The organism is Streptomyces sp. CA-179760, assembly GCF_050937045.1.
In the GTDB taxonomy this organism is placed as follows: Bacteria; Actinomycetota; Actinomycetes; order Streptomycetales; family Streptomycetaceae; genus Streptomyces.
Genome location: NZ_JBNJLZ010000001.1, coordinates 1485305 through 1540025, shown reverse-complemented (window position 1 = coordinate 1540025; position 54721 = coordinate 1485305). Strand labels below are relative to the sequence as shown.

The following is a 54721-nucleotide window of genomic DNA, read 5'->3' as shown; positions in this document are numbered from 1 at the left end:
AGCCGGACGGACGGCAGATGGACCACGTACACCGCGACCTTCCCGCCGGGCGTGGACAGCGTGGCCCGCAGCCCGCGCTGCCAGCTCTCCGGGAAGCCCTCGGGCCGGATGTCCACGGGCCGCACGTCCGACAGGGGCCAGGCCGACCACAGACCCACCGTGCCGTACACCGCCCGGTGCGGCCGGGAGGCGCCCAGGACGTCCTGGTAGGCGGGCCGTGCGGCAGGTGTCAGTTCCTCGACGGCCACCAGCTGCGCACCCGTGGCGAGCAGGGCCCGTGCGGTGCCGGAGCGGTCCGCGTTGTCATCGGCCACGTTGTGCTGGACCACCGTCAGGTCGTACGACTTCGTGGGCGAGGAGAACCACAGCCCGCCGAACATCCAGAACCAGACGGCCACCGGGGCCAGACAGGCGAGCAGCCCCGCCTTCGACCGCTTGAGCGCGGCGAGACAGCCCAGCAGAGGCACGGCCAGGCCCAGCCACGGCAGGAATGTCTCCAGGAGGCTTCCGGCCCGCCCGACCCCGTTGGGCACGGCGGAGTGCAGGGCCAGCAGGCCGGTGACGCCGACGGCGCCCGCGACGAGCCAGGCGTCCCACGACCGCAGACCCCTCACCCGCACACCTAGCCGAGTTCCGACGCCAGCACCGCGGCGGCCCCGGCGACCAGCGGGTTGTCGGCCGGGGCGTCCTCCTCCGGCTGGGTGGTCAGGACGGACATCACGATCGGTGGACCGTCCGGCGGCCAGGTGATGCCCACATCGTTGTTGCCGCCGTACCGTCCTCCGCCGGTCTTGTCGGCGACCAGCCAGTCCGCGGGCAGCGCCTTGCGGAACTTCTCGCCGCTCGTGGTGTTGCGGAGCAGCCAGTCCGTGAGCCGTGCGCGGTCCCGGGGTTCCAGAGCGTCGCCGAGCACCAGACGGGCGTAGGTCAGGCCGATGGCGCGCGGGGACGTCGTGTCGGTCACTCGCCACGGTTCCGCGCTGTTGAGCTCGGGCTCCCAGCGGTCCAGCCGGGTGACCCGGTCACCGACCGAGCGGCAGAAGCGCGTGACGGCGGCCGGCCCGCCCAGCTCCACGAGCAGCAGATTGCCCGCGGTGTTGTCGCTGAAGCGGATGGTGGCATCGCAGAGTTCGCCGACGGTCATGCCGGTCGCCACGTTTTCCTTGGTTATGGGGGAGTACCCCGACTTCGTGACGTAGTCCTGGGTGTAGTGGATCCGCTTGGCCAGGAACTCGCCGTCGCGGTCGAGGTCGCGCAGGACGGCCGCTGCCGCCAGCGTCTTGAACACCGAGGCCATCGGGAAGCGTTCGTCCGCCCGGTAGGCCACGGTTCGTCCCGTGCGCAGATTGCGGGCGTAGACGCCCAGCCGTGCGGTGTGCTTCTGCTCGAGCTCCCTCAGCCGTGCGGTGACACCGCCCGTAGCGGGTGACGCGTGGGCCGTGCCGCCCAGCGAGAGAGCGGCGGCCGTGCCCACGGCGAGGGCGGTGCGGCGGGACAGACGTGAGTGTGTCGCGTGCAAGGCGTTCCCTCCAGGGGTGATCACGTACGTAGTTCAACACGCGATCACGCCCGCGCCGGTTTCATCGCGCGCCCGCCCGGACTCAGGACGCCCGGGGCGCCTCCCTCACCTGGAACGCCTCCGCGTCCCACGTACCGTCCAGACGAGGCGCCAGCCAGTGCGGCGCGGCCGACCGGAAGGCGGCGGGGGAGAGGGCCCCGGCCCCGGCGGGCACGGAGCCCAGCAGCGGCGCTCCTGCCACGTCCGGCAGGTCCTCGAGATTGCAGCGCGCGGCGAGATCCGGAGCCGCGGGCCAGCTCCCGATCACGATCCCGGCCAGGTCCAGCCCACGGGAGCGCAGTTCACGCGCCGTCAGCTCCGTCGTGTTCAACGTGCCGAGCCCCGCCGGAGCCACGACCAGCACCGGCGCCGACAGCAGCCGGGCCGCGTCCGCCAGGGTGCCGCCGGCCGCGTCGAACCGTACGAGCAGTCCGCCCGCCCCCTCGACCAGCACCAGGTCGTGCTCGGTGGCCAGCTTGGCGGCGGCTTCCGCGACCTCCTGCGGGTGCACCGGGGCGCGACCGGCCCGGCGGGCGGCCGTGGCCGGCGCCAAGGGCTCGGGATACCGGGCGAGTTCGGCCGTCGTCACGGCGCCCGCGAGCCGCGCGACCTCGGCGGCGTCCCCCGGCTCGTCCGGCCGTACGCCCGTCTGGGCGGCCTTCAGCACGGCCACCGAACGGCCGGCCGCCCTCGCCGCCGCGGCGACGGCCGCGGTCACGACCGTCTTGCCGACCTCCGTGCCCGTGCCCGTGATCACCAGTACCGGCATGTCATCCCTCCCGCGCCGCCGCGCACACCGCCCGCGCGATCCGCGCCACGTCCGCGTCGCCCGTGACGTACGGCGGCATCGTGTAGATCAGATCGCGGAACGGCCGCAGCCACACGCCCTCGCGTAGGGCCGCCTCCGTGGCCGCCTCCATGTCCACGGCGTGGTCCAGCTGTACGACCCCGATGGCACCGAGGACCCGCACGTCCGTCACACCGGGCAGCTTCGAGGCCGCCGAGAGCCCGTCCCGCAGCCCCGCCTCGATCCGCTTGACCTCCGCGAGCCAGTCCTGCCCGAGCAGCAGCTCGATCGAGGCACAGGCCACGGACGCGGCCAGCGGATTGCCCATGAAGGTCGGGCCATGCGCGAGCACCGGCACCTCGCCCCGCGAGATGCCGTCGGCCACCCGCGCGGTGCACAGCGTCGCCGCCATGGTCAGATAACCGCCGGTCAGCGCCTTGCCCACACACATCACATCCGGCGTCACGGCCGCGTGTTCCGCCGCGAACAGCGCGCCCGTACGGCCGAACCCGGTCGCGATCTCGTCGAACACCAGCAGCACGTCGTGCGCGTCGCACGCCTCGCGCAGCACCCGCAGATAGGCGGGGGAGTGGAAGCGCATCCCGCCGGCGCCCTGCACCACCGGCTCGACGATCACCGCCGCCAGTTCGTCGGCGTGCCGCTCGACCGTCGTGCGCAGGTGCTCGGCGTACGCCTCGTCGTACTCGGCCGGCGGCGCGTCCGCGAACACCTGACGCTGGAGCACGCCGGTCCACAGCTCGTGCATCCCGCCCTCGGGATCGCACACCGACATCGGCTGCCAGGTGTCCCCGTGGTAGCCGCCGCGCCAGGTCAGCAGCCGCCGCTTGCCGGGACGGCCCAGCGAACGCCAGTACTGCAGGCACATCTTGACCGCGACCTCGACCGACACGGACCCCGAGTCGGCGAGGAAGACATGCTCGAGGCCGTCGGGCGACATGTCGACAAGGAGCTTCGCCAGCCGTACGGCGGGCTCGTGGGTGAGCCCGCCGAACATCACATGGCTCATCCGCTCCAGTTGCCCGCGCGCCGCCTCGTTGAGCACCGGGTGGTTGTAGCCGTGGATCGCCGACCACCAGGACGACATGCCGTCGACCAGCTCTCCCGAGCCGTCGGCGAGCCGCAGCCGCACCCCGCTCGCCGACTCCACGACGAGCGGTTCCCGCCGTCCGGGCATGGGGCCGTACGGATGCCACACATGCCGCCGGTCGAGCTCCAGCAGTTCCGGCACCGTCAGCTCGGGCACCGTCCGCTCAGGCATTGGGCGCGAGGTCCGTCCCGGCGCCCCGGCGGCGCACGGCGACCAGGTCGGTCCGGGCCTCGGCGGCCGTACGGGCCTCCGAGACCTCCGGGGCGGCGTCGGCGGAACCACAGCCTCCACTGCCTTCGGAACCGCAGACCCCGCCGCCGTCGTGGCAGCCACCGCCGCGGTGCTCGGGCAGCGTCACCTGGTCGGTGCCCTCCACCTCGAAGCCGGCGTCCGCGATCATCTCCAGGTCGGCCTTGCCCGCCTGGCCCTCGGTGGTCAGGTAGTCGCCGAGGAAGATCGAGTTGGCCAGGTGCAGGGCGACCGGCTGCATCGAGCGCAGATGGACCTCCCGGCCGCCCGCGATACGCACCTCGACGTCCGGGCACACGAAACGCACCATCGCCAGGATCCTGAGGCAGCGCTGCGGGGTGAGGTTCCACTCCTTGGCCAGCGGGGTGCCCTCGACCGGGATCAGGAAGTTGACCGGAACCGAGTCCGGGTCCAGCTCGCGCAGCGAGTAGACGACGTCCACGAGGTCCTCGTCGCTCTCGCCCATGCCGGCGATCAGCCCGGAGCACGCCGACAGGCCCGCCGCGTGCGCCTTGCCGACCGTGTCCACCCGGTCGGCGTACGTGTGGGTGGTCGTGATCTCCCCGTACGTCGCCTCGGACGTGTTGAGGTTGTGGTTGTAGGCGTCGGCGCCGGCCTCGCGCAGCCGCTCGGCCTGACCGTCGGAGAGCAGCCCGAGACAGGCACACACCTCGACGCCCTCGTTGTTGTCCTTGATCGCCTTGATCGTGTCGGAGACCCGGTCCACGTCCCGGTCGGTCGGGCCGCGCCCGCTGGCCACCAGGCACACGCGCTTGGCGCCCCCGGCCACCCCGGCCGCCGCCGCGTCGGAGGCCTGGTCGGGTTTGAGCCAGGTGTACTTCAGGATCCCCGTCTTCGAACCGAGCCGCTGCGAACAGTAGGAGCAGTCCTCGGGACACAGGCCGGACTTCAGGTTGACGAGGTAGTTGAGTTTCACCCGTCGGCCGAACCAGTGCCGGCGCACCTTCCCGGCCGCGGCCACCACATCGAGCAGGTCGTCGTCGGATGTCGCGAGGACGGAAAGTGCCTCTTCGCGGGTCGGCAGCTCGCGCCGAAGCCCCTTGTCCACCAGCGTGTTCAGCAGGTCCATGAGAGCCGATCCTGTCCTACGGACCCGCTCCGGGCCAAGGAGAGTTCGTACAACAGAGTCGCTTCGAGGTGTGGGTATTGCCACATACTGACCTGCTGGTGGTCCCGCTAGTGTCTGTGCACTGCCTACAAAATCTCCCGGAGGACCACCCATGGCGTTCGGCTGGATCGACGAGCAGGCGCGAGTGCGCCGCCGCGCCGGACTCGTACGGACTCTGCGCCCCCGTCCGGCCGCCTCACCACTCCTCGATCTGGCGAGCAACGACTACCTGGGGCTGGCCCGCCACCCCGAGGTCACCGAGGGCGCGGCCCGTGCCGCGCGGGTCTGGGGCGGCGGTTCGACCGGCTCCCGGCTCGTCACGGGCAGCACCGAACTGCACGCGGAATTGGAACGGGAACTGGCCGAATTCTGCGGTGCCGAGGCGGCCCTCGTCTTCTCCTCCGGCTACGCGGCCAACCTCGCGGCGGTCACCGCGCTGGCCCCGCACGGCTCTCTGATCGTCTCCGACGCGGGCAACCACGCCTCGCTCATCGACGGCTGCCGGCTGGCCCGCGGCACCACCCAGGTGGTGGCGCACGCCGAGCCGGACGCCGTGCGCAAGGCACTCTCGGCACACGAGGGCGCGGCGATCACGGTGTCCGACACGGTCTTCTCGGTCGACGGCGACGCGGCCCCGCTCGCGGCGCTCGCCGCGGCCTGCCGGGAGCACGAGGCCGGACTGGTGGTCGACGACGCCCACGGCCTGGGCGTCCTCGGCGACGGCGGCCGAGGAGCCCCGTACGCGGCGGGGCTCGCGGGCGCCGACGACGTCGTCGTCACGGTCACACTGTCCAAGTCGCTCGGCAGCCAGGGCGGAGCCGTCCTCGGCCCCGCCCGGGTGATCGACCACCTGGTCAACGCGGCACGGACGTTCATCTTCGACACGGGCCTCGCCCCCTCGGCGGCGGGCGCGGCCCTGGCGGCCCTGCGGCTGCTGCGCCGCGAACCGGAACGGGCGGCACGGGCCCGCGCGGTGGCGGGCGAACTGCACGCACGCCTGACCGCCGCGGGTCTGGCAGCGGTACGTCCGGACGCCGCGGTGGTCTCGGTGCGTGCGCCCTCCCCCGAGGACGCCGTGCGCTGGGCGGCCGAATGCCGCGCGGCGGGCCTGGCCGTGGGCTGCTTCCGTCCTCCTTCCGTGCCCGACGGCATCTCACGACTCAGGCTGACCGCCCGCGCGGACCTGACCGGGGAACAGATCGAACGCGCTGTACGGCTGATCGGCGAGACGCGGCCATGAGTCGGCGTGACACGGCCGGGCGTCGCACGATGACGGTCTGAACGGGGCCGGACTGAAGGATGTCGGACTGAACGGCGAGGGACCGATCACAAACGGTCACATGCGGTCGACCGCAGCCGTGAACTCCGCCCAGCTCCTCGACGAGAAGAGCAGCGCGGGCCCGGCCGGGTCCTTGGAATCGCGCACGGCGAGCAGTCCGGCCCAGGGCGGGGTGTCCGGACGCGCGGTCTCGACGCAGTTGTTCGCGCCGGTGCTGTAGCTGCTGCGCAACCACCGCACACCGTGCAGTTCGGTGCTTGAGGGGACATGACGAGGCAGTGCACGCATGGTGCCTCCTTACGCGCCGGCGGCTGTCCCGGCGATGTAATCCAACGAGTCCTCGGGCGAAAGGGCGTGGATCTGAAGGGCGTTGAAGGCCTCCGTGTAGGCCTGGAGGTCTTCTTTCCGTTCGAGGTAGAGGCTACTCGTCAAGTGGTCGAGAACAACCACGTTCAGATCAGAAGTGCTCGAAAATGAGAAAACAACGAAAGGGCCGGTGACCCCGATGTGCGCCCCGGCGGCGAACGGCAGCACCTGGAGCCGCACTTGGGGCAGGCGCGCGGCCTCGACCAGCCGTTCCAGCTGCCGGGCCATGACCCCGGGCCCGCCCACCTCCCGCCGCAGCACGGCCTCGTCCAGGACGGCGCTCAGTTCCAGCGGCGGATCCGCGCGCAGCACGTCCTGCCGGGCCAGTCGCACCTCGACCAGCGTGTCGAGCCGGTCCTCCGGCAGTCCCTCCACGGCGGCCTTCGTCACCGCACGCGCGTACTCGGGCGTCTGGAGCAGTCCCGGGACGACGGTGGTCTCCAGCGTGCGCATCGCCGTGGCCTGGGACTCCAGGCTGATGAAGTCCCGGTAGGTCGGCGGCAGCACCCCGCGGTAGGCGTGCCACCAGTGGTGCCGGCCACTCCCGTCGTCCGACCCCGCCAACACCAGCAGCAGCTCGCGAAGTTGGGAGTCCGCAACACCGTAGGCGTCGAGGAGTAACCGCACATCGGCCGGTTTCACCCCGCTCGTGCCCGTCTCGATCCGGCTGACCTTGGACTGGTGCCAGCCCACCAGCCGGGCCGCCTCACCGCTGGTGAGACCCGCCGAGGTGCGCAGCGCGCGCAGTTCGGCGCCCAGTTTCCGGCGGCGCACCGCGGGACCGTGCTGCATGGGCTTCTCCTTACTCCTTCCGAGCCACCCCAATACGGTCTCGCGTCGTAGAGTTCACCGCTTTGGGCGACAGATATATGCATATCTTGGTGGATCGCCGCCCTTCGCGGGTGTTCTGGTGGCACTCTGGCGGCGAAGCACCAGTCCGGGACCGTACTCGAACCGTCCGCTCCGTGTCGGGTTGCGGTCCCGCGGGAAAGGGGCGACGTCGCCATGGCAGACCATTTGGAATCATCCGTCACTCTGCCGAGCGATCCCGCCTCGGTCTCCGCGGCGCGGGTCTACGTGGTGGACACGCTGGCGGAGTGGGGCCTGCCGGCGGACACGGAAGTGTCCGACACCGTCCGGCTCATCATCTCCGAGCTCGCCACCAACGCCGTCCAGCACACCTTCGGGCAGTCGCCCACCTTCACGGTGGACGTCGTGCTCGACCGCGACGAACGGCTGCACATCGGTGTCACGGACAGCCACCCGCGGTTCCCCAGACGGCTCCCCGCCGCCGTCCAGCAGGACAACGGCCGCGGCCTGGTCATCATCCGCTGGCTGACCGCCGAATGCGGCGGCAGGCTCAGGATCCGCCCCACCCGCGAGGGCGGCAAGACCATCTCGGTCGAACTACCGTGGACCGTCCCGGCCCAGCCCATGACGGCGGCGGGACAGCAGGAGCCGTAGTCTCAGCGCTGCGCGCCGGCCCCGAGCGCGCACACTCACCGGCGTGGCGGCGTCCGCGCCGCACCCTCCCCGCAAAGCCTGTCACCTGCGCCGCAGCGGAACCTCCCGGCGCGACGCTCCTTCCCGACGCGGTGCGGGAATCCTGAGGGTGTCCTGGGACGCCGCCTCCTCGACAGCCGGCTCCGGTTCCTCGCAGCCGCCGTTCACCGCCCCCCGCAGCCCCGCCCGCCGCACCAGCCGGGGGAGCACGCCCCACAGTCCGACGCAGACCAGGAAGGTCGCCGCCCCCGCGGCGATCCCGCCGGCCCGGCCGGTCGTCACGTCCACCACCAGCAGCACGGAACCACTGAAAGCGAACACCAGCACGATCAGGCCGGTCGTGGCCAGTCGCGAGGAGACCTGCACGATGCGGGGTTTCGCGCCCTGCTGGAAGAGCGAGCGGTGCAGCGCGGCCGGCGCGGTGAAGAGCGCCGCCGCCAGGACCGCCAGGAGCAGCGTGCTGACGTAGGTGAAGCGCTGGACCGAGTCGAGGGACGGGAAACGCGAGGTGAAGGCCAGCGACAGAAGGAAGGCGAACAGGATCTGTACGCCCGTCTGGGTGACCCGCAGTTCCTGGAGCAGCTCGACGAAGTTGCGGTCGGCGCGCTGCAGTGGTGTCTCGCCGCGTGCGGTGCAGGGACTGTGCTCGGCCATGACGCGACGGGTAACCACTTCAGCGCGTGTCACGCTCCCGGCGTGCGGCGGCGCGGCTCAGACGCCGCCGCACGCCGGGCGGATCACTTCACGCGCCCGTACCAGACGCTCTTGGTCCAGATCTTCTGCAGCCGCACCACGTCCCCGCTCTTGGGGGAGTGCCAGAGCTTGTTCTTACCCGCGTAGATACCGACGTGGTACACGTTCCGGCCCGAGTGGAAGAACACCAGGTCTCCCGCCTTGCGGTTCCCCGCGGAGATGTGGCGGGTCTTGTTGTACTGCTGGGCGGCCGTGCGCGGCAGCTTCTTGCCCGCCTTCTTGAACGAGTACAGCGTGAGGCCCGAGCAGTCGAACCGGTGCGGGCCGGTGGCGCCGTACTTGTAGGGCGATCCCTTCTTCGAGGCCGCTATCTGGAGTGCCTTGGTCGCCGGCGTGGCCGCCGCTGCCTCGGAGGAGAAGCCGGGGGCCACGATCGAGCCGCCCACGGCGGCGATGGTGAGGGCCGAGGCCGTACCGGCCCGGACCATGAGCGACGGGACACGATTGAGCGCAGTCATGCGCAACCCTTCGTCAGCCGCCTGTGAAGGATGACCTGTCGGATTCGGGCTGGCGAAGTTGCCCGGCCGCTGACGCGGCTTCACCCCAAGGGCTGCTCGGCTCCGGTCATGGCGTGACCGTCCCGGCGACCCGTCGTGCTTGGGTCCTCCACTCCTGCCGATCCACTCCTGTCGACCGGTCATCCAGGCGGCGGCAGGACTCGGCGTCCGCCCGGATCGCCCCGCCGCTGTGGCGGGGGCTTGTCGTCAGTCAGGGATCTTGACTGATGGTTGTCATGAAATCCCAACGGAACCGGGGATTTGTGTTGTTACTCACCACTCACCCGTTCGGGTGGACACGTCTGTGTTCGACCGGGTGTCTACCCCGCCGCAAAGCCCCGGACCAGCGATGGAATGTCCCATTCCGACTCTCCGCCCCGCGCGCCGCGCAACCGTGACGGTCCAAAAATTGGTGTCCCGTCTACTCCGAACAGCGGTACGTCGTTTGGCTCGTTTCGACTCAGTCCCGGACGCCGCGTCGACAGGGGGAGCGTCCGGGCCGACGGATCCGCCGGCTCCGCGTCAGCCGACGGACTCCGGGGGCAGGGTGACACGGGCGGTGCGGCGCTCGCCGTCCAGCACCCGCAGCGCCCGGGCCAGCGTCTCGGCGTGCAGTTCCGTCTCGCCGCGCTGGTGCATCAAGGCCAGCGCGTCACGCAGCGCGGTCGCCTTGCCGACCAGGGCCTGGGCGGCGCGCAGCCCGCGGTAGGTGTCGCCGTGCAGCGCCGGATTGATCCGGCCGAGCAGGTCCACGACCTCGAGGTAACGGTCGATCAACTCGGCCTCCGCGCACGTCAGCGCGGGCAGCGGAGGCAGTTCGGGCGGCAGCACCGGCGGCTCACTCTCCGGTCGGCGCGGCCATGGTGGCCTTGCGGTTGGGCACGATCCGGTCCACCAGGCCGTACTCCACCGCCTCCCGGGCGGTAAGGATCTTGTCCCGCTCGATGTCCTCGCTCACCTGCTCCCGGGTGCGGCCGGTGTGCCGCGCGAGCATCTCCTCCATGCGGGTCCGGATCCGCGTCAGCTCGTCGGCCTGGATCGCCAGATCGCTGGCCTGTCCCTGGACGGGCTCGGGCAGGGCGGGCTGATGGATCACCAGGCGGGCGTCCGGCAGCATGGATCGCTTGCCGGGCGTGCCCGCCGCCAGCAGCACCGTGGCGGCCGCCCCGGCCTGGCCCAGGCAGACCGTCTCCACGTCACACGTGACGTAGCGCATCGTGTCGTAGAGGGCCGTCATCGCGTGGAACGCGCCGCCGGGGGAGTTGATGTAGAGCTGGATGTCGCGGTCCGGGGCCTGGTGCTCGAGGTACATGAACTGGGCCATCACGTCGTTCGCCGAGATCTCGTCCACCGGAGCTCCGAGGAAGACGATCCGCTCCTCCAGCAGCTTCGAGTACGGGTCCATGGTCCGTTGCCCGGAACTCGTGCGTTCGGTGAACTCGGGCAGTACGTGACGGGCGGACGGTCGGGTCATGGCGAACCCCTCCTCGCGGCAGAGCTGTCTCCGGCGACAACTTCCTCTGTAAAAAATGTACAGGACGTACGTCACGTTATGATGGGGTCATGGCCTACGAGATTCCGGTGACGCAAGCCAGGGCTGAGCTCGCCGACCTGATCAACCGCGTGGTGTACGCCGGCGAGCGCGTCGTCGTCACCCGGCACGGCAAGCCGCTCGTCGCCCTCGTCTCGGCCGATGACCTGCGCCGACTCGAAGAGGCCCAGGAGCTCGCGGAGACCGCCGAGGAGCAGGTGATCAGCGCCGTGTCCACGGTCCGCGACGTCGCGTCCGCTCCCCGCGAACGGCAGCGGTTCGGGATCGCGGCGGAACATCGGGGGGCCAACCCGGCGTAGCTCTCCGGGCGGGCCTCACAGGCCTGAAGGATCACAGCTCGGTTAACGTGCCCGAAACCCGGTCCAACTAGCCTGCCGCCACGCCACCAGGGCTTTTCCCCGGGGCTGCGGCAGCCGGGCCCCGCACGGTCCGGAGCGAGGACTGTGAGGTGGGACGTGCAACTGACCCCGCACGAGCAAGAGAGACTGCTGATTCACGTCGCCGCCGACGTGGCCGAGAAGCGCAGGGCCCGCGGGCTGAGGCTGAACCATCCCGAGGCGGTCGCGCTCATCACCTCGCACATCCTCGAAGGCGCCCGTGACGGCCGTACCGTCGCCGAACTCATGTCCTCCGGGCGCAAGCTGCTCACCAGGGACGACGTCATGGAGGGCATCGCGGAGATGATCCACGACGTCCAGGTCGAGGCCACCTTCCCGGACGGCACCAAGCTCGTCACCGTCCACGACCCGATCGTCTGACGGGGAGCCGCCGTGATTCCCGGAGAGATCCTCTTCGCCGAGGACCCGATTGCCTACAACGAGGGCCGCGAGGTCACCCGGCTGACCGTCCTCAACGCAGCCGACCGGCCCGTCCAGGTCGGCTCCCACTACCACTTCGCCGAGGCCAACCCCGGCCTGGAGTTCGACCGCGCCGCGGCCCGCGGCAGGCGGCTGAACGTCGCCGCCGGCACGGCCGTGCGTTTCGAACCCGGGATCCCCGTCGACGTCGAACTCGTTCCGCTCACCGGCGCCCGTGTCGTGCCCGGTCTGCGCGGTGAGACCGGAGGTGCCCTCGATGCCTGAGATCTCGCGTGCCGCGTACGCCGACCTGTTCGGCCCGACGACCGGCGACCGCATCCGGCTCGCCGACACCGACCTGCTGGTCGAGATCGAGGAGGACCGCTCCGGCGGCCCCGGCCGCGCCGGTGACGAGGCCGTGTTCGGCGGCGGCAAGGTCATCCGCGAGTCCATGGGCCAGGCGCGTGCCACGCGAGCGGAGGGCACCCCGGACACCGTGATCACCGGCGCGGTGATCATCGACCACTGGGGGATCGTCAAGGCCGACGTCGGCATCCGCGACGGCCGGATCACCGGCATCGGCAAGGCCGGCAACCCCGACACCATGGACGGCGTCCACCCGGACCTGGTCATCGGCCCGGAGACCGAGATCATCGCCGGCAACGGGCGGATCCTCACGGCCGGCGCGATCGACGCGCACGTCCACTTCATCTGCCCGCAGATCGCCGACGAGGCGCTCTCGTCGGGCATCACGACCCTCGTCGGCGGCGGCACGGGCCCGGCCGAGGGCTCCAAGGCCACCACCGTCACCCCCGGCCCCTGGCATCTCGCCCGGATGCTGGAGGCGATGGAGGCCTTCCCGCTCAACATCGGGCTGCTCGGCAAGGGCAACACCGTCTCGCACGAGGCGATGCTGTCGCAGATCCGCGGCGGCGCGCTCGGCCTGAAGCTGCACGAGGACTGGGGCTCGACCCCGGCTGTCATCGACGCCTCGCTGACCGTCGCCGAGCAGACCGGCATCCAGGTCGCCATCCACACGGACACGCTCAACGAGGCCGGGTTCGTCGGCGACACGCTCGCCGCGATCGCCGGGCGGGGCATCCACGCGTACCACACCGAGGGCGCGGGCGGCGGGCACGCGCCGGACATCATGACCGTGGTGTCCGAGTCGTACGTACTGCCGAGCTCCACCAATCCGACCCGGCCGTTCACTGTCAACACCGCCGAGGAACACCTCGACATGCTGATGGTCTGCCACCACCTCAATCCGGCTGTGCCGGAGGACCTGGCCTTCGCCGAGTCCCGGATCCGGCCGTCCACGATCGGCGCCGAGGACGTGCTGCACGACCTGGGCGCGATCTCGATCATCTCCTCCGACTCCCAGGCCATGGGGCGCGTCGGCGAGGTCGTCATGCGGACCTGGCAGACCGCGCACGTGATGAAGCGGCGCCGGGGTGCCCTGCCCGGGGACGGACGCGCCGACAACCGCCGGGTCCGTCGCTATGTCGCCAAGTACACGATCAACCCCGCGCTCGCCCAGGGCCTGGCCCGGGAGATCGGATCGGTCGAGAGCGGCAAGCTGGCCGACCTCGTGCTGTGGGAGCCGGCGTTCTTCGGCGTCAAGCCGCAGCTCGTCATCAAGGGCGGGCAGATCGCCTACGCGCAGATGGGCGACGCGAACGCCTCGATCCCCACGCCGCAGCCGATCCTGCCGCGCCCGATGTACGGGGCGATCGGGCGGGCACCGGCCGCCAACTCCCTTAACTTCGTCGCCCCCTTGGCGCTCGAGGACGGGCTGCCGGACCGGCTGGGGCTCGGCAAGCGGTTCGCGGCGATCGAGTCGACGCGCGGTGTCACCAAGGCCGACATGCGGGAGAACGACGCGCGCCCGGACGTGCGGGTCGATCCCGACAGCTTCGCGGTGTACATCGACGGGGAAGCGGTCGAGGCGGCGCCCGCGGCCGAACTGCCCATGGCCCAGCGTTACTTCCTCTTCTGATGTCCAGGGGCGCACTCCTCGTCCTGGCCGACGGCCGCTTTCCCGCCGGCGGCCACGCGCACTCCGGCGGGGCCGAGGCCGCGGTCAAGGCCGGGCGGATCAAGGGGGCGACGACCCTCGCCGACTTCTGCCGGGGGCGACTGCACACGGCCGGATCGGTGGCCGCGGCACTCTCCGCCGCCGCGGCGCTCGGGATCGACCCCGTCGCGCTGGACCGTGCCGCGGACGCCCGTACGCCCTCGCCCGCGCTGCGGGTCGCCGCGCGCAAGCTGGGGCGCCAGCTGATGCGAGCCGCCCGTTCCACCTGGCCGTCCGCCGAACTGGACGCGCTGGCACGCGAGTTCCCCAAGGGCGCCCATCAGCCGGTGGTGCTCGGCCTGACGGCCCGGGCGGCCGGACTGGGACCGGTCGACGCGGCGTACTGCGCGGCCTACGAGAGCGTGAGCGGCCCGGCCACGGCGACGGTCCGGCTGCTGAGCCTGGACCCCTTCGATGCGACGGGGGTGCTGGCCCGGCTGGCGCCGGAGCTGGACCGGGTCGTGGACCGGGCGGTGGAGGCGGCGCGGAGGGTGGTCGACGAAGGCGTCGACGCGCTGCCCGCCGCGTCGGCACCGCTGCTGGAGATCGGGGCGGAGGCGCACGCGGGGTGGCCGGTACGCCTGTTCGCCTCGTAGCTGCCTGCCGACAACGCCGAGCGGGACGATTCCCTTGAAGGGGCGCGGGGAACTGCGCGAGAAACCCCCACCCACCCGCACCCCGAAACTCGCGCCCGCCACCCCGAACCCGGTCGCCCCGAACCAGGACCCTCCCCACCAGGAGCCGCACATGCACCTCGACCACAACCACGACGCCCCCACCGCCGTAAGTGCCGACGCCCGTCGACCTGACGGCACCCGCAGAGCGCTCCGCATCGGCCTCGGCGGACCCGTCGGGTCAGGAAAGACCGCCACCGTCGCCGCGCTCTGCCGGTCGCTGCGGGACGAGCTGTCGCTCGCGGTCGTCACCAATGACATCTACACCCGGGAGGACGCCGAGTTCCTGCTCCGGGAAGCCGTGCTGCCGCCCGAGCGGATCACCGCCGTGGAGACGGGCGCCTGCCCGCACACCGCGATCCGGGACGACATCTCGGCCAACCTGGAAGCGGTGGAGGACCTGGAGGACGCCGTCGGGCCACTGGACCTGGTCCTTGTGGAGTCCGGCGGGGACAACCTCACCGCGACCTTCTCCAAGGGGCTGGTCGACGCGCAGATCTTCGTGATCGACGTGGCCGGGGGCGATGACATCCCACGCAAGGGCGGGCCGGGCGTGACCACCGCCGACCTGCTCATCGTCAACAAGACCGACCTCGCACCGCACGTCGGCTCGGACCTCGCGCGCATGGCCGCCGACGCCAAGGCGCAGCGGGCCGAACTGCCGGTGGTCTTCCAGTCGTTGCGGAGCGAGGCCGGAGTATCGGAAGTCGCCGCGTGGGTGCGGGCACAGCTGGCCGCGTGGACGGCGTGAGCGCGCACGGCGGCGGGGTGCGGTCCGTCGCGCGGATCGTCGCCCGGGACGACGGCCGGGGCGGGACCTCCCTGCCCGTGCTGGAGAGCGACGGGCCCCTGGCGCTGCGGCGCACCCGGGCCGCCGGCCCCGAGGCGCGGGTCATGCTCGTCGGCGCGATGAGCGGGCCGCTCGGCGGCGACCACTTCACGGTGGAAGCCCGGGTGGAGGAGGAGGCCCGGCTGTCGGTCGGGTCGGCCGCCGCCACCATGGCACTGCCGGGGCAGTCGAAGCGCGAGGCACGCTACGACGTGCGGCTCAAGGTGGCCGACGGGGCCGAACTGCTCTGGCTGCCGGAGCAGTTGATCTCCGCCCAGGGCAGCGACCTGTACGTCACGACCCGCGTCGACCTCGCCGCCACAGCCCGGCTCGTGCTGCGCGAGGAGCAGGTGCTCGGGCGTGCCGGGGAGGAACCCGGACGGCTGACGAGCCGTCTGACCGTACGGATCGCCGAACGGGTGACGCTCGACCAGGAGCTGGCCTGCGGGCCCGGCGCGCCGGGCGGCTGGGACGGGCCCGCCGTCCTCGCGGGGCACCGGGCGGTCGGGCAACTGATCGTCGTACGGCCGGAGTTCGCCGACAGGCCGGTGGCGGCCCGGGCGCTGGGGGAGGGGGCAACGGTCGTGCCGCTCGCCGGCCCCGCCGCGCTGGTGACCGCCGTGGCGCCGGACGCGTTGCGGCTGCGGCGGCTGCTCGACGAGGCACTGGCGTCCCTCGCGTAACGCTCGTTCAGGCGTCCGTAGAACAGTAGCCGTTCTCCGTTTATCGGATTGGCAAAGAAGCGCGACGGACCCTGTTCTCAGCGACCTCACAGCCGCGAGGATCCCCGTACTGATCGCAACGATGTACGGGGAGGTCCCCCTTGAGGGGTACGAGACCGAAGAGGCGGGTGGCGGCGCTCGGTTCGGCCGGAGCACTCGTCACGGCCACGCTGATAGCCGGCGCCGTCGCGGCGCCCACGGCGAACGCGAGCTCGGGCACCCGCCACGGCCAGGACCGTGAGGCGAGGGGCGCCGCGGTCGCCGCCGCCCGGGCCGCGAAGGCCGGTGTCGACTGGCAGGACTGTCCCGCCGACTGGAACCTGGCCAAGCCGATCCAGTGCGGGTACGTCACCGTGCCGCTCGACTACGCCAAGCCGCACGGCAAGCAGATCAAGCTCGCCGTCGACCGCATCGGCAACACGGGCACGAAGGCCGAGCGGCAGGGCGCGCTGCTCTACAACCCCGGCGGCCCCGGCGGCTCCGGACTGCGTTTCCCCGCCCGGGTCACCAGCAAGAACCCGGTGTGGGCCAACGCCGCCAAGGCCTACGACTTCGTGGGCTTCGACCCGCGTGGCGTCGGCAAGTCGGCGCCCATCTCCTGCGTCGACCCGCAGGAGTTCGTCAAGGCACCCAAGATGGACCCGGTGCCCGGCTCCGAGGCCGACAAGCTCGCCCAGCGCAAGCTGGCCCGCGAGTACGCCGAGGGCTGCCAGGAGCGCAGCGGCGCGATGCTGCCGCACATGACCACGCCGAACACCGCGCGCGACCTCGACGTCATCCGCGCCGCCCTCGGCGAGAAGAAGCTCAACTTCCTCGGTGTCTCCTACGGCACCTACCTGGGCGCCGTCTACGGCACCCTCTTCCCGGGCCATGTGCGCCGGATGGTCGTCGACAGCGTCGTCAACCCGTCCCGGGACAAGATCTGGTACCAGGCCAACCTGGACCAGGACGTCGCCTTCGAGGGCCGCTGGAAGGACTGGCAGGACTGGGTCGCGAAAAACGACGCGACCTACCATCTCGGCACCACCCGCGCCGACGTCCAGGCCAAGTGGCTGGAGCTGCGCGCCACGGCGAAGAAGAACCCCCTCGGCGGGGTCGTCGGCCCGGCCGAGCTGATCTCCTTCTTCCAGAGCGCCCCGTACTACGACTCCTCGTGGGCCCCGGTCGCCTCGGTCTTCAGCAAGTACGCCGCCGGAGACACCCAGGCGCTGATCGACGCCGCGGCCCCCGACCTGTCCGACACCGCGGGCAACGCCTCCGCCGAGAACGGCAACGCCGTCTACACGGCCGTGGAGTGCGCCGACGCCAAGTGGCCCACGAGCTGGCGCACCTGGGACCGGGACAACACCCGGCTGCACCGGGACCACCCGTTCATGACCTGGGCCAACGCCTGGATGAACCTGCCGTGCGCCACCTGGCCGGCCAAGCAGCACACGCCGCTGAACGTCAAGAGCGGCAAGGGCCTGCCCGGCGTGCTCATCGTCCAGTCGGAGCATGACGCCGCGACGCCGTACGAGGGCGCCGTCGAACTGCACAAGCGGTTCAAGGGCTCCCGCCTGATCACCGAGAAGGACGCCGGTTCGCACGGCGTCGCCGGGCTGGTCAACCCGTGCGTCAACGAGCGGGTGGACACCTACCTGCTCACCGGCGAGCTGGACCGCCGCGACGTGACCTGCGCACCGCACGCCACGCCCAAGCCGTAGTCACGGCCAAGCCGTAGTCACAGTGGGGGGCGGTCGTCCGGCCGCCCCCTCAGCCGTCCCTTTCCGCCAGCCAGGCGTCCTCCGCCGCGTAGTCGAAGAGGTCGCCGTACGCCTGGACCATCTTCGGGTACGCCTCCCGCCAGTCCCGCCCGGCGAGTTGTTCCTCGATCCAGGCGATCGTCTCCGGCAGGGTGTCCGCGTACCGCACCACCGCCCGGTAGCCCAGCTCGCGTTCCGCCGCCGACATGTCGCACACCACCGGCGCCGGTACCGACCAGGGCGTGTCGCCCACGCCGGACGGGGGCGGTGGGCCGTCCACGAGCACGTCCTCGGTCTTCACACCCATCACCGCGTCGATCTCCGCCGCGATCCGGGCCACCGTCGGCGCGTCCGGGTCCACGGCGTTCAGGACGCGGGCACCCGGCCGGGCGGCGGCCAGCCGGATCAGCTCGGCGAGCGTGTGGACGCTCGCCGGATGGAACCGGCTCTCGCCGCCGTAGGCGAGCACGCGCCGCTTCCGGCCGTCGAGGTTCCGCTTCACCACGTACAGCTCCCGCGGGCCTTGGCAGTACGCTCCGTGGATGGCGCCCGCGCGCAGCAGCGTGGTCGGCAACCGGTCGCCCGCCGCGAGGAGTTCGCGCTCCAGCGCCGCCTTCCGGGTGCTGTACGAGGCGTCGCCCGGTGGCACCGTGCGCTGGTCCTCCGTCAGCGGCACCGGGTACTCGGGAAAGCCCCCGGGCTCGCTCTGTGTGTCGAAGCCGCGGCCCCGGTCGTCCTCGTACACGGACACGCTGGAGATCACCACGGCCGAGCCGACCCGCCCGGCCAGCCCCGTCAACTGCCGTGCGTGCCCGGCGCCGAACGCCACCATGTCCACCAGGACGTCGCAGCCGTCACCGACCGCCGCCGACAGCGCCGCGTCATCCTCCCGGTCGGCCCGCACGGCCCGCACGCCGTCCGGCCACCGGGGGTCCCGGCCGCCGCCCCGCGAGACGGCTGTCACCTCCCAGCCGTCCCGGGCCAGCGCGCCCACGGCCACCCGCCCGATCTGTCCCGTCGCCCCGATCACCACAGCACGTGTCATACGACGACCGTATGGCGGCCGAGGGCCGGGCCACCTGCGGTTCTGCCGACAGCAGAGGCCTCAACTGAGCGGCATGCGCGGGAACTTCCGCTCCTTCGCGGCGGCGGCCTCCTCGGCCTTCACGACGGCCGCGTACTGGTCCACGTACTCCTGCTCCGACAGGGAGAGGATCGCGTACATGAGCTCGTCGGTGATGGCGCGCAGGATGGCCTTCTCGTTCTCCATGCCTTCATAGCGGGAGAAGTCGAGGGGCTTGCCGAAACGGATCACGACGGGGTGGATGTTGGGAATGACCTTGCCGGGCGGCTGGGCCTCGAAAGTGCCGATCATCGCGCAGGGGATCACCGGGACGCCGGCCTTGAGGGCCATCACGGCCACACCGACCTTGCCCTTGTAGAGCCGGCCGTCGTGCGAGCGCGTGCCCTCGGGGTAGATGCCGAGCAACTCGCCCTTGCTCAGCACGCCGAGGCCCTCGCGGATCGCGGCCTGGCCCGCGTCCTTGCCCGACCGGTCGACCGGGATCTGCCCCGCGCTGCGGAAGAAGAAGGCCGTCAGCCTGCCCTTGAGGCCCGGTCCCGTGAAGTACTCGGCCTTCGCGAGGAAGGTGATGCGCCGCTTGAGGATCGCGGGCATCAGGAAATGGTCCGAGAACGACAGGTGATTGCCGGCGACGATGGCGGCGCCCTCCGACGGCACGTGCTCCAGACCCTCTATTCGAGGGCGGAAGACCAGTCGCAGCAGCGGGCCCAGCAGCACGTATTTCAGCAGGTAGTAGAACAAAGCGGGCGCTCCTCGACTCTGGCGGTGAACTCAACCGCCGCGTTCCAGCAGGTCAACCGGCGTGTCGTGGGGTGCCAGTGTAGGTGCAGGCGCAGCCGCCGGGCACCTCGTGCGGCGGGACCGCGTCGATCCTTCACCTATTGACTGACGGTCAGTCAGGCAGGCGGGGTGTCCGGTGGTGCTCATGCGGCTGGGGAGGGCCGCGGGATCAGCGTGCTGGTCCGTCCGGGTGATCGGCAAGCCGAACGGGTGGCATGGCCGGGATGTGAAGGGTGCCTGGCCAACCGCTGGTTCTTGCGGCCCGGGCGAGTAGTCTGCGAAGCATGCGGATCTCTGTCTCCTCGGACATGGACGAGCCCGTCGCCCGCGCCCTCGTGGCCGCGCTGCGGGCCGGGGGCACGAGGTGCGCCCGCACGGCGCGCTGCGCTCCGGCGGCGACCCGCAGTGGGCCGTGTGCTCGGAGGCCGCGGCCCGCGAGGTCGCCGACGGGACGGCCGACCAGGCCGTGGTGTGCTGCTGGACCGGCACGGGTGCCTCGATCGCGGCCAACAAGGTGCCCGGCGTGCGCGCCGCGCTGTGCACGGACGCCTACACGGCCGACGGGGCCCGCCGCTGGAACGACGCCAACGTCCTCGCGCTCAGCCTGCGGCTGACGTCCGAGCCGCTGCTGACGGAGATCCTCGACGCGTGGTTCGCGGGCGAGCCCAGCGGCGACACCGAGGACCGGCAGAACGTGGACCGCGTCCGGCTGCTCGATCACGGACGGAACCGGCTGTAGGGCGACAGACCCCCGGTCACAGCCGCACGATGACCAGGGCGGTGTCGTCGGTGGCGCCGCCGGACGGCAGCAGTTCCAGCAGGACGGTGTCGGCGAGGGTCTCGGGATCCTGGTCCCGGTGGACGCGCAGGGCGTCGGCGAGCCGGTCCAGGCCCGTGTCGATGTCCTCCCGACGCCGTTCGATCAGGCCGTCGGTGTAGAGCACGAGCGTGGCGCCCGGCACGAAAGTGGTCTCGGCCTGGGGTCTCGGGATCGGGTCCGGGCGGGCGTCGAGCGGCGTGTCCGTGGCCTGGTCGAGGAACTCCGTGCGTCCGTCGCGGTGGACCAGCACGGGCGGCGGATGGCCGGCGCTGCTGTAGGTGATGACCTGCCGGACGCAGTCGATGAAGGTCGTCACGGCAGTCGCCGACTCGGCCCCGTCGATCACGTGGGCGTAGCGCCCCAGTACGTCCAGGGCCTGGGCGGGCCCCGCGGCGACCCGGGAGGCCGCGCTGAGCGCACTGCGCAGCTGTCCCATGACGCCGGCGGCCGCCAGTCCGTGACCGACCACGTCGCCCACGGCCACGCCGATCCGGTCACCGCCCACCAGATCGACCAGGTCGTACCAGTCCCCGCACACGTTGAGCGCGCCCACGGCGGGCCGGTACCGGACGGCCGCCCGGTGGTGGCCCACCTGCCGGGGTGCGGGCAGCATCGCCTCCTGCAGGGCCAGGGCCACCTCCCGCTCCCGGGAGTGCGCCTGACGCAGCCGGTCGTTGAGCTCCTGAAGCTCACGGGCGCGGGTGTACAGCTCGGCTTCCAGGACCCGGGCCCGGCTGCCCCGGCTCCCCCCGGAGCGGCCCCGGGCCCGGATCAGCTCCGTGACCTCCTCGACGCGGTGCAGGATCAGCCCGACCTTGCCGTCGGGGCCGGGCAGTGGCGCGTTCACCGGACTCCAGTAGCGCTCCTCCCACTCCCCGGGGCGCTCGGGATCCTCGACGTCGTAGCGCTGCAGGGCCATGGCGTCGCGCTCCCCGGTCGCCAGGACCCGGTACAGCGAGGCCTCCAGGTTGCGCATGCCCGTCGCGGCCGGGTCATTGGGGTTGTCGGGGAAGACGTCGAACAGATAGCGGCCGATCAGCTGCTCGCGGGAGCGGCCGGACACCCGGACGAACTCCTCGTTGACGTCCGCGTACACCAGCTCCGGCGTCAGCAGCGCCACCATGCCGGGCAGGGCCTGGAACACCGCCGCGTAGTCGATCTCCGAATCCGTCATGGTCGCCTCACCACTGCCGGGATCACACTATTTTCACACGGTATGGCCGTACCTGGCCCGTGTTTCACTCCGTGACGTCCGTGAGCGACTGCTCCGCCCAGATGATCTTCCCGTCGGGGACGAACCGGGTGCCCCACCGCTGGGTCAGCTGGGAGACCAGCAGCAGTCCGCGCCCGCCCTCGTCCGTCGTACGGGGATGGCGCAGATGGGGCGCGGTGGCACCGCCGTCGAACACCTCGCAGACCAGGGCGCGCTCCCGGATCAGCCGGAGCCGGATCGAGCCGGTGGCGTACCGGATGGCGTTGGTGACCAGCTCGCTCACCACCAGTTCCGTGGTGAACACCAGCTCGTCCAGACCCCAGTGCGCCAGCTGCCGGGTGGCCGTGCGGCGGGCGTCGGCGACGACGGCCGGATCGGAGGGCAGGTCCCAGGCCGCGACCTGCTCGGTGCCGAGCCGCTTCGTCCGGGCCATCAGCAGGGCCACGTCGTCGTACGGGCGCGCCGGGACCAGCGCGTCGACCACGGTCAGGCAGTGCGACTCGAGCGGGCCCGCCTGTTCCAGCGCCCTGCGCAGCCGTTCCCGGCCCGTGTCGACGGCCCAGGTGGTCTCGCCCCGGGCCAGCAGCCCGTCGGTGTGCAGGGCGAGCGTGCTGCCCTCCGCGAGGGACAGTTCGACCGCCTCGAAGGGAGGGCCGCCCACGCCGAGCGGCGGCCCCTGCGGGAGATCGACGAACGTGACCGTGCGGTCGGGCGCGACCACGGCCGGGGCGGGGTGGCCCGCGGCCGCCATCGTGCAGCCGCCGTCGACCGGGTCGTAGACCACGTACAGGCACCCGGAGCCCACGGACGACCGCCCGCTGTCGCCCGCGCCCGGTTCGACGCCCTGCTCCCGCGCCGACCGCGCCACCAGGTCGTCGAGGTGCGCCAGCACCTCCTCGGGCGGCAGATCCAGTGCGGCCAGCGTCCTCACGGCGGTCCGCAGCTGGCCCATGGCCGCGGCGGCGTCGATGCCGTGCCCGGGCACCTCGCCCACCACGAGCGCGACGCGGCCGCCGGACAGCGGGATGAGGTCGTACCAGTCGCCGCCCAGGCCGGTCAGCTCGTCGGCCGGCCGGTAGCACGCGGCCACCTCGGCGGCGTCCTGCTCGGGCAGCCGGTGGGGGAGCAGACTGCGCTGCAGGACGAGGGCGGCGTCACGCTCGCGGGTGTAGCGCCGGGCGTTGTCCAGGCAGACGGCCGCGCGAGCGACGAGGTCCTCGGCCAGGTGCAGATCCTCCTCGTCGAAGGGCTCCCGGCGGTGGCGCCGGAAGAAGCTGGTGACGCCCAGGGTCGTGCCCCGCGACCGGATCGGCACGGTCATCACGCTGTACAGGTCCAGCTCCAGGAACGTGAAGGTCCGGCGGCCCTCCGGGAGGTCCGTGGCCCACTCCCGGGTCACCGGATCGAGCCGGTCCGCGCGCCAGGACCGTCCCGTGGTCAGGCAGCGGACCGGGGGCGACCCGGCGAGGTACGTCGCGACGTCGCCGACCCGCAGGGCGCCCTCCGGGAGGTCGTCCGCCACCGACCGCTGGCCGGCGCGGCGCAGTGCCACCTCATCGGTGTCCGCGAGCGGCCCGGGAGCCAGCTCCGCGCCCCGCAGTGCTGTCTCCAGCAGATCCACGGTGACGAAGTCGGCCACTCCCGGCACGACCACGTCGGCCAGTTCCTGCGCGGTGCGCATGAGGTCCAGGCTGCGGCCGATGCTCTCGCCGGCCCGGTCGAGGAGTGCCAGCCGCTGCCGCGCGCGGTGGCGCTCGGTCATGTCGACGACCGTGTAGTACACGCCGATCGGGTGCCCCCGGTCGTCCTCGAGCCGGGTGAACGACAGCATGTGCGCCGTCTCGCGCAGCGGAGCCGACCGCACATGACCTACGTGCTCGTACCCGACGACCGCCTCGCCGGTCTCCAGGACGTGCCGCATCTGCGCCTCGACCGCCTGGGCGTCCATGCCCGGCTGGACGTCCGCGAAGCGCAGGCCGAGCCGTCGCCGTGCCGGTCCGCCGCCGAACTGCTCCAATGCGGTGTTGGACCACACGAAACGCAGCTCGGTGTCCACGATGGCGATGCCGACGGGGGCGCCGGCCACCATCTGTTCCAGCACCGCGCGGCTCATGTCCCAGCCGGGAGCCTGGCCCAGCTCCGACAGGAGCACCAGCCAGCGCGAGCCGCCGGGCGTCTCCTCGGTCGAGGTGATCCGGGCCATGACCCGCACCGGCTGCCCGTTCTTGCGGCGGGCCGTCAGCAGCCCCGCCCAGCCGCCGTCCCTGCGGCAGCGCTCGACCAGGTCCGGCACGCGCTCCGCGTCCTCGGCGGCCAGCAGATCGGACAGCTTCCTGCCGACCGCCTCGGCTGCCGGGTATGCCAGCAGCCGCCGGGCGTCGTCGGTCCAGCCCGTCACCATGCCCTGCGGATCGAGCAACAGGGGCACGGCGTCGGCCACGTCGAACCGCCGCCGGGCAAACCCGTACTCCTCGTGTGGGCCCACGGCCGACCTCTCTGTCGCTGAGAGTGGTCTACCACCTCTTGCCCCCATCTTCACCCTTCCCGCCTACGGGGGCGGCTTGTGCAGGTCCGGTCGGGGCGGCCGCGGGCGGCTGTCGCGCTCCCTTACCCCAGCACCTTCTCCAGCGCCGCGAGCGCCCCCGCGAGCTCCTCGCCCGTGATCGTGAGCGGCGGTGCCAGGCGGATCGTGGAGCCGTGGGTGTCCTTGACCAGGACGCCCTCCCGCATGAGGCGTTCGCTGACCTCGCGCCCGGTGCCGAGGGCCGGGTCGATGTCGACACCCGCCCACAGGCCACGCGAGCGGAAGCCGACGACGCCCTTGCCGACCAGTTCGGTCAGACCGTCCCGCAGGGTCGTGCCCAGCTCGGTCGCGCGCTGCTGGAACTCGCCCGTCTCCAGCAGTTCGACCACCGCCGTGCCGACCGCGGCCGCCAGCGGGTTGCCGCCGAACGTCGAGCCGTGCTCGCCCGGCCGCAGCACCCCGAGGACCTCCCGGCGCGCCACCACCGCCGACACCGGCACGATGCCACCGCCCAGCGCCTTCCCCAGCAACACCATGTCCGGCACGACCGACTCGTGCTCCACCGCCAGCGTGCCGCCGGTACGGCCGAGCCCGGACTGGATCTCGTCGGCGATGAACAGGCACCCCTCTCGCCGCGTCAGCTCGCGCACGCCGGCCAGGTAGCCGTCGTCCGGGATGATCACCCCCGCCTCGCCCTGGATCGGCTCGATCAGCACGGCCGCCGTCGTCTCGTCGACCGCCGCCTCCAGCGCGGCCAGGTCGTTGTACGGCACGACCCGGAAGCCCGGCGTGAAGGGACCGAAGCCCTGCCGCGCCGTCTCGTCCGTGGAGAAGCTGACGATCGTCGTCGTACGGCCGTGGAAGTTGTCCGCGGCCACCACGATCGTCGCCCGGCCGTCCGGCACGCCCTTGACGTCGTAGGCCCACTTCCGGGCCACCTTCACCGCGCTCTCCACCGCCTCCGCGCCGGTGTTCATGGGCAGCACCATGTCCAGGCCCGTCAACGCGGCCAGCCGCTCGGCGAACTCGGCGAGCCGGTCGTTGTGGAAGGCGCGCGAAGTGAGCGTCAGCCGGTCGAGCTGGCGGTGGGCCGCCTCGATCAGCGCCGGATGCCGGTGACCGAAGTTGAGCGCCGAGTAGCCGGCCAGCAGGTCGAGGTAGCGCCGCCCCTCCACGTCCTCCACCCAGGTGCCCTCGGCGCGGGCGACCACCACGGGCAGCGGGTGGTAGTTGTGGGCGAGGACCGGCTCCTCGGCGCGGATGAGCTCCTGCGAGCCCCGCGTCCCCTTCGAGCCCTCGATGCGGACGGGTGCGGTCATGAGCGGATCTCCCGGATCTCCTGGGTGCAGCACTTGATGCCGCCACCGGCCTTCTGGAACTCGGACAGGTCGACGGGGACGGGGACGTAACCGCGGTCGGCGAGCTGCCCGGCCAGGCCCGTCGCCCCCGGCGAGATGAACACGTGGCGCCCGTCGGAGACGGAGTTGAGCCCGAACGCCATCGCGTCCTCGTGGGTGGCGAGCACCGCGTCCGGATACAGCCGGGCCAGCAGCTCCCGGCTGCCGGGCGAGAACGCCTCGGGGTAGTAAGCGACATTCTCCTCGTCGAGGACGAACAGCGCCGTGTCCAGGTGGTAGAAGTACGGATTCACCAGCGTCAGGCTGATCACCGGCACCCCGAGGAACTCCTGTACCTCGAGATGAGCCTCACGGGTGGTGCGGAACCCGGTCCCGGCCAGGATCCAGCGGCCGGCCGGCACCAGGTCGCCCTCACCCTCGCAGACCGACTCGGGGTGGTAGACCTCGTAGCCCTCCGACTTGAACCACGCCTCGTAGGGCACGGACTCGGGGCGGCGCTCCGGCGCCTTGAACAGGGAGCCGAACACCCGGCCCTCGACCACGACGGCCGAGTTCGCCGCGAAGACCATGTCGGGCAGTCCGGGGACCGGCTTCACGGTCTCCACGGTGTGGCCGTGGACCCGGTAGGCGTCGACCAGCGCCTGCCACTGGTCCAGGGCGCGGATGACATCGACGGGTTCGTCGGGGTGCATCCAGGGGTTGATCGCGTACTGCACGGCGAAGTGTCTGGGTTCGCAGACGAGATAGCGCCGCCGGCGCGGCACACGGGAGTCGGGCACAGAGGGGTACCTCCGCTTCCTAACGGTGTGTGACTGAGGGTTGACACCAAGGTAGGAAGTGACGGAGGCGGTCCACAAGAAACATCAGTTGCGTCTCCACGCAGGAACGCTGCGTCTTGAGGCAGCTCAGCGCACGTCTGCTGCGCGACGTCCGGGACTATTCGGGCGCCGGATGGCTGGCTCCCGCCTCCGGACTCTCCGGAAGCAGATGCGACAGCACCATCACGCTGATCGTCTTCCGGATGAACGGCTCCTGGCGGATCCGCTCCAGCACCTCCTCGAAGTGCTCCACGTCCCGCGCCCGCACATGCAGCAGCGCGTCCGCGCCGCCGGTCACGGTCATCGCCGCCGTGATCTCCGGGTAGTCCCGCACGACCTCCGCGAGCCGCCGCGGCGGGGCCGCGCCCTCGCAGTACACCTCGACATAGGCCTCCGTGCGCCAGCCCAGCGCAGACGGCTTCACCGTGGCCGTGAAACCGGTGATCACACCCGTTTCGCGCAGCCGGTCGACCCGGCGTTTGACCGCCGTGGCCGACAGCCCGATCGCCGTGCCGATCTCGGCGAAGGACGTCCTGGCGTTCGCCATCAACGCGGTGATGATCTTCCGGTCGAGTTCGTCGAACGGCGTGGACCTGCTGTTCATGCGGGCACTGTATCCAGCGGGAACGTGCACCCCCGGCACATGTCCAGACGTGCGGATCGCCCCTACACTCCGGGTTCATGCTGCGCGCCCTGGCTGTCGACGACGAACGCCCCTCGCTGGAGGAGCTGCTCTACCTGCTGCAGGCGGACCCCCGCATCGGCAGCGCGGAGGGCGCCGGCGACGCGACCGAGGCGCTGCGCCGCATCAACCGCGCCCTGGAGTCCGGCCCCGGCGGCCCCGAGGCGATCGACGTCGTCTTCCTCGACATACAGATGCCCGGCCTCGACGGCCTCGACCTGGCCCGGCTGCTCACCGGCTTCGCCCGGCCCCCGCTCGTCGTGTTCGTCACCGCCCACGAGGACTTCGCCGTCCAGGCCTTCGACCTCAAGGCCGTCGACTACGTCCTCAAGCCCGTCCGCAAGGAACGCCTTGCCGAGGCCGTCCGCCGCGCCGCCGAACTGCGCGGCGCCGCCCCGCCCATACCCGTGCACGAACCCGACCCCGACCACCTGCCCGTCGAACTCGGCGGCGTGACCCGCTTCGTCGCCGTCGGCGACATCACCCACGTCGAGGCCCAGGGCGACTACGCCCGGCTGCACACCGGCAAGGGCAGCCACCTGGTCCGCATCCCGCTGTCCACCCTGGAGGAGCGCTGGCGCTCCCGCGGCTTCGTCCGCATCCACCGCCGCCACCTCGTCGCCCTGCGCCACATCGGCGAACTCCGCCTCGACGCGGGCACCGTCAGCGTCCTCGTCGGCTCCGAGGAACTCCAGGTCAGCCGGCGCCACACGCGCGAACTGCGCGACCTGCTCATGCGGAGGCCGTGACCGTGCCCCAGGACCACACCGAACGCCGCGTCACCGTCACCGCCCCGCCCCGCCGCACCGTCCCCACGCTCGGCTCCGCTCGCGCGGGAGGTACCCCCAGGCCTCCGGCTACTACCGCCCGCGCACCGAGATCGACGAGCAGACCACCCTGGGCCACACCTACGTCCGCACCCTGATGCGCACCCAACTGCGCGCCGCCCTCACCGTGTTCGCGATCCTCGGACTGCTCGTCGGCCCGCTGCCGCTGCTGTTCGCCGCGACGCCCGGCACCGGCCGCCTCGAATGGGCCGTCCTCGGCTTCGGCCTCTACGTCCCGCTCGTCCTGCTGGCCCGCTGGTACGTCCGCCGCGCCGAGCGCAACGAACGCGACTTCGTACGCCTCGTCGAAGACCGCTGAAGCCGCAGAAACCGCACCCATGAACTCCAACTACGCCATACCCGCCGTCGCCCTGGTCGTCGTCGCGACGGTCCTGGTCGGCGCCTTCGGCCTGCGCATCTCCCGCACCACCTCGGACTTCTACGTCGCCTCCCGCACCGTCGGCCCCCGCCTCAACGCCGCCGCCATCAGCGGCGAGTACCTCTCCGCCGCCTCCTTCCTCGGCATCGCCGGCCTCGTCCTGGTCCAGGGCCCCGAGATGCTCTGGTACCCGGTCGGCTACACCGCCGGCTATCTGGTCCTGCTGCTCTTCGTCGCCGCCCCGCTGCGCCGCTCCGGCGCCTACACCCTCCCCGACTTCGCCGAGGCCCGCCTCGCCTCCCAGGCGGTACGGCGCCTCGCCGGTGCCTTCGTCGTCGGCGTCGGCTGGCTCTACCTGCTGCCCCAGCTCCAGGGCGCCGGACTGACCCTGACCGTGCTGACCGGGGCGCCCGACTGGCTCGGCGGAGTGATCGTCGCCGTCGTCGTGACCGCCACCGTCGCCGCCGGTGGCATGCGCAGCATCACCTTCGTGCAGGCCTTCCAGTACTGGCTGAAGCTCACCGCCCTGCTCGTTCCCGCCCTCTTCCTGGTCCTCGCCTGGCAGCACGACGGAGCACCGCGCCACGCCTTCGACGAACCGGCCACCTTCCGCGAGCAGCGCGTCGTGCACGTGGACGACAGCATCGCCCTCACGCTCGACCGACCCCTGACCGTCACGGTGAACGGCACCGTGGACGGCCGTACGCACACCGGCACCCGCCTCGAACTCCCCGCCGGTACCCACCACATCGAAAGCGGCACCCGCCTCACCTTCGCCGCGGGGACGACCGTCCCCGCGGCCGAGCGCAGCGGCGGCGGCGACCTGTCGCCCTCCCAGGACGAGGGCCGCGGGGAACGCCCGCTGTACGCCACGTACGGGCTGATCCTCGCCACGTTCCTCGGCACCATGGGCCTGCCGCACGTCGTGGTCCGCTTCTACACCAGCCCGCACGGCGTCGCCGCCCGCCGCACGACCGTCGTGGTCCTCGGCCTGATCGGCGCCTTCTACCTCCTGCCACCCGTCTACGGCGCGCTCGGCCGTCTCTACGCCCCCGAGCTCACCCTCACCGGAGACCCGGACGCCGCCGTCCTGCTGCTGCCCGACCGCATGATCGGGGGAGTGGGCGGGGACCTGCTGGGCGCGCTGGTGGCGGGCGGTGCCTTCGCCGCCTTCCTGTCGACGGCCTCGGGGCTGACCATGGCGGTCGCGGGCGTGCTCACCCAGGACGTCCTGCCGTCCCGGGGCGTACGGCACTTCCGGCTCGGCACGGTCCTCGCCATGGCCGTGCCCCTCGCGGCGAGCGTCCTCGTCGGCGGGCTCCCGGTCGCCGACGCCGTCGGGCTCGCCTTCGCGGTGTCCGCGTCCTCGTTCTGCCCGCTGCTGGTCCTAGGCATCTGGTGGCGGCGGCTGACCCCGCCCGGCGCCGCCGCGGGCATGCTGGTCGGCGGCGGTTCCGCCCTGCTCGCCGTCGCCGCGACCATGGCGGGCTACCCGGGCGAGGGCGCACTGCACGCCCTGCTCGCCTGGCCCGCCCTGTGGTCGGTACCGCTGAGCTTCCTCACCATGATCCTCGTCTCCCTGGTGACCCCCGGCCGGGTGCCCCCGGGCACGGCGGCCGTCCTGGCCCGCTTCCACCTGCCCGAGGAACTGCGCACGGAGGTGAAGACGCCATGAGCGGATTCCTGGCAGGTCTGTGCGTCGCCGTGCTCCCGGTGCTGGCCGCCGGGGTCTGGCTGGGCCGGCGCACCGCGCGGGGGGCCAAGAGCCTCGGCGGCCTCGGCACCCCCGTCGAGCACGCCACCTTCGAGACCCTGCACACCGCCTCCCTCGCCGCGCCCCCGCTGCGGGCCGGCCTGACCGAGGAGACCGCCCGCAGGTCCGCCCGCAAACTGCGCTCCCTGCTCGGCACGGACGCCCTCTGCCTCACGGACCGCGAACAGGTCCTGGTCTGGGACGGCGACGGCGCCCACCACCGCGACCAGATCATGGAACGCCTCGGGGGAGCCCTGGAGACCGGCCGGGGCGAGGCCTTCCGCCTCACCTGCGACATCCTCGACTGCTCGGTGCGCTGGGCGGTCGTCGCCCCGTTCACCGTCGACGACCGGGTGCACGGCGCCCTCGTCGCCTGCGCGCCTCGTGAGTCGGCCGTCCTGGTCCGGGCGGCCGGCGAGGTGGCCCGCTGGGTCTCCGTCCAACTGGAGCTGGCCGACCTCGACCAGTCCCGCACCCGCCTCATCGAGGCCGAGATCAAGGCGCTGCGGGCCCAGATCTCCCCGCACTTCATCTTCAACTCGCTCGCGGTGATCGCTTCGTTCGTCCGCACCGACCCCGAGCACGCCCGCGAACTACTCCTGGAATTCGCCGACTTCACCCGCTACTCGTTCCGCAGGCACGGCGACTTCACCGCCCTCGCCGACGAACTCCACGCCATCGACCACTACCTGGCGCTGGTCCGGGCACGCTTCGGCGACCGCCTCTCCGTCACCCTCCAGATCGCCCCGGAGGTGCTGCCCGTCGCCCTGCCCTTCCTCTGCCTCCAGCCGCTCGTGGAGAACGCCGTCAAACACGGCTTGGAGGGCAAAGCCGACAAATGCCGCATCCAGATCACCGCCCAGGACGCGGGTGCCGAGGCCCTCGTCGTCATCGAGGACGACGGCGCCGGCATGGACCCCGACCTGCTGCGCCGCATCCTCGCCCGCGAGGTCAGCCCCTCGGGCGGCATAGGCCTCTCCAACGTCGACGACCGGCTCCGCCAGGTCTACGGCGACGACTACGGCCTCGTCATCGAGACCGCCCCGGGCGCGGGCATGAAGATCACCGTCCGGATCCCGAAGTACCAGCCGGGCGTGCACTCGGGGGGCCGGATGACCCGGGAGTGAGCTGTCAGGTACTGCGGGTGGTGCCGGTGACCACCAGCCCGAGGGTGATCAGTCCCAGGACGACCCAGCCGAACCACAGCCAGCCGTTGCTTCCGAGCGCCACCGTGTAGGCCGTCACCATGACGAGGCCGCCGAGGGTGAGCACTCCCATGGTCTTGGTCGAGTTTGAACCGTTCGTGGAACCGGGCATCGCAACACCCTCCTCGTGGTCCGATGCCTCCATGGTGCCTGGCGGACGCCCGGCGCGCACGGTCCTTGCGAGAGCGGCTTCAGCGCCCCTGCGCGTTCAGGGAGGCCAGATAGGCGTTGTACGCCTCCAGCTCCTTGTCCCCGTCGCGGTCGGCGGCCCGGTCGTTACGCCTGGCCTGGCGCTGGTCGGAGGCGTACCACTGGAACAGCAGGGCGATCAGCACCAGCACGGACGGGATCTCACTGAACGCCCAGGCGATGCCGCCCGCCGCGTTCTGGTCGGAGAGGGCCTCGATGCCGAGCGAGGCGGGCGGGTTCTCGAACGTCCCGACCATCGGCTCGGACGCCATCATGAGCGCGATACCGAAGAACGCGTGGAACGGCATGCCCGCGAACAGCTCCAGCATCCGCATCAGGTAGCCGGGGCGGTGCGGCCCAGGGTCCACGCCCATGATCGGCCAGAAGAACACCAGCCCGACGGCGAAGAAGTGCACCATCATCCCGATGTGACCCGGCTTGGAGCCCATCAGGGTGTCGAAGAGCGGCGTGAAGTACAGCCCGTACAGGCTCGCGATGAACAGCGGGATGGTGAACGCCGGGTGCGTGATGATCCGCATGTACCGGCTGTGCAGGAACATCAGCAGCAGCTCGCGGGGGCCGTTGCGCCCGCGGCCCGCCGGCGGCAGCGCGCGCAGCGCCAGCGTGATCGGCGCGCCGAGCAGGACGAGGATCGGCGACACCATGCTGATCACCATGTGCTGCACCATGTGCACGCTGAACATGACCATGCCGTAGTCGTTCAGCTTGGTGCACATCATGAGCGCGACGGTCAGCACACCGATGACGAAGGCGACCGTCCGCCCCACGGGCCACTTGTCCCCGCGCCGCGCCAGCCGCGCGACACCCCACCCGTACAGCCCCAGTCCCAGCAGGCAGGCGACGAGGAAGAACGGGTCGGCCGACCACTCCAGTCCTCGGCCCAGCGTGAACGGCGGCAGATCCATGGTCATGCCGTGCCCGCTGTGATCCATTCCGCCGGCTCCTGTTTCGTGGGGGTGTGCAGCAATCTGTCCGCCCACAAGAGTAGAACCGCCCCCGGCCGGACAAGCGACCGGGGGCAGGGTTCAGGGGCGCGGGGAACGGCGCGACAAGCCACGAACGACCCGCACTCGACCGACTGCAGCGACCTCAGAGAACAGTCTCCGCCTCGTCGTACCGATCCTTCGGCACGGTCTTCAGCGTCTTCACGGCCTCGGCCAACGACACCATCACTATGTCGGTCCCCCGCAGCGCGGTCATCTGCCCGAACTCCCCGCGATGTACGGCCTCCACCGCGTGCCACCCGAACCGCGTGGCGAGCACCCGGTCGTAGGCGGTAGGCGTACCACCCCGCTGCACATGCCCGAGAATGACGGGCCGGGCTTCCTTCCCCAGCCGCCCTTCCAGCTCCACGGACAGCTGTCGCGCGATCCCGGCGAACCGCTCGTGCCCGTAGATGTCCTTGCCACCCTCGTCGAACTCCATGCTCCCGGCCTTCGGCTTCGCGCCCTCCGCCGCCACGACGATCGCGAAGCGCTTGCCCGCCTCGAACCGCTCGCCGACCCGCCGGGTCAGTTCCTCTATGTCGAAGGGCCGTTCGGGGACGACGATGGCGTGCGCGCCGGCCGCCATGCCGGAGTGCAGTGCGATCCAGCCGGTGTGCCGCCCCATGACCTCGACCACCAGGACCCGCTGGTGGGACTCGGCGGTGGTCTTCAGCCGGTCCAGGGCCTCGGTCGCCACCCCGACGGCCGTGTCGAAGCCGAAGGTGACGTCCGTGACCGCGATGTCGTTGTCGATGGTCTTCGGTACACCCACGACGGGCAGACCGCTGTCCGACATCAGCCGGGCGGCCTTGAGGGTGCCCTCACCGCCGATGGGGATGATCGCGTCGAGGCCGAGCTCCTCGACATGACCCTTGGCCCGCTCCACACCGTCCCGCAGATGGGAGGGCTGGACCCGGGAGGACCCGAGAATCGTGCCGCCGCGGGCGAGGATGCCACCCACCGCGTCGAGGTCGAGCTTGAGGTAGTCGCACTCCAGGAGGCCCTTCCAGCCGTCCCGGAAGCCGATGACCTCGTCGCCGTGGTCCACGACGGCGCGGTGTACGACGGACCGGATGACGGCGTTCAGGCCGGGGCAGTCGCCGCCGGACGTGAGGACACCAATACGCATAGCCCGAAATACCTTCTCAACGTGGGCCGGGGACCGGACCACGTTGTCCGGCTCGAATTCCCGCCACCCTAGCGTCAGGAAGGGGCGGGACCGAACCGTGCGTCCGCCTGCTGGACTACCCCGCTCACCTGTGCGGATGTGCCGTCAGACGGGCTGTTGACCAGCAGGTTGACGCGTACCTCGGGCAGGCTGCGACACCGTGTCTACGCAGGCTGCTGCGCAGCTGTGTCTACGCAGGCTGCTGCGCAGCCGCGATGCGCTCGTCGCGCAGCGCCTCGTACCAGCGGTCGTCGGTCGGCGGCAGCGCGTTGACGTCGAGCGCCAGCTTCAGCAGCAGATCCGCGATCAGCGGGTTGCGCGCGAGCACGGGGCCGTGCATGTACGTGCCGAAGACGGTGTCGTTGTACGCGCCCTCCGTGCCGTCGCCCGTGCCGTTGCCGTTGCCGAACTGCACCCGGGCGAGCGGGCGGGCGGTGGGGCCCAGGTGGGTCACGCCCTGGTGGTTCTCGAAGCCGGTCAGCGGGGGCAGGCCGAGGCGCGCGTCGACGTCGCCCAGCACGTCACCGACGCACCGATCGCCCTCGCCGCGCACCGACACCACGTCCAGCAGCCCGAGGCCGGGCTCGCGCTGGCCGAGGTCGTTGATGAACTCGTGGCCGAGGATCTGGTAGCCGGCGCACACCGAGAACACGATGGCGCCGTTCCCCACGGCCCGCTGCAGACCCCCGTCCCGGCGCAGCCGCTCGGCCGCGAGCCGCTGCGGACGGTCCTCGCCGCCGCCGATCAGGTAGATGTCGCCCGAGGTCGGGATCGGCTGGTCGCTGCGCACGTCCAGCCGGGCCACGTCCAGGCCGCGCTGCTGGGCCCGGCGCTCCACGACGAGGACGTTGCCCTGGTCCCCGTAGGTGCTGAGCAGGTCGGGATAGATCCAGACGACCCGCAGTTGGTTGTCGCTCACAAAAGTCCCCTGACGTCTCGTGCTCAGTTGCCGACGCGGCGGCGCAGATCCTGGAACGCCGTGTAGTTGGCGATGACCTCGATGCGGCCCGGCGGGCACGCCGCCACGGCCTGGTCGAGGTTCTCGTAGACCTGGAAGTGCTGGTCGGCGACCTCCAGGCGCACCGCCAAGTCCAGCCGCCGGTCGCCGACGACGCAGATCGGGTGGCCGGTCAGGCGCGTGTAGTCGACGTCCCACAGCCAGGAGGTGTCGGTGCCGTCGGCGCCGCGCGCGTTCACGGAGAGGATCACCGGGGTCGGCGGCGGGTCGATCAGCGAGAACGTCTCCAGCCAGCCGGCCGGGTTCTTCGCGAGCAGGAGCCGGAGGTCACGGCCCTGGAACTGGACGACGTCGTACCGTCCGGCCACCGCCTGCACCTGGTACATGCGCTCCAGCGCGACCTGGGGCGGTACCCCGAACACGGCGGCGACGGCGGCCGAGGAGGCGGCGTTGGCCTTGTTGGCGCGGCCGGGCAGCTGGAGGTGGATCGGCCAGGCCGAGCCGTGCGGGTCGAGCACGTGGTCGCCGGACAGCGCCCAGCTCGGCGTCGGACGGCGGAAGCCGCACTCGCCGCAGAACCAGTCGTCGCCCGGGCGCTGCATCACGCCACCGCACGACGGGCAGGACCAGGCGTCGTCCTTCCACATCTGCCCGGCGGCGACCCAGATCACATTGGGGGAGGAGGACGCCGCCCACACCACCAGCGGGTCGTCGCAGTTGGCCACGACCACGGCCTTGGAGCCCGCGAGTCCCTCCCGCCAGTTCTCGGCGAGCATCCGCGTCTCGGCGGCCCGGTCGAGCTGGTCGCGGGAGAGGTTCAGCAGGGCGATGCACTTCGGGGCGGTGTCCCGGGCGACACCGGCGAGGTACTTCTCGTCGACCTCGATCACGCCGTACCGGGCGTCCGAGCTGCCCGCGAGCGCCGAGGTGATGCCGGCCGGCATGTTGGCGCCGAGCGCGTTGGAGACGACCGGTCCGGCCGCCCGCAGTGCCTCGGCGATGAGCCGGGTGGTGGTGGTCTTGCCGTTCGTCGCCGAGACCAGGATCACGTCCAGGTTCTGCGCGAGCGTGGCGAGGAGGTCGGGGTCGAGCCGGAGAGCCACCCGGCCGCCGATCACCGAACCGCTGCCGCGTCCTGCGGCACGGGATGCCGCTGCGACCGCCTTGCCCGCGGTCACGGCCAGCTTGGCCCGCGGCGAGAGCGGGTCCGAGTTGCCTGCCATCAGTTCTCGATCCTCCTTGCGTACGCGCCGCGCCTTGAAGCCTGACGGCCACGTGGTGTGGACCTCAGCCTATCGAGATCCATTAGCACTCCCGAACCGCGGCACTGTGGCGAACTCGTGTGGAAGGCGCGGACCGACAAGGACCTTACTCTTGCCGCCATGCGACACAGCCCCATCCCCGGCGCCCACGGCAGCGTGAGACCCCTCACGCTGCACGGCGACCCGCTCCTGCACACGCCCTGCGCGGAGGTCACCGACTTCGGCCCCGAACTGGCCCGGCTCGTCGAGGATTTGTTCGCGACCATGTACGCCGCCCAGGGCGTCGGCCTCGCCGCCAACCAGATCGGCGAGTCGCTGCGGGTCTTCGTCTACGACTGCCCGGACGACGAGGACGTCCGCCACCTGGGCCATGTGGTCAACCCGCGCCTGGTCGAGGCCGACGGAGTGGTGATCCGGGGCCCGGAGGGCTGTCTGTCCCTGCCGGGCCTGGAAGCGGGCACGGAACGTTACGACCACGCGGTGGTGGAGGGCCTCACGGTGACCGGAGACCCCGTCACGGTCCACGGCACGGGCTTCTTCGCCCGCTGCCTGCAGCACGAGTGCGACCATCTTGAAGGCCGCATCTACGCGGACCACCTGACGGGCAGACGCCACCGCAAGCTGATGCGCCAGGTGAGCCGGGCTTCATGGCGCCGGTGAGGGTGATGTGCCTTCTTTCAGGGGCGCGGGGCTGTGTTCAATATGCGGCTCCGCCGCGTGGGCGCGAACGGCCCCCACCGGCCATCAGCCGAAACGCAACGATCAGAACCCCGGGCCGCCGACCTTGTCTCCCGCAGCCGCAAGGCGCCCCCACAACAGGTCCGCCAGACTCCGCACCAACTCCGCACGAGAACAAGGCCGTTCCCCCAGCCACCAGTCCCCGGCGGCGTGCATCATGCCGACGATCCCATGCCCCCAAACCCGCGCCAGCTGCTGCCCGCCCGGTCCGAGATCCAGCCGGTCCTCGATGACCTGCGCCAGTTCCTCACCCATCCGCCGCAACAACGGCGCACTGTGCTTGCCGACATCGAACCCCTGATCCCCCAGCTGGCTCCCCTCCGCCGGGTGCATCAGGAACCGGTACACCTGGGGCCGCAACTCGATCGCCGTGAGATACGTATCCAACGTCGCCTCGACCCGCTCCCGCCGGTCCGCCGGCGCGTCGAGCGCCGCTCGCAGGGAGTCCAGCAACGCGTCCGTGTGCCGCTTGGCAAGGGCCGCGTAAAGTCCGCCCTTGTCGCCGAAGTGGCGATACAGAATCGGCTTGGTGATGCCGGCCTCAGCGGCGATCGCGTTCATCGAGGCCTGCGGGCCGTCGCGCAGCACCACCCGGTCGGCGGCCTCCAGCAGCTCACGCCGCCGGCGGTCGGCGGACCGTTGCTGATCCGTCCGCTGCGTGGTGTCCATGTGCTCTCCCCACCCGTGCTGATTCGATGACGCCAGCGCAAACTAACACCCGAGCATGCACCGCACATCGAACGGGTGCCGACCGGTCGGTAGGAGTTGACTTCGACTACCGACCGGTAACAGGATGGTGTTACCGCAAGTAACATGCACGTGTGCCGCCGCTGGAGGGGACGACATGGCCGAGTTCACCATGGAGCTCAACGACGAACAGAAGGAGGTCCGGGACTGGCTGCACGGCTTCGCCGCCGACGTGATCCGCCCCGCGGCCGCCGAATGGGACGAGCGTGAGGAGACTCCCTGGCCGGTCATCCAGGAGGCCGCCAAGGTCGGCATCTACTCCCTGGACTTCTACGCCCAGCAGTACTTCGACCCCACCGGCCTCGGCATACCGATGGCGATGGAGGAGCTCTTCTGGGGCGACGCGGGCATCGCCCTGTCCATCGTCGGCACCGGCCTCGCCGCCGTCGGCGTCCTCGCCAACGGCACCGAGGAGCAGATCGGCACCTGGATCCCCCAGATGTACGGCGATGCCAACGATGTGAAGGTCGCCGCCTTCTGCTCCTCCGAGCCCGACGCGGGTTCCGACGTGGCCTCCATGCGCACGCGGGCCGCGTACGACGAGGCCAAGGACGAATGGGTGCTCAACGGCACCAAGACCTGGGCGACCAACGGCGGTATCGCCAACGTCCATGTCGTGGTCGCGGTGGTCGACCCCGAGCTCGGCTCCAAGGGGCACGCCTCCTTCATCGTCCCGGCGGGCACCCCCGGTCTGGCCCAGGGGCAGAAGTTCAAGAAGCACGGCATCCGCGCCTCGCACACCGCCGAGGTCGTCCTGGACAACGTGCGCGTTCCCGGCTCCTGCCTGCTCGGCGGCAAGGAGAAGCTGGACGAGCGGCTCGCCCGTGCCCGGGAGAAGGCCAAGCAGGGCGGGGAGCGCGTGAAGAACGCGGCGATGGCCACGTTCGAGGCTTCGCGACCGGCCGTCGGCGCCATGGCGGTCGGTACCGCCCGGGCCGCGTACGAGGTCGCGCTGGACTACGCGAAGACCCGTGAGCAGTTCGGCCGCCCGATCATCGACAACCAGGGTGTCGCCTTCCAGATCGCCGACATGCGCACGTCCATCGACGCGGCCCGGCTCCTCGTCTGGCGTGCCTCCTGGATGGCGGTCAACGGCAAGCCGTTCACCGCCGCCGAGGGCTCGATGTCCAAGCTGTTCGCGAGCGAGACGGCCAAGAAGGTCACCGGCCAGGCGATCCAGATCCTGGGCGGCAACGGCTACACCAGGGAGTACCCGGTGGAGCGGATGCACCGGGATGCCGCGATCTACACGATCTTCGAGGGGACGAGCGAGATCCAGCGACTGGTCATCGCCCGGACCCTGGCCGGCACTCCCATCCGCTAACCATGTCTGAGCGGCGTCAGCTGCTCGATGTCGTACCTCGCCCGTAGCTCCTGGATCGCCGCATGATCGGGCGGGCCCCCGCTGCCGAGGATCTCCAGCAGTTCCTCGAAGTACCGCTCGTGATCCGGCGGCGGGCTCGCCTGGAAGAACATCTTGGCGGGCTCGCCGGTCGGGTTGGCGAAGGCGTGCGGGCAGCCCGGGGGGACGACGATCACCGTTCCCGGCGTCGCGCGCACCACCCGGCTGCCCGAAGTGGACTCCCACTTCTGCCAGTTGTCGGGGGTGCGGATCCGCGGCTCGAAGGCGAGGACGTCCAGCTCGCCTTCGAGCACGTAGAACAACTCCTCGCTGCGGGTGTGCACATGGGCGCCGACGTCGAAGCCCGGCGGCACGACCACCTCGAAGGTGGAGGCCATCCGTGAGTGCGAGCCGGTCACCTTGAAGGTGACGTGCTGGGCAGGGGCCTGTACCACCCGGCCGTGGCCGGGCGGTACGAGCAGTCCTTCCGTCGCCGTCATCGCCCGCTCACCACGTCACGGGCAGGGCCTCGGGCCCGCGGATCAGCGCGCCCTTCCTGAAGGGCACCTCCTCGGCGGGTACGGCGAGCCGCAGGCCCGGAACGCCGTCGAGGAGCGCGTCGACCAGGAGCTCCGACTCCAGCCGGGCCAGCATGCCGCCCGGGCAGTAGTGCGGGCCGAACCCGAAGGACACATGGGGGTTGGGGCTGCGCAGGAAGTCGATCGTCTCCGGGTCAGGGAAGACGTCGGGGTCGCGGTTCGCGGCCAGGTACGACACATAGATCGCGTCGCCCGCCCGGATCCGCACGCCCTTGATCTCCACGTCCTCCAGGGCGATCCGCGACAGGCCGACCGCGTTGCGGTGGGGGATCCAGCGCAGCAGTTCGTCGATGGCCCCGGGGCGGATCCCCGGCTCGGCGCGCAGCCGGTCGGCCAGGTCGGGCCGGGTCAGCAGGACGTAGAACATCTGGCCGCTGTTGTTGGTGACCGCCTCGCCGCCGATCTGGAGGAGCACCGCGAGTCCCACCCCTTCCTCCAGGGTGATCTCGCCACGGCCCAGGGCGGCGCCGAGCAGGGACGCGACGTCCTCGCCCGTGCTGCCCTCGCGCACGCCGATCAGATCGGCGAAGTAGGAGCTCATCTCCTGCTTGGCCTTCTCACTGACCTCGGCGCCGTGCGAGGAGGACAGGATCAGCTGGGTCCAGCGGTGCATGTCCTGCCGGTCGGCGGCCGGGACGCCCATCAGCTCGCAGATGACCGCGATGGGGAACGGGCTGAGCACGGCCTGAGTGAGGTCGGCGGGCGGGCCGTCCTGAAGCATCTCGTCGATCAGTTCCGCCAGCATGCGGCGGGACCGCTCGCGCACCCGCTCCACCCCGCGTGCCGTGAACGCCGCGGCGACACTGCGGCGCAGCCGGGTGTGGTCCGGCGGGTCCAGGAAGCCGACCGCGCCACGGGCCGGGATGAAGTGCGGTGCGAGCCGGGTGACCTGCCGGTCCATGACGGCCTCGCGGCTGAAGCGCGGGTCGTTGGTCACCATCCGGGTGTCGTCGTAGCGGGTGACCAGCCAGGCCCAGCCCTCGCCGTTGGGCAGCTTGATGCGGGTGACCGGGCCCTCGTCCATCAGCTCCCGCAGGACCGGGTCGAAGTCCGCGCCGGACAGATCGAGCGCGGGCCAGTCCCGGACCGGGGGCAGCGTTTCCGTGATCGTCTCTTCGCTCATGTCACATCGTCTCGTCCGCGCGGTGCCAGCGGCCCACGGTCATCTCGGCGGTGATGCCGGGTCCGAACCCGGCGAGCAGCCCGCGTGCCCGGTGCTGGGCGCCGCCCTCCTCGAACAGCCGGCGCAGTGCGTCCAGGACGACGCCACTGGCGATGTTGCCGTACTCGGTGAGCGTGGCCCGGCTGAAGCGGAAGGCGTGCGGGTCGACCTTCAGGAAGGTGCTGAGGTCGTCGAGTATTCGAGGCCCGCCCGCGTGGACTATGTAGAAGTCCAGGTCGGAGGCGTCCCAGCCATGGTCTCCCGCCAGCTCCTTCAGCGCCGGGGCAAGCGGCTCCATCGTGGCAGGCACCCGCTTGTCCAGCAGGAAGTGGAAGCCGGTGGCCCGTACGTCGTACATGATCCACTCTTCGGTCTTCGGGATCAGGTACGAGCCGTTGCGCTCCAGGCTGACGCCCTCGCCGCCCCGGCCGCGGACCACGGCGGCGGCGATACCGTCACCGAACAGGCCGTTGGACAGCAGCGAGCCGACCCCGATGTCGGTGGGCTGATAGCACAGCGAGCAGAACTCGCAGGCCACGATCAGCGCGTTGGCCTCGGGGTAGGCAGTGCAGAAGTCGTGGGCCCGGTTGATCGCCGCACCGCCGGCCGCGCAGCCCAGCTGGGCTATGGGCAGTTGCCGGGTGGTCGGGTCGAAGCCCATCTCGTTGATCAGCCAGGCCGTGAGCGAGGGCATCATGAAACCCGTGCACGACACGTAGATGATCACGTCCACGTCGGTGGTGAGCAGCTCGGCGTGGTCGAGCGCCTCCTGGATGACCGAGGGCACCCGTGCCTTCGCCTCGGCCTCGTAGAGCTTGTTGCGGTCCTCGAACCCCGGGTGTTTCAGGGTCTCCTCGATGGGCTGGACGATGTGCCGCGTGCGTACGCCGGTGTTCTCGATCAGCCGGAGGGCCAGCGGCAGTTGGGGGTGATCGGCGTGGCGCTCCCGCGCCAGCTCAAGCGTCTCCTCCATCGTGATCACGTGCTCTGGAACGGACACCGAGGGTCTGCACAAAGTCGCCATGAACCGTGCCTGCTTTCGCCTCCCGGAAGGCCTTTCGCCTCCCGGTCAGAAGGTGGTTCACCTCAGAGGGTGGTCCATCCACGATCACCCGGTGGGACGCCGACTTCGCGTCGGACTGCTCCATATCGGGGACCCCGTGCCAGGCTCGGGGCAGACCTGTCCCGAGACATTCACCGACGGAGGACGCGATGACGCGCACGGCCCGGGACCTGCTGCGGAAGACCACCACCCGACTCGCCCCGGACCCGCGGTCCAACCCGTTGGTCCCCCGGATCGCCCACGGCACGGCATCCCGGACCGCTCTCGCCGCCCTGGCCCTGGAACAGTCCTGGGTGATCCCCGCGGACCGCCGCGCGTTCCTCCATCTGGCCGAGCGTTCCCTCGTCACCACCCCCGAGGCCGCGGCCTTCTTCCGGAGCCTCGTGGAGGGCGAGGCACTGGCGGAAGAGCTGCTGCCCTCACTCGCGCAGGCGTGCGGCGTGGACGACGCGACGACGGCGTCGTACGAACCGATCGCCGGCTGCCAGGCCTACCCCGCGTACGTCGCCTGGCTCTCCCTGAACGGCTCACCCGCGGACGTCGTCCTGGCCCTGACGGCCAACTTCTCGGCATGGAGCGGCTATTGCGCGACGATCGCCAAGGCCCTACGAGCCCACTACGCCTTCACGGAAGAGGCCTGCGCCTTCTTCGACTTCTTCGCGGACCCGGCCCCTGAGCTGAACGAGAGGGCCGTGGCGGCGGTACAGGCGGACCTGGACACCGGGAACCTGGACGAGCCCCGAGCACACCGATACGGCCGTCTGCTTCAGGCTTACGAGGCCATGTTCTGGAACGCGTTGAGTGCGATTCCTTAGGGGCGCGGGGCTGTATCGATATGCGGCTCCGCCGCGTGGGCGCGATCAGCCCCCACGCACCCGCACCCGCAGCCGCTCAGCTCAGGTCGCACCCCCACTGCTGTGCGCGATGCAAGCCACATCGATCCGGTCGGCCAACTTCGCCAGCTCGATCGTCAACGCCGCGACCGTGTCCTCGTCCAGCCCCGACTCCCCGGCCTCCACCAACCGCACCCACCGACCCCCCAGCGTCCGCAACAGCTTGCTGACATCCGCCGCAGCCACCTGCAAGGTCCCGTGGTCGTCGACGATCAACGGCAGAGTCACTTCGCGGTTCACAGACGTGATCGTAGCCCCGCAAGACTCACGCACCGTGCCAAACGGTCGTGATGTTGCAGAACTCCCGGATTCCGTGCCCGGACAGCTCACGGCCGTACCCGGACCGCTTCACCCCGCCGAACGGGAACCCCGGATGGGAGGCCGTCATCCCGTTGAAGAACACACCGCCCGCCTCCAGGTCCCGTACGAACCGGTCCACCTCGGCCTCGTCCCGCGTCCACACGTTCGAACTCAGCCCGAAGGGCGAGTCGTTCGCGATCAGAACGGCCTCGTCGAGGCCTGCCGCCCGGTACAGCGTGGCGACCGGGCCGAACGCCTCCTCCCGGTGGATGCGCATCTCGCGGGTGATGCCGGCGAGGATGGTCGGCGTGTAGTACCAGCCGGGCCCTTCGGGCCGTTCGCCACCGCACAGCACCTGAGCACCCACGCGCACCGCGTCGTCGACCAGTTCCTCCACATCGCGCAGGCCCTGCTCGCTGGAGAGCGGCCCGACGTCGGTGTCCTCGGCCGTGGGGTCGCCGACCTTCAGCGCCCGCATGCCCTCGGCGAAACGCTCGGCGAAGGCGTCGTAGACATCTGTGTGCACGATGAAGCGCTTCGCGGCGATACAGGACTGCCCGGTGTTCTGCACCCGTGCGGTCACCGCGACCTTCGCCGCGCTGTCGATGTCGGCGGAGGGCATGACGACGAACGGGTCGCTGCCGCCCAGCTCCAGTACCGTCTTCTTGACCATCTCGCCGGCGGTGGAAGCCACCGCGCGGCCCGCCGGCTCGCTGCCGGTGAGGGTGGCCGCCCTGACCCGCTCGTCGCGCAGGATCTCGTCGACCGCGCCGGAGCCGATCAGCAGGGTCTGGAAAGCGCCCTCGGTGAAGCCCGCCCGGTGGAACAGGTCCTCCAGGTAGAGGGCGGTCTGCGGGACGTTCGAGGCATGCTTGAGCAGGCCCACGTTCCCCGCCATCAGCGCGGGCGCGGCGAAGCGGATCACCTGCCACAGCGGGAAGTTCCACGGCATCACCGCCAGCACCGGACCCAGTGGCCGATAGCGCACGCGGACGCGTGAGGCACCCGAGTCCTTCACATCGGTGGCGGCGGGTTCCTCGTCGGCGAGCAGCTCCTCGGCGTGCTCGGCGTACCAGCGCATCGCCTTGGCGCACTTCGCTGCCTCGGCCCGGGCCTGCTTGACCGGCTTGCCCATCTCGGTGGTCATCACGCGGGCGATGTCGTTCTGATCCTCTTCGAGGAGGTCGGCGGCCTTGTTCAGCAGCCGGGCGCGCTCGTCGTACGTCGTCGTCCGGTACGTACGGAACGTGGCCTCCGCGAGCTGGAGCCGGCGCTCGATCTCCTCCTGGCCCATGGCCTCGTACGTCTTGAGCGTCTCGCCGTTCGCCGGGTTCACCGTTGCGATGGGCATGGCTGACCTCCCTCGGAGCGGGCTGTGTCTCGACCTTCCCGCGCGGCGGAGGGGACCGCAACGCGGGAGCGTCTCCTCAGGGCGAGTGCTCCGCCAGGCGGTCGAGAAACGCCGCCTGCGCCTTGACGATCACCTCGCGGGCCCGGTCGAGGGCGAACCACGCGACCCGGTCCAGTTCGGGGAAGTCCTGGAGCCGTCCCGACTTCGGCGGCCACTCCATCCGGAACGTGCCGGGCACGATCGTCGCCGGGTCGAGGTCCGCCTCGATCGCCCACACCGTGACGATCTTGCCGCCTGTCTGCCGGACCTCGCCCAGGTCGATGGCCTCGCCGTCGGGCGGGGGCAGCCCCAGTTCCTCCTCGAACTCGCGGCGGGCGGCCGCCCAGGCGGACTCGTCGGGCTCGTACTCGCCCTTGGGGACGGTCCACGCCCCGGCGTCGCGCCGGGCGAAGAACGGGCCGCCCATATGGCCGAGCAGCACCTCGGGGCCGTCGTCGGTGTGGTGGAAGAGCAGCAGGCCCGCGCTGCGCCTCACGGATGCACCTGCGGATGCGCGGCCAGCAGCGTCTCCACCGTGTCGGCGTCCTCCGGGCGCTTGTCCTCCCGGTAGCGGATCACGCGGGCGAAGCGGAGGGTGACGCCGGCCGGATAGCGGGTGGAGCGTTGCAGGCCGTCATAGGCGACCTCGACGACGAGTTCCGGGCGTACGGTCACGACGTAGCCGTTGTCGTCGACGGCGAGCTGCTGGAGCCGTTCGGTCTGCCAGGCCAGCAGGGCGTCGGTCATGCCCTTGAAGGTCTTGCCGAGCATGGCGAGGCCGCCGTCGGCGGTGCGGGCGCCGAGGTGGAGGTTGGAGAGCTTGCCGGTGCGGCGGCCGTGGCCCCACTCGGCGGCCAGCACCACCAGGTCGAGTGTGTGGACCGGTTTGACCTTCAGCCAGGACGCGCCGCGCCGGCCCGCGCTGTAGGAGGCCTCCAGCGCCTTGACGACGACGCCCTCGTGGCCGCGCTTCAGGGTCTCGGCGAGAAACTCCTCCGCCGTGCCCACGTCGTCCGGGCCGGACATCGTCGTGCGCCGCACCCGCATCGGCTCGGGGACCAGCCGGGCCAGCTCCGCGTGCCGCTCGGCGAACGGCAGGTCGAGCAGGTCGCGGCCGTCGACGGACAGCGCGTCGAAGAAGACGGGGGAGACGGGGACCGCGCGGGCGGCCGTCGCCACGTCCGTGCGGGAGCCGACGCGACCGGCGGTCTCCTGGAACGAGCGGGGGCGCCCGCCCTCGTCGAAGGAGATCACCTCCCCGTCCAGGATGAACCGCTCGCCCCGCAACTCCAGCGCGGCGGCCCTCACTTCGGGCAAGCGGTCGGTGATGTCGTCGAGGGTGCGGGTGTAGAGCCGTACCGTGTCGCCGTCCCGGTGCACCTGGACGCGGATGCCGTCCAGCTTCTCCTCGACCGCGCACGCGCCGAGCTTGTCCACCGCCTCGGCCACCGAGGAGGCGCTGTGCGCCAGCATCGGCCAGACCGGGCGGCCGACCGTGAGGCGGAAGCGGTCCAGGGCGGCGGGGCCGTCCGCGAGCAGTGCCTCGGCCACCGCCTGGAGGGAGCCCGCGAGCATCACCGCCCGCCGGACGTCCGCCGGGGGTGCCCCGGTCGCCTGGGCCAGTCCCTCGACCGCGACGGCGTCCAGCGCGCCCTGCCGCACCTCGCCGGTGAGCAGCCCGAGCAGGAACCGCTGCTCGTCCTCGGTGGCCGCGCCCATCAACTCCCCGACCAGCCGGACCCGTTCCGCCTGGGAGCCGGGGCCGGACACCTTGCTCAGCTCCGCGAGCCGCGCGTCCACCTCCCGCACGGTCAGGCCCGGCTCGGCGGCCGGGGCGATTGGGCGGCTGAGCGCCTTCCAGCCCACGCCGATCCGGCCCTGCGGCAGCCGTCCCGCCAGATACGGGATGACGATCGGCACGTCGTCCGCCTCCGCGTCCCGGAACAGCTCCGCGAGCAGCGCCGTCTTCCGGGACCGCGCCGAGGTGGCGGCGACCTCCTGGGACACTCGGGCCAGCCGGTGCAGCAGCATGCAGCCATGGTGCACCGTGGGCGGGGCTCCTACACCCGGGCGGCGGTGCCGAGGTCCGGTCATCGGCAGGTCGCCGATGACAGCGGGGTGGCGCTCCCGCACCCGCACGGAAGCGTCCAGGCTCTCCGGGCGGAGTTCACCGCGCGCCCCGCGGACCTGGTGTCGCGGCCCACCGGGAACTCGCAGGCCGCGTCCGGGTCCGTCACCCGTTGGTCGCCGACAGCCGGCAGCGGCCCGTCTACAGCCCGGCCACCGCGTCCAGGTCCGTCATCAGCAGATCCCCGACGATCGCGGACGCCGCCCGGTAGCCGCCGCTCGCCGCGTGCACGACCTGCTCGGCGAAGCCGATCGCGTTACCCGCGGCCCACACGCCCGGCACGGTCGTCAGACCGGTCGGGTCGATGACCGGGTACGCGCCGAAGGGCGTCTCCTGCAGCTCGGCGCCGAGCTGTTCCAGCAGGCCGGTCCGCGGGACGGCGTGCGGGGCGACGAACAGCACGGAGCGGGCGTGCGTCGTACCGTCGGCGAGCCGGACGCCGGTGAGCCGGTCGTCCTCGACCACCAGCCCCGCGACCTCGCCGGGCACCACGTCGACCCCGGCCGCGGCGAGCCGGCGCAGATCCTCGTCGGACAGCTCCTCCTCGGCGACCGTGTGCAGGAAGAACCGCACGTCCTTCGACCACTGGGAGACCATCAGAGCCTGGTGCACGCTCTTGGCGGCCGTGCCGAGCACGCCGAACGGCTGGTCGCGCACCTCCCAGCCGTGACAGAACGGGCAGTGCAGCACGTCCCGGCCGAACCGCTCGGCCAGCCCGGGGACCGCCGGCAGCTCGTCCTTCAGCCCGGTCGCGACGACCAGCCGCCGGGCCCGTACCGTGCGCCCGCCCGCCAGTACGACGGTGAAGTCCTCGCCCCGCTCCACGGCGGCGTCCTCGCCCCGCTCCACCTCCACCACCCGGTCCCGCACGAGCTCCACGCCGTAGCGCGCGATCTCCTCCCGGCCGATCGCGAGGAACTCGGCGGGCGGCATGCCGTCGCGTGTCAGGAAGCCCTGCATGTGCGCGGCGGGCGCGTTGCGCGGCTCGCCCGCGTCGACGACCAGCGTGCGCTGCCGGGCCCGGCCCAGCACCAGTGCCGCCGACAGGCCCGCGGCGCCGCCGCCGACGACCACGACTGCGTACTTCTCGGTGTACGTCTCGGTGTACGTCTCGGTCATGTGACCACCTCCACTGCCGAGCGTGGCCGCGGGCCCGCGGGATTGACAAACATGTTTGCCGAACCTGCAATACGACCATGACCACGGACGAGGTACTCGCGGGCGTCGGCCCCCGGCTGCGGCAGATGCGCAAAGAGCGGGAGGTGACCCTGGCGGCGCTCTCCGAGACCACCGGCATCTCCGTCAGCACCCTGTCGCGGCTGGAGTCCGGACTGCGTAAACCCAGTCTGGAACTGCTGCTGCCGATCGCGCGCGCCCATCAGGTGGCGCTGGACGAGCTGGTCGGTGCCCCGCCCACGGGTGACCCGCGCGTGCGGGCGAAGCCGATCGTGATGGGCGGCCGTACCCACTGGCCGCTCACCCGCCAGCCCGGCGGCCTCCAGGCCTACAAGGTGCTGGAGCCGAAGCGCAGGCAGGAGCCGGATCCGCGCACGCACGAGGGCTACGAGTGGCTGTACGTACTGTCCGGGAAGCTGCGCATCGTGCTGGGCGAGCACGACGTGGTGCTCACGGCGGGGGAGGCCGCCGAGTTCGACACGCGGGTGCCGCACTGGTTCGGGTCGACGGGGGAGGGGCCCGTGGAGTTCCTCAGCCTGTTCGGACCGCAGGGGGAGCGGATGCATGTGCGGGCGCGGCCCAGGAAGTCATGACCCGATGACTGTTCCCTGATCGTCAAGCGACCGCTTAGTATGCGAACCGACCCCGGTCAGACGACGCAGTCGACGCAGTCCCGTGGAGGCCCCGCATGCAGGCATGGCAAGTGCACGAGAACGGTGAGCCGGGCGAGGTGTTGCGCCTGGCGGACGTGGCGCGGCCGGTGCCCGGCGACGGCCAGGTCCTGCTGAAGGTGCGCGCCGCGAACATCAACTTCCCGGACGCCCTGCTGTGCCGGGGCCAGTACCAGGTCAGGCCGCCGCTGCCGTTCACCCCGGGCGTGGAGATCTGCGGTGAGACCGAGGACGGCCGCCGGGTGATCGCCAACCCGGCGCTGCCGCACGGCGGCTTCGCCGAGTACGCCGTAGCCGATGCCGCCGCCCTGCTGCCCGCGCCGGACGCCCTCGACGACGCGGAAGCCGCGGCCCTGCACATCGGCTACCAGACCGGCTGGTTCGGACTGCACCGCCGGGCCGGTCTGGAGGCCGGGGAGACCCTGCTCGTCCACGCTGCCGCAGGAGGGGTCGGCAGCGCGGCCGTGCAGCTCGGCAAGGCCGCCGGCGCCACCGTCATCGGTGTCGTCGGCGGCCCCGGGAAAGCGGCCGTCGCCCGTGAGCTGGGCTGCGACGTCGTGATCGACCGGCGTGCCGAGGACGTCGTGGCCGCCGTCAAGGAGGCCACCGGCGGCCGGGGCGCCGACGTGGTCTACGACCCGGTCGGCGGCGAGGCCTACGCCCAGTCCGCCAAGGTCGTCGCCTTCGAGGGACGCATCATCGTCGTCGGCTTCGCCGGCGGCACGATCCCCAGCCCGGCCCTGAACCACGCCCTGGTGAAGAACTACTCGATCATGGGCCTGCACTGGGGCCTCTACAACACCAAGAACCCGAAGCTGGTCCAGCACTGCCACGAGCAGCTCACCGAGCTGGCCGCCCGGGGCGCGATCAAGCCGCTGGTGAGCGAGCGCGTCCCGCTCCCGGGAGCGGCCGCCGCCGTGCAGAAGGTCGCGGACGGCCTGACCACCGGACGGATCGCCGTCGTCATGGAGGAGGCAGCAGCATGACCAGCGCGGAGCAGCGCAGTGGGATCAGCGCCGAGGAACTGCGCGGCCGAACACGGGAGTTGCTGGCCGCACACCCGCCGGCCTCGACCGACCGCCTGGACTTCCTCCGGGCCCGTTTCGACGCCGGCCTTGCGTGGGTGCACTACCCGGAGGGCCTCGGCGGAGTCGGTGCTCCCCGTTCACTCCAGGCCGTCGTCGACGCCGAACTGGAGGCCGCCGGGGCGCCCGACAACGACCCGCGGCGGATCGGTATCGGCCTCGGGATGGCCGCGCCGACGATCCTCAAGTACGGCACCGAGGAGCAGAAGCAGCGGTTCCTCAGGCCCCTCTGGGTGGGCGAGGAGGTCTGGTGCCAGCTGTTCAGCGAGCCGGGCGCCGGGTCCGACCTCGCCGCGCTCGGCACCCGTGCCGTCCGGGAGGGCGACGGCTGGGTGATCAACGGGCAGAAGGTCTGGACGTCCAGCGCCCATGTGGCCCGCTGGGCGATCCTCATCGCCCGCACCGACCCGGACGTGCCCAAGCACCGGGGCATCACCTACTTCGTCTGCGACATGACCGACCCGGGCGTCGAGGTGCGGCCGCTGCGGCAGGTCACCGGCGAGGCCGAGTTCAACGAGGTGTTCCTCACCGACGTCCGGATCCCGGACGCGCGCCGCCTCGGCGAGGTCGGCGACGGCTGGCGGGTCGCTCAGACCACGCTCAACAACGAACGTGTCGCCATCGGCGGCATGCGGCTGCCGCGCGAGGGCGGCATGATCGGCCCGGTCTCCCAGACCTGGCGCGAGCGGCCCGAGCTGCGCACCCACGACCTGCACCAGCGGCTGCTGAAGCTCTGGGTCGAGGCCGAGGTCGCCCGGCTCACCAGCGAACGGCTGCGCCAGCAGCTCGTCGTGGGCCAGCCCGGTCCCGAAGGCGCCGGTATGAAGCTCGCCTTCGCCCGCCTCAACCAGGAGATCAGCGGCCTGGACGTGGAACTCCTCGGCGAGGAGGGCCTGTTGTACGACGACTGGACCATGCGCCGCCCGGAACTGGTCGATTTCACCGGCCGCGAGGCCGGTTACCGCTATCTGCGCTCCAAGGGCAACAGCATCGAGGGCGGGACCACCGAGGTCCTGCTGAACATCGTCGCCGAGCGCGTCCTCGGCCTGCCCGCCGAACCGCGCACCGACAAGGACGTCGCCTGGAAGGACCTGGCCCGATGACGGATCTTCTCTACTCCGAGGAGGAAGAGGCGCTGCGGGCCGCCGTACGGGACCTGCTCGCCGACCACTGCGACGCGCCCGGCGTGATCGCCCGCACCGAGTCGGACACCCCTCACCACCGTGAGGCGTGGAAGGCGCTCGCCGACGGCATGGGCCTCGCGGGGCTCCTGGTGCCCGAGGCGAAGGGCGGCCAGGGCGCCACGCACCGCGAAGCCGCCGTCGTCCTGGAGGAGCTGGGCCGCGCGGTCGCCCCCGTGCCCTACCTGACCAGCGCCGTCGTCGCCACCGAGGCACTGCTCGCCTGCGACGCCGACGACCTGCTCGCCGACCTGGCGTCCGGGCGGCGGATCGGCGCCCTCGCGGTCTCCCTCAGCGTCGCACCGGGCACCGCCTACAAGGTCGTCCGGCACGAGAACGGGCATCTGCACGGCGAACTGACCGGCATCGCGGACGCGGCCGTGGCGGACGTCCTGCTGGTGCCCGCCGACGACGGTGTCCTGTACGCGGTCGACGTCACGGCGGCAACCGTCACGCCCCAGGTGTCCCTGGACCTGACCCGGCCGCTGGCGACCGTCACGTTCGACGGGGCACCGGGCCGTCTGCTGGGCGACGCCGAGCCCGCCGTACGCCGGGCGCTGACCGCCGGAGCCGGACTGCTCGCCTCCGAACAGTTCGGGCTCGCCGACTGGGCGCTGACGGAGACCGTCCGCTATCTGAAGGAACGCAAGCAGTTCAACCGGCCCGTCGGCGGCTTCCAGGCGCTCAAGCACCGGCTGGCCCAGCTCTGGCTGGAGGTCGTCAACCTCCGCGCGGCCGCCCGCAACGCCGCCGACGCGCTGGCGAGGGGCGAGGACGCCGAGGTGGCCGTCACCGTCGCCCAGGCCTTCGCGGCACCCGTGGCCGTGCACGCCGCCGAGGAGGCGGTGCAACTGCACGGCGGCATCGGCATGACGTGGGAGCACCCGGCGCACCTGTACCTGAAGCGCGCCAAGGCCGACTCGATCGCCTACGGCACGGCGGGCGCCCACCGCGAGGCCCTGGCCGGACTCGTCGACCTCCCGGCCCCCTGACGTACACCTGGGCGTACCTGGTCGACGCGAGGAAACAGCCCGGGAACCCCCGGAGAAAGCCCGTCCCACCCGGGGCGGGCTTCTTCGTGTGCCCGCTCCGGTGACATGAACGCGGGGCGGCAGTCCGGCCAACTCGGTGCATGATTCTGCCTCTTGGACGGGCGGGGACCCATACTCGCAGGGTTCCCGTCCGGCACTTCCAGGGAGGCAGCGCATGGCCCTCACCACCCGTCGCAGAGTCCTCAGCACCCTTGGCGCCGCATTGGCGGGCTCGGTCGCCCTCCCCGCCCCCCGGGCCGTGGCCGGCGAACGACGGCACCGGTGCCGCCCGTTGTGGCGCGCCCACGCCCACAACGACTACGAGCACCCACGCCCGTTGTCCGACGCCCTCGACCACAGGTTCGGCAGCGTCGAGGCCGACATCTACCTGGTCGGCGACCAGCTCCTCGTCGCCCACGACCCGGGGGACCTCGACCCGTCCCGCACTCTCGAGTCCCTCTACCTCGACCCGCTCGCCGCCCGCGTCCGGGCCAACAAGGGCCGCGTGTACCGGGGGTACCGCGGCTCGCTGCAGCTCCTCGTCGACATCAAGACCGAGGGCTCGTCGACGTACCTCGAGCTCGACCGCCATCTGCGTCGCTACCGGCACCTGTTCACCACGTACGCCCACGGCCGTGTCCTTCCCGGCCCGGTCACCGCCGTGATCTCCGGCGACCGCGCGGCCCGCGCGCCCATGGAGGCCCAGAGCGTCCGGCGCGCCTTCTACGACGGCCGCCTCGCCGACCTCGGCAGCCAGGCGCCGGCCTCCTTGATCCCGCTGATCAGCGACAACTGGACGCTCAACTTCACCTGGCAGGGCGGGGGCGCGTTCCCGGACGCCGAGCGGGAGAAGCTGCGGGGCATCGTCCGGTCAGCGCACGCGCGGGGGCAGAAGGTACGGTTCTGGGCGACCCCGGATCTGGCCGGGCCCGCCCGTGACGCGGTGTGGGACGAACTGCTCGCCGCGGACGTCGACCACCTCAACACCGACGACCTCGCCGGACTGGAGGCGTTCCTGGACGCCCGCCGGGCCGCGTAGGACATCACACGTTCGGCGGACAGGTCAGCCCACCGGACGAACCCTCCGCTACGCCACACTTGCGGCCGAACGCCGTGAATCGGATAGGGCGGCGTGGCGGAGGAGTTGACGATGGCCATTTCCATCTCTGTGGTGCTGCTGCTCGTGATCCTTGCGGTGATCTTCCTGCGCAACGGCGGGCTGAAGGTCTCCCACGCACTGGTCTGCCTGCTGCTCGGCTTCTACCTGGCCAGCACGAGCATCGCCCCCACCATCCACAGCGGCATCACGGCGACGGCGGAGATCGTCAGCAGCCTGAGGCCTTGAGATGACGTCTTGAGGCCGCTAACCCGAGAACACGCCGATGCCGTTCGGGACGGCGCGTTCGGCGCCGCCGCTGGGGTGGTTGCGTACGGACACGGTGCTCGCGCCCGGCTTCCGGGCGACCAGTGTCGACGACCCGCCGCCGTCCAGGCTCAAGGCGTCCTGTGAGCCCAGCCGCCGCATGGTGTCGGCCACTTCGGCGATCGTCAGTCCGCTGCGGTAGGCGGTGCCGCCGTCCAGCGCGAGCAGCAGCATGCGCCGCCCCTCGTCGGCGAGCCCCACGGCCGTACGGACGGCAGACGTCCTGTCGTCCAGACCCGGCAGCGGCCGGCCGCCCGAGAGGACCGGGTAGCCGCCGAGGGCGAGACGGTACGGGACGCCGCTCGTGGCCGCGACGAGACTGTGCTCGATCTCGACCGCTTCGCCGGTGGAGAACTTCCGCAGCCGCTGGGCGCCCGCCTCCCGGCCGACCAGCACGGTCGTCCCCGCGGCGATGGGACCGCCGCCAGGGGTGTCGGCGGCCGATACGACCTTGCCGTCGCGGACCGTCACCTCGTAGGTGTCCGTGCTGCACGGAGCCGCCCGGTCCGTGTCCGTGCCGCAGGTGGCGCGCACCCGGGAGGCGCTGCCCCACTCGGAGGTGAACGCGCCGACGGAACCCACCGGCAGCGCGTACTGGTTGAGCCCGCCGAGCGGCAGCCGCGTCCCGGAGGCGCGGACCGAGCCGTCGAGGGCCAGCCGGTCCAGCCGGGCTCGTCCGTCGGTGCCCACACCGAACACGTCCTCGGTGGTCGTCCCGGGCGGCAGTTCAGGGCCGAACCGCTGCCCGTTCGGCACGGCCGCCTTGAGGGTCCGCCCGGACGTGATCGCCGGGCCCACGCTCGCACCGGTCGCCTCGACGCCCGGGTGCTGCGTCTCGGTGATGTTGAAGAAGTCGCCGTTGACCCCGGCGACGGCCCCCTGGGCGTCGGCCATCCGGGAGACCGGTGCGCGGGACGCCACCGCCCCGGGGTACAGCAGATCGACCTGTACCCGCGGGTTGCCCAGGTCGACCTTCAGCACATGCGCGTGTGTCACACCCTTGGCCGCCTGGATGTCGAAGTGCTCGTAGGTGACGCCCGGCGCGACACGGACGCGCTTCTGGACGGCGTCGGCCTCAGCCGCCCCCGCCGAACCCGCACCGGCCAGTGCGCCCAACACCGTGAGAAACGCCAGAACCGCTCTGCCTGCTCCGCGCCGCTTGTGCCGATCTGTCACCGTACCCCCTGATGCCTCGTCAGAAGTCCTCAGGGAAGTGGACCAGACGTCGGGGCACAGGGGTACGGCTGACTCCCGACTACGCGGAAAAAGTCGGAAAAACACACCCCTCCGGGTGCTTCAGTGCTTCAGCTGCCGTCCGTTCCGGTGGCGTACGGCGTGTAGTGCGCGGGTGTGTGGTCGATCGGCAGGCTGGAACCGGCATCCGAACTGCCCGCCGTCATGGGCAGCCGACTGCGGGATCAGCGGCAGGTGCTTGAGGGCATCGTGTTCAAGTTCCGTACCGGGCTGCCCGCTACGGCTGCGCTGCGGACACCGCTGTTGACGATTCGCCGAGTCGACACAGAGGTGTGGCTCGTCCGGCGCGGAACGTGCCAACGCGGGTCGGGTCAGCCGATGGACGAGATGCCGCCCTCGCGGGCGTCGAGCAGCTCGTCCCAGTGCTCGACCGCCCATTGGCACGCGGCGTCCAGCGGCTCCAGCAGGCTGCGGCCCAGCGGTGTGAGCGCGTACTCCACCCGCAATTTCGGGTCGGCGTGCACCGTGCGTGACGCGAACCCGTTCCGCTCCAAGCCTCGGAGCGACTGAGTGAGCGCCTTTGGGGTGACGCGGCCCAGTGGCACGCGGAGTTCGGAGTATCTGCGCGGGCCGTCTTCCAGGCAGAGGAGGACCATGGAGGCCCATTTGTCACCGAACCGGAAAGGCAACAGCGGGGACGGACACAGCTCGTCGAACAAGTCGGGTGGCAGCGGTGGCCGTGGCGTCATCGAGGGTCTCCCGTGTCCGGTCTTGGTATCCAGATGGTGACCGACCTTCTGGATATCTTCCGGAGCATCGACTCAACGGAAGAAATTCCGACGACGGGCAGGATCGTGGATTTCGGGGCGGGTGGCCGCCCGCCTCACCGATCCGCGCCCGGCCTCCTCTGGCCAGAAGGCAGCCAGCGTGCCGATATGCACCTCATCGG

At 71.5% G+C, this 54721-nt stretch carries 55 protein-coding genes, 3 pseudogenes and 1 riboswitch (1 of these 59 only partly in view); of the genes and pseudogenes, 24 read left to right on the top strand and 34 right to left on the bottom strand.

The window, feature by feature from the left end; genetic code table 11:
• The 5 genes from ACQEV8_RS06725 to bioB all read right to left on the bottom strand — a co-directional run.
• Window positions 1-614, bottom strand: the 5' portion of a protein-coding gene (locus ACQEV8_RS06725; protein ID WP_432958170.1) for an endonuclease/exonuclease/phosphatase family protein. Its footprint begins 316 nt before the window's first position; 614 of the gene's 930 nt are visible here — the first part of the coding sequence; it begins with the start codon at window positions 612-614; the stop codon falls past the left edge of the window.
• A gap of 8 nt (window positions 615-622) precedes the next feature.
• Complete coding sequence (gene bla, locus ACQEV8_RS06720) at window positions 623-1519, bottom strand: class A beta-lactamase (RefSeq protein WP_432958168.1); 897 nt, start codon at window positions 1517-1519, stop codon at window positions 623-625.
• An 82-nt stretch (window positions 1520-1601) separates the two neighbouring features.
• On the bottom strand, window positions 1602-2327 hold the full coding sequence (gene bioD, locus ACQEV8_RS06715; RefSeq protein WP_432958166.1) for a dethiobiotin synthase: 726 nt from the start codon (window positions 2325-2327) through the stop codon (window positions 1602-1604).
• Window position 2328: 1 nt separating this feature from the next.
• Window positions 2329-3609, bottom strand: a complete 1281-nt coding sequence (locus ACQEV8_RS06710; RefSeq protein WP_432972490.1) for an adenosylmethionine--8-amino-7-oxononanoate transaminase — start codon at window positions 3607-3609, stop codon at window positions 2329-2331.
• Between the two features lie 7 nt (window positions 3610-3616).
• A complete protein-coding gene (gene bioB / locus ACQEV8_RS06705) occupies window positions 3617-4792 on the bottom strand; it encodes a biotin synthase BioB (protein ID WP_432958164.1) in 1176 nt (391 codons plus the stop codon).
• A gap of 151 nt (window positions 4793-4943) precedes the next feature.
• Here bioB and ACQEV8_RS06700 point away from each other — a divergent pair, with 151 nt between their 5' ends.
• A complete protein-coding gene (locus tag ACQEV8_RS06700) occupies window positions 4944-6071 on the top strand; it encodes an 8-amino-7-oxononanoate synthase (protein ID WP_432958162.1) in 1128 nt (375 codons plus the stop codon).
• A 96-nt stretch (window positions 6072-6167) separates the two neighbouring features.
• Here the strand turns inward: ACQEV8_RS06700 and ACQEV8_RS06695 are convergent, their stop codons facing one another.
• Entirely contained in the window at window positions 6168-6398 is a 231-nt protein-coding gene (locus ACQEV8_RS06695) for a DUF397 domain-containing protein (protein ID WP_432958160.1), read from the bottom strand.
• 9 nt (window positions 6399-6407) lie between these two features.
• On the bottom strand, window positions 6408-7268 hold the full coding sequence (locus tag ACQEV8_RS06690; RefSeq protein ID WP_432958159.1) for a helix-turn-helix domain-containing protein: 861 nt from the start codon (window positions 7266-7268) through the stop codon (window positions 6408-6410).
• Window positions 7269-7481: 213 nt separating this feature from the next.
• Between ACQEV8_RS06690 and ACQEV8_RS06685 the strand changes: the two genes are divergently transcribed.
• On the top strand, window positions 7482-7940 hold the full coding sequence (locus tag ACQEV8_RS06685) for an ATP-binding protein (protein WP_376383912.1): 459 nt from the start codon (window positions 7482-7484) through the stop codon (window positions 7938-7940).
• Window positions 7941-8021: 81 nt separating this feature from the next.
• Here ACQEV8_RS06685 and ACQEV8_RS06680 read toward each other — a convergent pair whose 3' ends face one another.
• From ACQEV8_RS06680 to ACQEV8_RS06665, 4 genes are all read right to left on the bottom strand, one after another.
• Window positions 8022-8633 (bottom strand): DUF6328 family protein, encoded by a 612-nt coding sequence (locus ACQEV8_RS06680; RefSeq protein ID WP_432958157.1) that lies wholly within the window; start codon window positions 8631-8633, stop codon window positions 8022-8024.
• Window positions 8634-8716: 83 nt separating this feature from the next.
• Window positions 8717-9190, bottom strand: coding sequence for a C40 family peptidase (locus ACQEV8_RS06675; protein ID WP_432958155.1), 474 nt, complete (start codon window positions 9188-9190; stop codon window positions 8717-8719).
• Between the two features lie 3 nt (window positions 9191-9193).
• Window positions 9194-9328: riboswitch (cyclic di-AMP (ydaO/yuaA leader) on the bottom strand.
• Between the two features lie 423 nt (window positions 9329-9751).
• Window positions 9752-10060: a hypothetical protein gene (locus tag ACQEV8_RS06670; protein WP_432958153.1), complete on the bottom strand. Its 309-nt coding sequence runs from the start codon at window positions 10058-10060 to the stop codon at window positions 9752-9754.
• 7 nt (window positions 10061-10067) lie between these two features.
• On the bottom strand, window positions 10068-10703 hold the full coding sequence (locus tag ACQEV8_RS06665; protein ID WP_432958152.1) for an ATP-dependent Clp protease proteolytic subunit: 636 nt from the start codon (window positions 10701-10703) through the stop codon (window positions 10068-10070).
• An 89-nt stretch (window positions 10704-10792) separates the two neighbouring features.
• On the opposite strand from ACQEV8_RS06665, the gene ACQEV8_RS06660 reads away from it, so the two are divergent.
• From ACQEV8_RS06660 to ACQEV8_RS06625, 8 genes are all read left to right on the top strand, one after another.
• Window positions 10793-11080 carry a type II toxin-antitoxin system Phd/YefM family antitoxin gene (locus tag ACQEV8_RS06660; protein WP_432958150.1) on the top strand — a complete coding sequence of 96 codons (288 nt, stop codon included), beginning with the start codon at window positions 10793-10795 and terminating at the stop codon, window positions 11078-11080.
• A 156-nt stretch (window positions 11081-11236) separates the two neighbouring features.
• Window positions 11237-11539, top strand: coding sequence for an urease subunit gamma (locus ACQEV8_RS06655; protein ID WP_432958149.1), 303 nt, complete (start codon window positions 11237-11239; stop codon window positions 11537-11539).
• Window positions 11540-11551: 12 nt separating this feature from the next.
• Window positions 11552-11863 (top strand): urease subunit beta, encoded by a 312-nt coding sequence (locus ACQEV8_RS06650; RefSeq protein WP_382487300.1) that lies wholly within the window; start codon window positions 11552-11554, stop codon window positions 11861-11863.
• Window positions 11856-13577, top strand: coding sequence for an urease subunit alpha (locus tag ACQEV8_RS06645; protein WP_432958147.1), 1722 nt, complete (start codon window positions 11856-11858; stop codon window positions 13575-13577). The genes ACQEV8_RS06650 and ACQEV8_RS06645 overlap by 8 nt, the downstream gene beginning before the upstream one ends.
• Window positions 13577-14251 carry an urease accessory protein UreF gene (locus ACQEV8_RS06640; protein WP_432958146.1) on the top strand — a complete coding sequence of 225 codons (675 nt, stop codon included), beginning with the start codon at window positions 13577-13579 and terminating at the stop codon, window positions 14249-14251. Before ACQEV8_RS06645 ends, ACQEV8_RS06640 begins: the two co-directional genes overlap by 1 nt.
• 151 nt (window positions 14252-14402) lie before the next feature.
• Entirely contained in the window at window positions 14403-15080 is a 678-nt protein-coding gene (gene ureG / locus ACQEV8_RS06635) for an urease accessory protein UreG (protein WP_432972487.1), read from the top strand.
• Entirely contained in the window at window positions 15068-15841 is a 774-nt protein-coding gene (locus ACQEV8_RS06630; RefSeq protein ID WP_432958145.1) for an urease accessory protein UreD, read from the top strand. Before ureG ends, ACQEV8_RS06630 begins: the two co-directional genes overlap by 13 nt.
• Before the next feature lie 140 nt (window positions 15842-15981).
• Window positions 15982-17583, top strand: a complete 1602-nt coding sequence (locus tag ACQEV8_RS06625) for an alpha/beta hydrolase (protein WP_432958144.1) — start codon at window positions 15982-15984, stop codon at window positions 17581-17583.
• Window positions 17584-17632: 49 nt separating this feature from the next.
• Here ACQEV8_RS06625 and ACQEV8_RS06620 read toward each other — a convergent pair whose 3' ends face one another.
• Both ACQEV8_RS06620 and ACQEV8_RS06615 read right to left on the bottom strand, forming a co-directional pair.
• Window positions 17633-18667 (bottom strand): NAD-dependent epimerase/dehydratase family protein, encoded by a 1035-nt coding sequence (locus ACQEV8_RS06620; RefSeq protein WP_432958142.1) that lies wholly within the window; start codon window positions 18665-18667, stop codon window positions 17633-17635.
• 60 nt (window positions 18668-18727) lie between these two features.
• A complete protein-coding gene (locus tag ACQEV8_RS06615) occupies window positions 18728-19447 on the bottom strand; it encodes a lysophospholipid acyltransferase family protein (protein WP_432958140.1) in 720 nt (239 codons plus the stop codon).
• A 323-nt stretch (window positions 19448-19770) separates the two neighbouring features.
• On the opposite strand from ACQEV8_RS06615, the pseudogene ACQEV8_RS06610 reads away from it, so the two are divergent.
• Window positions 19771-20225, top strand: a pseudogene (locus tag ACQEV8_RS06610) (RpiB/LacA/LacB family sugar-phosphate isomerase).
• A gap of 16 nt (window positions 20226-20241) precedes the next feature.
• On the opposite strand, the gene ACQEV8_RS06605 reads toward ACQEV8_RS06610, so the two are convergent.
• From ACQEV8_RS06605 to ACQEV8_RS06585, 5 genes are all read right to left on the bottom strand, one after another.
• A complete protein-coding gene (locus ACQEV8_RS06605; RefSeq protein WP_432958138.1) occupies window positions 20242-21480 on the bottom strand; it encodes a PP2C family protein-serine/threonine phosphatase in 1239 nt (412 codons plus the stop codon).
• Window positions 21481-21544: 64 nt separating this feature from the next.
• On the bottom strand, window positions 21545-24004 hold the full coding sequence (locus tag ACQEV8_RS06600) for a SpoIIE family protein phosphatase (RefSeq protein WP_432958136.1): 2460 nt from the start codon (window positions 24002-24004) through the stop codon (window positions 21545-21547).
• Between the two features lie 122 nt (window positions 24005-24126).
• Entirely contained in the window at window positions 24127-25362 is a 1236-nt protein-coding gene (gene rocD / locus ACQEV8_RS06595; protein ID WP_432958134.1) for an ornithine--oxo-acid transaminase, read from the bottom strand.
• Window positions 25359-26180, bottom strand: a complete 822-nt coding sequence (gene ddaH / locus ACQEV8_RS06590) for a dimethylargininase (RefSeq protein ID WP_432958132.1) — start codon at window positions 26178-26180, stop codon at window positions 25359-25361. Before ddaH ends, rocD begins: the two co-directional genes overlap by 4 nt.
• Window positions 26181-26337: 157 nt before the next feature.
• Window positions 26338-26823 (bottom strand): Lrp/AsnC family transcriptional regulator, encoded by a 486-nt coding sequence (locus ACQEV8_RS06585; protein WP_184599229.1) that lies wholly within the window; start codon window positions 26821-26823, stop codon window positions 26338-26340.
• Between the two features lie 77 nt (window positions 26824-26900).
• On the opposite strand from ACQEV8_RS06585, the gene ACQEV8_RS06580 reads away from it, so the two are divergent.
• The 4 genes and pseudogenes from ACQEV8_RS06580 to ACQEV8_RS06565 all read left to right on the top strand — a co-directional run bounded on the left by ACQEV8_RS06580 (window position 26901) and on the right by ACQEV8_RS06565 (window position 30987).
• Window positions 26901-27650, top strand: a complete 750-nt coding sequence (locus tag ACQEV8_RS06580; protein ID WP_432958130.1) for a LytR/AlgR family response regulator transcription factor — start codon at window positions 26901-26903, stop codon at window positions 27648-27650.
• 2 nt (window positions 27651-27652) lie between these two features.
• Window positions 27653-28047 (top strand): annotated as a pseudogene (locus ACQEV8_RS06575) (hypothetical protein).
• Window positions 28048-28066: 19 nt separating this feature from the next.
• On the top strand, window positions 28067-29782 hold the full coding sequence (locus tag ACQEV8_RS06570) for a cation acetate symporter (RefSeq protein ID WP_432958128.1): 1716 nt from the start codon (window positions 28067-28069) through the stop codon (window positions 29780-29782).
• The gene (locus tag ACQEV8_RS06565; protein ID WP_432958126.1) at window positions 29779-30987 is read left to right on the top strand and encodes a sensor histidine kinase; all 1209 of its coding nucleotides are present in this window, start codon (window positions 29779-29781) and stop codon (window positions 30985-30987) included. Before ACQEV8_RS06570 ends, ACQEV8_RS06565 begins: the two co-directional genes overlap by 4 nt.
• 4 nt (window positions 30988-30991) lie before the next feature.
• Here ACQEV8_RS06565 and ACQEV8_RS06560 read toward each other — a convergent pair whose 3' ends face one another.
• From ACQEV8_RS06560 to ACQEV8_RS06540, 5 genes are all read right to left on the bottom strand, one after another.
• A complete protein-coding gene (locus tag ACQEV8_RS06560; protein ID WP_432958125.1) occupies window positions 30992-31177 on the bottom strand; it encodes a hypothetical protein in 186 nt (61 codons plus the stop codon).
• A 79-nt stretch (window positions 31178-31256) separates the two neighbouring features.
• Window positions 31257-32207, bottom strand: a complete 951-nt coding sequence (locus ACQEV8_RS06555; RefSeq protein WP_432958124.1) for a cytochrome c oxidase assembly protein — start codon at window positions 32205-32207, stop codon at window positions 31257-31259.
• 157 nt (window positions 32208-32364) lie between these two features.
• Window positions 32365-33390 carry a 6-phosphofructokinase gene (locus ACQEV8_RS06550; RefSeq protein WP_432958123.1) on the bottom strand — a complete coding sequence of 342 codons (1026 nt, stop codon included), beginning with the start codon at window positions 33388-33390 and terminating at the stop codon, window positions 32365-32367.
• A gap of 229 nt (window positions 33391-33619) precedes the next feature.
• Window positions 33620-34348 carry a type 1 glutamine amidotransferase gene (locus ACQEV8_RS06545; RefSeq protein ID WP_432958122.1) on the bottom strand — a complete coding sequence of 243 codons (729 nt, stop codon included), beginning with the start codon at window positions 34346-34348 and terminating at the stop codon, window positions 33620-33622.
• Window positions 34349-34371: 23 nt separating this feature from the next.
• Complete coding sequence (locus ACQEV8_RS06540; RefSeq protein ID WP_432958121.1) at window positions 34372-35610, bottom strand: MurT ligase domain-containing protein; 1239 nt, start codon at window positions 35608-35610, stop codon at window positions 34372-34374.
• A 159-nt stretch (window positions 35611-35769) separates the two neighbouring features.
• Here ACQEV8_RS06540 and def point away from each other — a divergent pair, with 159 nt between their 5' ends.
• Complete coding sequence (def, locus tag ACQEV8_RS06535; RefSeq protein WP_432958119.1) at window positions 35770-36309, top strand: peptide deformylase; 540 nt, start codon at window positions 35770-35772, stop codon at window positions 36307-36309.
• 102 nt (window positions 36310-36411) lie between these two features.
• On the opposite strand, the gene ACQEV8_RS06530 is transcribed toward def, so the two are convergent.
• The gene (locus tag ACQEV8_RS06530) at window positions 36412-37056 is read right to left on the bottom strand and encodes a TetR family transcriptional regulator (RefSeq protein WP_432958118.1); all 645 of its coding nucleotides are present in this window, start codon (window positions 37054-37056) and stop codon (window positions 36412-36414) included.
• A gap of 175 nt (window positions 37057-37231) precedes the next feature.
• Between ACQEV8_RS06530 and ACQEV8_RS06525 the strand changes: the two genes are divergently transcribed.
• Window positions 37232-38458, top strand: a complete 1227-nt coding sequence (locus ACQEV8_RS06525) for an acyl-CoA dehydrogenase family protein (RefSeq protein WP_432958116.1) — start codon at window positions 37232-37234, stop codon at window positions 38456-38458.
• On the opposite strand, the gene ACQEV8_RS06520 is transcribed toward ACQEV8_RS06525, so the two are convergent.
• From ACQEV8_RS06520 to ACQEV8_RS06510, 3 genes and pseudogenes are all read right to left on the bottom strand, one after another.
• A complete protein-coding gene (locus tag ACQEV8_RS06520; protein WP_432958114.1) occupies window positions 38455-38976 on the bottom strand; it encodes a cupin domain-containing protein in 522 nt (173 codons plus the stop codon). The two genes, ACQEV8_RS06525 and ACQEV8_RS06520, sit on opposite strands and share 4 nt — an antisense overlap.
• Window positions 38977-38983: 7 nt before the next feature.
• Entirely contained in the window at window positions 38984-40198 is a 1215-nt protein-coding gene (locus ACQEV8_RS06515; RefSeq protein ID WP_432958113.1) for a cytochrome P450, read from the bottom strand.
• Between the two features lies 1 nt (window position 40199).
• Window positions 40200-41270, bottom strand: a pseudogene (locus tag ACQEV8_RS06510) (type III polyketide synthase); the annotation flags it as partial.
• A 179-nt stretch (window positions 41271-41449) separates the two neighbouring features.
• Between ACQEV8_RS06510 and ACQEV8_RS06505 the strand changes: the two are divergent.
• Entirely contained in the window at window positions 41450-42115 is a 666-nt protein-coding gene (locus tag ACQEV8_RS06505) for a transcriptional regulator (RefSeq protein ID WP_432958111.1), read from the top strand.
• Window positions 42116-42196: 81 nt separating this feature from the next.
• Here ACQEV8_RS06505 and ACQEV8_RS06500 read toward each other — a convergent pair whose 3' ends face one another.
• The 5 genes from ACQEV8_RS06500 to ACQEV8_RS06480 all read right to left on the bottom strand — a co-directional run bounded on the left by ACQEV8_RS06500 (window position 42197) and on the right by ACQEV8_RS06480 (window position 47130).
• Complete coding sequence (locus ACQEV8_RS06500; protein ID WP_215122895.1) at window positions 42197-42433, bottom strand: DUF6213 family protein; 237 nt, start codon at window positions 42431-42433, stop codon at window positions 42197-42199.
• A 25-nt stretch (window positions 42434-42458) separates the two neighbouring features.
• Window positions 42459-43844: an NADP-dependent succinic semialdehyde dehydrogenase gene (locus ACQEV8_RS06495; protein ID WP_432958110.1), complete on the bottom strand. Its 1386-nt coding sequence runs from the start codon at window positions 43842-43844 to the stop codon at window positions 42459-42461.
• Between the two features lie 76 nt (window positions 43845-43920).
• Window positions 43921-44379, bottom strand: a complete 459-nt coding sequence (locus ACQEV8_RS06490; protein WP_432958108.1) for an NUDIX domain-containing protein — start codon at window positions 44377-44379, stop codon at window positions 43921-43923.
• On the bottom strand, window positions 44376-45914 hold the full coding sequence (locus ACQEV8_RS06485) for an ATP-dependent DNA ligase (protein ID WP_432958106.1): 1539 nt from the start codon (window positions 45912-45914) through the stop codon (window positions 44376-44378). Before ACQEV8_RS06485 ends, ACQEV8_RS06490 begins: the two co-directional genes overlap by 4 nt.
• Window positions 45915-46152: 238 nt before the next feature.
• Window positions 46153-47130 (bottom strand): NAD(P)/FAD-dependent oxidoreductase, encoded by a 978-nt coding sequence (locus ACQEV8_RS06480; RefSeq protein ID WP_432958104.1) that lies wholly within the window; start codon window positions 47128-47130, stop codon window positions 46153-46155.
• Window positions 47131-47207: 77 nt separating this feature from the next.
• Here ACQEV8_RS06480 and ACQEV8_RS06475 point away from each other — a divergent pair, with 77 nt between their 5' ends.
• The 6 genes from ACQEV8_RS06475 (at window position 47208) to ACQEV8_RS06450 (ending at window position 52500) form a co-directional block, all read left to right on the top strand.
• Window positions 47208-47780, top strand: a complete 573-nt coding sequence (locus tag ACQEV8_RS06475) for a helix-turn-helix domain-containing protein (protein WP_432958102.1) — start codon at window positions 47208-47210, stop codon at window positions 47778-47780.
• A 95-nt stretch (window positions 47781-47875) separates the two neighbouring features.
• Window positions 47876-48844: an NADPH:quinone oxidoreductase family protein gene (locus tag ACQEV8_RS06470; protein ID WP_432958101.1), complete on the top strand. Its 969-nt coding sequence runs from the start codon at window positions 47876-47878 to the stop codon at window positions 48842-48844.
• Window positions 48841-50046 carry an acyl-CoA dehydrogenase family protein gene (locus ACQEV8_RS06465; RefSeq protein WP_432958100.1) on the top strand — a complete coding sequence of 402 codons (1206 nt, stop codon included), beginning with the start codon at window positions 48841-48843 and terminating at the stop codon, window positions 50044-50046. Before ACQEV8_RS06470 ends, ACQEV8_RS06465 begins: the two co-directional genes overlap by 4 nt.
• On the top strand, window positions 50043-51116 hold the full coding sequence (locus ACQEV8_RS06460; protein ID WP_432958099.1) for an acyl-CoA dehydrogenase family protein: 1074 nt from the start codon (window positions 50043-50045) through the stop codon (window positions 51114-51116). Before ACQEV8_RS06465 ends, ACQEV8_RS06460 begins: the two co-directional genes overlap by 4 nt.
• Window positions 51117-51330: 214 nt before the next feature.
• Complete coding sequence (locus ACQEV8_RS06455) at window positions 51331-52194, top strand: phosphatidylinositol-specific phospholipase C/glycerophosphodiester phosphodiesterase family protein (protein ID WP_432958098.1); 864 nt, start codon at window positions 51331-51333, stop codon at window positions 52192-52194.
• A 111-nt stretch (window positions 52195-52305) separates the two neighbouring features.
• A complete protein-coding gene (locus tag ACQEV8_RS06450; RefSeq protein WP_189724366.1) occupies window positions 52306-52500 on the top strand; it encodes a hypothetical protein in 195 nt (64 codons plus the stop codon).
• 18 nt (window positions 52501-52518) lie between these two features.
• Here the strand turns inward: ACQEV8_RS06450 and ACQEV8_RS06445 are convergent, their stop codons facing one another.
• Both ACQEV8_RS06445 and ACQEV8_RS06440 read right to left on the bottom strand, forming a co-directional pair.
• The gene (locus ACQEV8_RS06445) at window positions 52519-53754 is read right to left on the bottom strand and encodes a phosphodiester glycosidase family protein (protein ID WP_432958096.1); all 1236 of its coding nucleotides are present in this window, start codon (window positions 53752-53754) and stop codon (window positions 52519-52521) included.
• A 389-nt stretch (window positions 53755-54143) separates the two neighbouring features.
• Window positions 54144-54521: a winged helix-turn-helix transcriptional regulator gene (locus tag ACQEV8_RS06440; protein ID WP_432958095.1), complete on the bottom strand. Its 378-nt coding sequence runs from the start codon at window positions 54519-54521 to the stop codon at window positions 54144-54146.
• Window positions 54522-54721 lie beyond the last annotated feature (200 nt).

Coding starts and splice junctions, on each gene's coding strand:
- bioD (WP_432958166.1), bottom strand. CDS start 2,327: ATGCCGGTACTGGTGATCACGGGCACGGGCACGGAGGTCGGCAAGACG.
- bioB (WP_432958164.1), bottom strand. CDS start 4,792: ATGGACCTGCTGAACACGCTGGTGGACAAGGGGCTTCGGCGCGAGCTG.
- ACQEV8_RS06700 (WP_432958162.1), top strand. CDS start 4,944: ATGGCGTTCGGCTGGATCGACGAGCAGGCGCGAGTGCGCCGCCGCGCC.
- ACQEV8_RS06695 (WP_432958160.1), bottom strand. CDS start 6,398: ATGCGTGCACTGCCTCGTCATGTCCCCTCAAGCACCGAACTGCACGGT.
- ACQEV8_RS06690 (WP_432958159.1), bottom strand. CDS start 7,268: ATGCAGCACGGTCCCGCGGTGCGCCGCCGGAAACTGGGCGCCGAACTG.
- ACQEV8_RS06685 (WP_376383912.1), top strand. CDS start 7,482: ATGGCAGACCATTTGGAATCATCCGTCACTCTGCCGAGCGATCCCGCC.
- ACQEV8_RS06680 (WP_432958157.1), bottom strand. CDS start 8,633: ATGGCCGAGCACAGTCCCTGCACCGCACGCGGCGAGACACCACTGCAG.
- ACQEV8_RS06675 (WP_432958155.1), bottom strand. CDS start 9,190: ATGACTGCGCTCAATCGTGTCCCGTCGCTCATGGTCCGGGCCGGTACG.
- ACQEV8_RS06665 (WP_432958152.1), bottom strand. CDS start 10,703: ATGACCCGACCGTCCGCCCGTCACGTACTGCCCGAGTTCACCGAACGC.
- ACQEV8_RS06660 (WP_432958150.1), top strand. CDS start 10,793: ATGGCCTACGAGATTCCGGTGACGCAAGCCAGGGCTGAGCTCGCCGAC.
- ACQEV8_RS06645 (WP_432958147.1), top strand. CDS start 11,856: ATGCCTGAGATCTCGCGTGCCGCGTACGCCGACCTGTTCGGCCCGACG.
- ACQEV8_RS06640 (WP_432958146.1), top strand. CDS start 13,577: ATGTCCAGGGGCGCACTCCTCGTCCTGGCCGACGGCCGCTTTCCCGCC.
- ureG (WP_432972487.1), top strand. CDS start 14,403: ATGCACCTCGACCACAACCACGACGCCCCCACCGCCGTAAGTGCCGAC.
- ACQEV8_RS06620 (WP_432958142.1), bottom strand. CDS start 18,667: ATGACACGTGCTGTGGTGATCGGGGCGACGGGACAGATCGGGCGGGTG.
- ACQEV8_RS06605 (WP_432958138.1), bottom strand. CDS start 21,480: ATGACGGATTCGGAGATCGACTACGCGGCGGTGTTCCAGGCCCTGCCC.
- rocD (WP_432958134.1), bottom strand. CDS start 25,362: ATGACCGCACCCGTCCGCATCGAGGGCTCGAAGGGGACGCGGGGCTCG.
- ACQEV8_RS06585 (WP_184599229.1), bottom strand. CDS start 26,823: ATGAACAGCAGGTCCACGCCGTTCGACGAACTCGACCGGAAGATCATC.
- ACQEV8_RS06580 (WP_432958130.1), top strand. CDS start 26,901: ATGCTGCGCGCCCTGGCTGTCGACGACGAACGCCCCTCGCTGGAGGAG.
- ACQEV8_RS06570 (WP_432958128.1), top strand. CDS start 28,067: ATGAACTCCAACTACGCCATACCCGCCGTCGCCCTGGTCGTCGTCGCG.
- ACQEV8_RS06565 (WP_432958126.1), top strand. CDS start 29,779: ATGAGCGGATTCCTGGCAGGTCTGTGCGTCGCCGTGCTCCCGGTGCTG.
- ACQEV8_RS06560 (WP_432958125.1), bottom strand. CDS start 31,177: ATGCCCGGTTCCACGAACGGTTCAAACTCGACCAAGACCATGGGAGTG.
- ACQEV8_RS06555 (WP_432958124.1), bottom strand. CDS start 32,207: ATGGATCACAGCGGGCACGGCATGACCATGGATCTGCCGCCGTTCACG.
- ACQEV8_RS06550 (WP_432958123.1), bottom strand. CDS start 33,390: ATGCGTATTGGTGTCCTCACGTCCGGCGGCGACTGCCCCGGCCTGAAC.
- ACQEV8_RS06540 (WP_432958121.1), bottom strand. CDS start 35,610: ATGGCAGGCAACTCGGACCCGCTCTCGCCGCGGGCCAAGCTGGCCGTG.
- def (WP_432958119.1), top strand. CDS start 35,770: ATGCGACACAGCCCCATCCCCGGCGCCCACGGCAGCGTGAGACCCCTC.
- ACQEV8_RS06530 (WP_432958118.1), bottom strand. CDS start 37,056: ATGGACACCACGCAGCGGACGGATCAGCAACGGTCCGCCGACCGCCGG.
- ACQEV8_RS06525 (WP_432958116.1), top strand. CDS start 37,232: ATGGCCGAGTTCACCATGGAGCTCAACGACGAACAGAAGGAGGTCCGG.
- ACQEV8_RS06520 (WP_432958114.1), bottom strand. CDS start 38,976: ATGACGGCGACGGAAGGACTGCTCGTACCGCCCGGCCACGGCCGGGTG.
- ACQEV8_RS06515 (WP_432958113.1), bottom strand. CDS start 40,198: ATGAGCGAAGAGACGATCACGGAAACGCTGCCCCCGGTCCGGGACTGG.
- ACQEV8_RS06505 (WP_432958111.1), top strand. CDS start 41,450: ATGACGCGCACGGCCCGGGACCTGCTGCGGAAGACCACCACCCGACTC.
- ACQEV8_RS06495 (WP_432958110.1), bottom strand. CDS start 43,844: ATGCCCATCGCAACGGTGAACCCGGCGAACGGCGAGACGCTCAAGACG.
- ACQEV8_RS06485 (WP_432958106.1), bottom strand. CDS start 45,914: ATGCTGCTGCACCGGCTGGCCCGAGTGTCCCAGGAGGTCGCCGCCACC.
- ACQEV8_RS06480 (WP_432958104.1), bottom strand. CDS start 47,130: ATGACCGAGACGTACACCGAGACGTACACCGAGAAGTACGCAGTCGTG.
- ACQEV8_RS06475 (WP_432958102.1), top strand. CDS start 47,208: ATGACCACGGACGAGGTACTCGCGGGCGTCGGCCCCCGGCTGCGGCAG.
- ACQEV8_RS06470 (WP_432958101.1), top strand. CDS start 47,876: ATGCAGGCATGGCAAGTGCACGAGAACGGTGAGCCGGGCGAGGTGTTG.
- ACQEV8_RS06465 (WP_432958100.1), top strand. CDS start 48,841: ATGACCAGCGCGGAGCAGCGCAGTGGGATCAGCGCCGAGGAACTGCGC.
- ACQEV8_RS06460 (WP_432958099.1), top strand. CDS start 50,043: ATGACGGATCTTCTCTACTCCGAGGAGGAAGAGGCGCTGCGGGCCGCC.
- ACQEV8_RS06455 (WP_432958098.1), top strand. CDS start 51,331: ATGGCCCTCACCACCCGTCGCAGAGTCCTCAGCACCCTTGGCGCCGCA.
- ACQEV8_RS06450 (WP_189724366.1), top strand. CDS start 52,306: ATGGCCATTTCCATCTCTGTGGTGCTGCTGCTCGTGATCCTTGCGGTG.
- ACQEV8_RS06440 (WP_432958095.1), bottom strand. CDS start 54,521: ATGACGCCACGGCCACCGCTGCCACCCGACTTGTTCGACGAGCTGTGT.